This window comes from Streptomyces lancefieldiae (assembly GCF_031845825.1).
Taxonomy (GTDB): Bacteria; Actinomycetota; Actinomycetes; order Streptomycetales; family Streptomycetaceae; genus Streptomyces; species Streptomyces lancefieldiae.
This window is the reverse complement of sequence record NZ_JAVRFH010000005.1, coordinates 55,598-113,268: the sequence shown is the minus strand read 5'-3', so window position 1 is coordinate 113,268 and position 57,671 is coordinate 55,598. Positions and strand designations below refer to the sequence as shown.

At 71.6% G+C, this 57,671-nt stretch carries 49 protein-coding genes, 1 tRNA gene and 1 riboswitch (2 of these 51 running past the window's edge); of the genes, 35 read left to right on the top strand and 15 right to left on the bottom strand.

Annotated elements, in window-relative coordinates:
* Nucleotides 1–136: the 5' end (the start) of a hypothetical protein gene (locus RM812_RS06930; RefSeq protein ID WP_311571505.1), read on the bottom strand. Its footprint begins 305 nt before the window's first position; 136 of the gene's 441 nt are visible here — the first part of the coding sequence; its start codon is at nt 134–136; the stop codon falls past the left edge of the window.
* Nucleotides 137–191: 55 nt separating this feature from the next.
* Complete coding sequence (locus RM812_RS06925) at nt 192–1,421, bottom strand: helix-turn-helix domain-containing protein (RefSeq protein ID WP_311571623.1); 1,230 nt, start codon at nt 1,419–1,421, stop codon at nt 192–194.
* Nucleotides 1,422–2,056: 635 nt separating this feature from the next.
* Here RM812_RS06925 and RM812_RS06920 point away from each other — a divergent pair.
* Nucleotides 2,057–3,373 carry a glycosyltransferase family 39 protein gene (locus RM812_RS06920; RefSeq protein WP_311571504.1) on the top strand — a complete coding sequence of 439 codons (1,317 nt, stop codon included), beginning with the start codon at nt 2,057–2,059 and terminating at the stop codon, nt 3,371–3,373.
* A gap of 286 nt (nt 3,374–3,659) precedes the next feature.
* Complete coding sequence (locus tag RM812_RS06915) at nt 3,660–4,403, top strand: N-acetyltransferase (RefSeq protein WP_311571503.1); 744 nt, start codon at nt 3,660–3,662, stop codon at nt 4,401–4,403.
* An 82-nt stretch (nt 4,404–4,485) separates the two neighbouring features.
* Here the strand turns inward: RM812_RS06915 and RM812_RS06910 are convergent, their stop codons facing one another.
* Nucleotides 4,486–4,938, bottom strand: coding sequence for a hypothetical protein (locus RM812_RS06910; RefSeq protein WP_311571502.1), 453 nt, complete (start codon nt 4,936–4,938; stop codon nt 4,486–4,488).
* Nucleotides 4,939–5,129: 191 nt separating this feature from the next.
* Between RM812_RS06910 and RM812_RS06905 the strand changes: the two genes are divergently transcribed.
* From RM812_RS06905 to RM812_RS06840, 14 genes are all read left to right on the top strand, one after another.
* The gene (locus RM812_RS06905) at nt 5,130–7,427 is read left to right on the top strand and encodes an N-6 DNA methylase (protein ID WP_311571501.1); all 2,298 of its coding nucleotides are present in this window, start codon (nt 5,130–5,132) and stop codon (nt 7,425–7,427) included.
* A gap of 139 nt (nt 7,428–7,566) precedes the next feature.
* Nucleotides 7,567–8,178, top strand: a complete 612-nt coding sequence (locus RM812_RS06900; protein WP_311571500.1) for a hypothetical protein — start codon at nt 7,567–7,569, stop codon at nt 8,176–8,178.
* Nucleotides 8,179–8,216: 38 nt separating this feature from the next.
* The gene (gene pkaE / locus RM812_RS06895; RefSeq protein WP_311571622.1) at nt 8,217–9,707 is read left to right on the top strand and encodes a serine/threonine protein kinase PkaE; all 1,491 of its coding nucleotides are present in this window, start codon (nt 8,217–8,219) and stop codon (nt 9,705–9,707) included.
* A gap of 158 nt (nt 9,708–9,865) precedes the next feature.
* Nucleotides 9,866–10,513, top strand: a complete 648-nt coding sequence (locus RM812_RS06890) for a SurA N-terminal domain-containing protein (RefSeq protein WP_311571499.1) — start codon at nt 9,866–9,868, stop codon at nt 10,511–10,513.
* 127 nt (nt 10,514–10,640) lie between these two features.
* Nucleotides 10,641–11,627 (top strand): nucleoside triphosphate pyrophosphohydrolase, encoded by a 987-nt coding sequence (locus RM812_RS06885; RefSeq protein WP_311571498.1) that lies wholly within the window; start codon nt 10,641–10,643, stop codon nt 11,625–11,627.
* Between the two features lie 79 nt (nt 11,628–11,706).
* Nucleotides 11,707–13,014, top strand: a complete 1,308-nt coding sequence (locus RM812_RS06880) for a cytochrome P450 family protein (protein WP_311571497.1) — start codon at nt 11,707–11,709, stop codon at nt 13,012–13,014.
* A 146-nt stretch (nt 13,015–13,160) separates the two neighbouring features.
* Nucleotides 13,161–14,258 carry a transglycosylase family protein gene (locus RM812_RS06875; RefSeq protein WP_311571496.1) on the top strand — a complete coding sequence of 366 codons (1,098 nt, stop codon included), beginning with the start codon at nt 13,161–13,163 and terminating at the stop codon, nt 14,256–14,258.
* A 182-nt stretch (nt 14,259–14,440) separates the two neighbouring features.
* Nucleotides 14,441–14,607: riboswitch (cyclic di-AMP (ydaO/yuaA leader) on the top strand.
* Between the two features lie 4 nt (nt 14,608–14,611).
* Entirely contained in the window at nt 14,612–15,343 is a 732-nt protein-coding gene (locus tag RM812_RS06870) for a transglycosylase family protein (RefSeq protein WP_311571495.1), read from the top strand.
* Nucleotides 15,344–15,689: 346 nt separating this feature from the next.
* A complete protein-coding gene (eno, locus tag RM812_RS06865; protein ID WP_311571494.1) occupies nt 15,690–16,970 on the top strand; it encodes a phosphopyruvate hydratase in 1,281 nt (426 codons plus the stop codon).
* A 203-nt stretch (nt 16,971–17,173) separates the two neighbouring features.
* Nucleotides 17,174–17,647 carry an FtsB family cell division protein gene (locus tag RM812_RS06860; protein ID WP_311571493.1) on the top strand — a complete coding sequence of 158 codons (474 nt, stop codon included), beginning with the start codon at nt 17,174–17,176 and terminating at the stop codon, nt 17,645–17,647.
* 29 nt (nt 17,648–17,676) lie between these two features.
* Complete coding sequence (locus RM812_RS06855; protein WP_311571492.1) at nt 17,677–18,237, top strand: DUF501 domain-containing protein; 561 nt, start codon at nt 17,677–17,679, stop codon at nt 18,235–18,237.
* Nucleotides 18,234–19,175, top strand: coding sequence for a Ppx/GppA phosphatase family protein (locus RM812_RS06850; RefSeq protein ID WP_311571491.1), 942 nt, complete (start codon nt 18,234–18,236; stop codon nt 19,173–19,175). Before RM812_RS06855 ends, RM812_RS06850 begins: the two co-directional genes overlap by 4 nt.
* A 420-nt stretch (nt 19,176–19,595) precedes the next feature.
* A complete protein-coding gene (locus tag RM812_RS06845; protein ID WP_311571490.1) occupies nt 19,596–21,005 on the top strand; it encodes an NAD(P)/FAD-dependent oxidoreductase in 1,410 nt (469 codons plus the stop codon).
* A gap of 362 nt (nt 21,006–21,367) precedes the next feature.
* Entirely contained in the window at nt 21,368–22,669 is a 1,302-nt protein-coding gene (locus tag RM812_RS06840; RefSeq protein WP_311571489.1) for a cyclopropane-fatty-acyl-phospholipid synthase family protein, read from the top strand.
* Nucleotides 22,670–22,738: 69 nt separating this feature from the next.
* On the opposite strand, the gene RM812_RS06835 is transcribed toward RM812_RS06840, so the two are convergent.
* Together RM812_RS06835 and RM812_RS06830 are read right to left on the bottom strand one after the other, a co-directional pair.
* Complete coding sequence (locus RM812_RS06835) at nt 22,739–25,267, bottom strand: ABC transporter permease (RefSeq protein WP_311571488.1); 2,529 nt, start codon at nt 25,265–25,267, stop codon at nt 22,739–22,741.
* Nucleotides 25,268–25,311: 44 nt separating this feature from the next.
* Nucleotides 25,312–26,082 carry an ABC transporter ATP-binding protein gene (locus tag RM812_RS06830; RefSeq protein ID WP_311571487.1) on the bottom strand — a complete coding sequence of 257 codons (771 nt, stop codon included), beginning with the start codon at nt 26,080–26,082 and terminating at the stop codon, nt 25,312–25,314.
* Nucleotides 26,083–26,487: 405 nt separating this feature from the next.
* Here RM812_RS06830 and RM812_RS06825 point away from each other — a divergent pair.
* The 3 genes from RM812_RS06825 (at nt 26,488) to RM812_RS06815 (ending at nt 29,028) form a co-directional block, all read left to right on the top strand.
* Nucleotides 26,488–26,571 (top strand) — tRNA-Leu (locus RM812_RS06825).
* 174 nt (nt 26,572–26,745) lie between these two features.
* Nucleotides 26,746–27,915: a 4-hydroxybenzoate 3-monooxygenase gene (locus tag RM812_RS06820; RefSeq protein WP_311571486.1), complete on the top strand. Its 1,170-nt coding sequence runs from the start codon at nt 26,746–26,748 to the stop codon at nt 27,913–27,915.
* A gap of 201 nt (nt 27,916–28,116) precedes the next feature.
* Nucleotides 28,117–29,028 (top strand): Bax inhibitor-1/YccA family protein, encoded by a 912-nt coding sequence (locus RM812_RS06815; protein WP_311571485.1) that lies wholly within the window; start codon nt 28,117–28,119, stop codon nt 29,026–29,028.
* Nucleotides 29,029–29,126: 98 nt separating this feature from the next.
* Here RM812_RS06815 and RM812_RS06810 read toward each other — a convergent pair whose 3' ends face one another.
* Nucleotides 29,127–29,357, bottom strand: a complete 231-nt coding sequence (locus RM812_RS06810) for a DUF4287 domain-containing protein (protein ID WP_311571484.1) — start codon at nt 29,355–29,357, stop codon at nt 29,127–29,129.
* Between the two features lie 103 nt (nt 29,358–29,460).
* Between RM812_RS06810 and RM812_RS06805 the strand changes: the two genes are divergently transcribed.
* The gene (locus RM812_RS06805) at nt 29,461–29,772 is read left to right on the top strand and encodes a hypothetical protein (protein ID WP_311571483.1); all 312 of its coding nucleotides are present in this window, start codon (nt 29,461–29,463) and stop codon (nt 29,770–29,772) included.
* 70 nt (nt 29,773–29,842) lie between these two features.
* On the opposite strand, the gene RM812_RS06800 is transcribed toward RM812_RS06805, so the two are convergent.
* The 3 genes from RM812_RS06800 to RM812_RS06790 form a co-directional block, all read right to left on the bottom strand.
* Nucleotides 29,843–30,628, bottom strand: coding sequence for a hypothetical protein (locus RM812_RS06800; protein WP_311571482.1), 786 nt, complete (start codon nt 30,626–30,628; stop codon nt 29,843–29,845).
* Nucleotides 30,629–30,943: 315 nt separating this feature from the next.
* Nucleotides 30,944–32,164, bottom strand: coding sequence for an acetyl-CoA C-acetyltransferase (locus RM812_RS06795; RefSeq protein WP_311571481.1), 1,221 nt, complete (start codon nt 32,162–32,164; stop codon nt 30,944–30,946).
* Between the two features lie 661 nt (nt 32,165–32,825).
* The gene (locus RM812_RS06790) at nt 32,826–33,848 is read right to left on the bottom strand and encodes an SGNH/GDSL hydrolase family protein (RefSeq protein ID WP_311571480.1); all 1,023 of its coding nucleotides are present in this window, start codon (nt 33,846–33,848) and stop codon (nt 32,826–32,828) included.
* Nucleotides 33,849–34,015: 167 nt separating this feature from the next.
* On the opposite strand from RM812_RS06790, the gene RM812_RS06785 reads away from it, so the two are divergent.
* The gene (locus tag RM812_RS06785; RefSeq protein ID WP_311571479.1) at nt 34,016–35,404 is read left to right on the top strand and encodes a cystathionine beta-synthase; all 1,389 of its coding nucleotides are present in this window, start codon (nt 34,016–34,018) and stop codon (nt 35,402–35,404) included.
* Nucleotides 35,405–35,815: 411 nt separating this feature from the next.
* Here the strand turns inward: RM812_RS06785 and RM812_RS06780 are convergent, their stop codons facing one another.
* Nucleotides 35,816–36,247: a hypothetical protein gene (locus RM812_RS06780; RefSeq protein ID WP_311571478.1), complete on the bottom strand. Its 432-nt coding sequence runs from the start codon at nt 36,245–36,247 to the stop codon at nt 35,816–35,818.
* A 244-nt stretch (nt 36,248–36,491) separates the two neighbouring features.
* Here RM812_RS06780 and RM812_RS06775 point away from each other — a divergent pair, with 244 nt between their 5' ends.
* A complete protein-coding gene (locus tag RM812_RS06775; RefSeq protein WP_311571477.1) occupies nt 36,492–37,334 on the top strand; it encodes a MurR/RpiR family transcriptional regulator in 843 nt (280 codons plus the stop codon).
* A gap of 113 nt (nt 37,335–37,447) precedes the next feature.
* Nucleotides 37,448–38,032: a hypothetical protein gene (locus RM812_RS06770; protein ID WP_311571476.1), complete on the top strand. Its 585-nt coding sequence runs from the start codon at nt 37,448–37,450 to the stop codon at nt 38,030–38,032.
* Between the two features lie 369 nt (nt 38,033–38,401).
* Here RM812_RS06770 and RM812_RS06765 read toward each other — a convergent pair whose 3' ends face one another.
* A complete protein-coding gene (locus tag RM812_RS06765) occupies nt 38,402–39,802 on the bottom strand; it encodes a type III PLP-dependent enzyme domain-containing protein (RefSeq protein ID WP_311571475.1) in 1,401 nt (466 codons plus the stop codon).
* Between the two features lie 165 nt (nt 39,803–39,967).
* Here RM812_RS06765 and hutU point away from each other — a divergent pair, with 165 nt between their 5' ends.
* From hutU to hutI, 4 genes are read left to right on the top strand one after another with little or no spacing between them, the layout of a single operon-like run.
* Nucleotides 39,968–41,695 (top strand): urocanate hydratase, encoded by a 1,728-nt coding sequence (gene hutU / locus RM812_RS06760; protein WP_311571474.1) that lies wholly within the window; start codon nt 39,968–39,970, stop codon nt 41,693–41,695.
* The gene (locus tag RM812_RS06755; protein WP_311571473.1) at nt 41,692–42,909 is read left to right on the top strand and encodes an allantoate amidohydrolase; all 1,218 of its coding nucleotides are present in this window, start codon (nt 41,692–41,694) and stop codon (nt 42,907–42,909) included. Before hutU ends, RM812_RS06755 begins: the two co-directional genes overlap by 4 nt.
* Nucleotides 42,906–44,249, top strand: a complete 1,344-nt coding sequence (locus RM812_RS06750) for a formimidoylglutamate deiminase (protein WP_311571472.1) — start codon at nt 42,906–42,908, stop codon at nt 44,247–44,249. The genes RM812_RS06755 and RM812_RS06750 overlap by 4 nt, the downstream gene beginning before the upstream one ends.
* A 38-nt stretch (nt 44,250–44,287) precedes the next feature.
* Complete coding sequence (hutI, locus tag RM812_RS06745) at nt 44,288–45,463, top strand: imidazolonepropionase (RefSeq protein WP_311571621.1); 1,176 nt, start codon at nt 44,288–44,290, stop codon at nt 45,461–45,463.
* Nucleotides 45,464–45,559: 96 nt separating this feature from the next.
* Here the strand turns inward: hutI and RM812_RS06740 are convergent, their stop codons facing one another.
* The gene (locus tag RM812_RS06740) at nt 45,560–46,474 is read right to left on the bottom strand and encodes an RNA polymerase sigma factor SigF (RefSeq protein WP_311571471.1); all 915 of its coding nucleotides are present in this window, start codon (nt 46,472–46,474) and stop codon (nt 45,560–45,562) included.
* 252 nt (nt 46,475–46,726) lie between these two features.
* On the opposite strand from RM812_RS06740, the gene RM812_RS06735 reads away from it, so the two are divergent.
* Together RM812_RS06735 and RM812_RS06730 are read left to right on the top strand one after the other, a co-directional pair.
* Nucleotides 46,727–47,104 carry an STAS domain-containing protein gene (locus RM812_RS06735; protein WP_311571470.1) on the top strand — a complete coding sequence of 126 codons (378 nt, stop codon included), beginning with the start codon at nt 46,727–46,729 and terminating at the stop codon, nt 47,102–47,104.
* 180 nt (nt 47,105–47,284) lie between these two features.
* The gene (locus RM812_RS06730; RefSeq protein ID WP_311571469.1) at nt 47,285–47,887 is read left to right on the top strand and encodes an ATP-binding protein; all 603 of its coding nucleotides are present in this window, start codon (nt 47,285–47,287) and stop codon (nt 47,885–47,887) included.
* 697 nt (nt 47,888–48,584) lie between these two features.
* On the opposite strand, the gene RM812_RS06725 is transcribed toward RM812_RS06730, so the two are convergent.
* Nucleotides 48,585–50,081 (bottom strand): MFS transporter, encoded by a 1,497-nt coding sequence (locus RM812_RS06725; protein ID WP_311571468.1) that lies wholly within the window; start codon nt 50,079–50,081, stop codon nt 48,585–48,587.
* Nucleotides 50,082–50,609: 528 nt separating this feature from the next.
* Here RM812_RS06725 and RM812_RS06720 point away from each other — a divergent pair.
* Together RM812_RS06720 and draK are read left to right on the top strand one after the other, a co-directional pair.
* Nucleotides 50,610–51,287, top strand: a complete 678-nt coding sequence (locus tag RM812_RS06720) for a response regulator transcription factor (protein ID WP_311571467.1) — start codon at nt 50,610–50,612, stop codon at nt 51,285–51,287.
* Nucleotides 51,288–51,425: 138 nt separating this feature from the next.
* Complete coding sequence (gene draK / locus RM812_RS06715; RefSeq protein ID WP_311571466.1) at nt 51,426–52,700, top strand: two-component system sensor histidine kinase DraK; 1,275 nt, start codon at nt 51,426–51,428, stop codon at nt 52,698–52,700.
* 6 nt (nt 52,701–52,706) lie between these two features.
* On the opposite strand, the gene RM812_RS06710 is transcribed toward draK, so the two are convergent.
* Nucleotides 52,707–53,285 carry a GtrA family protein gene (locus RM812_RS06710; RefSeq protein ID WP_311571465.1) on the bottom strand — a complete coding sequence of 193 codons (579 nt, stop codon included), beginning with the start codon at nt 53,283–53,285 and terminating at the stop codon, nt 52,707–52,709.
* Nucleotides 53,286–53,451: 166 nt separating this feature from the next.
* On the opposite strand from RM812_RS06710, the gene RM812_RS06705 reads away from it, so the two are divergent.
* Genes RM812_RS06705 through RM812_RS06695 form a run of 3 tightly spaced genes read left to right on the top strand, consistent with a single transcriptional unit; the run spans nt 53,452 to nt 56,323 of the window.
* The gene (locus RM812_RS06705) at nt 53,452–54,591 is read left to right on the top strand and encodes a 5-(carboxyamino)imidazole ribonucleotide synthase (RefSeq protein ID WP_311571464.1); all 1,140 of its coding nucleotides are present in this window, start codon (nt 53,452–53,454) and stop codon (nt 54,589–54,591) included.
* Nucleotides 54,588–55,130, top strand: a complete 543-nt coding sequence (purE, locus tag RM812_RS06700; protein ID WP_311571463.1) for a 5-(carboxyamino)imidazole ribonucleotide mutase — start codon at nt 54,588–54,590, stop codon at nt 55,128–55,130. Before RM812_RS06705 ends, purE begins: the two co-directional genes overlap by 4 nt.
* Nucleotides 55,131–55,144: 14 nt before the next feature.
* Entirely contained in the window at nt 55,145–56,323 is a 1,179-nt protein-coding gene (locus RM812_RS06695; protein WP_311571620.1) for a dipeptidase, read from the top strand.
* Here the strand turns inward: RM812_RS06695 and RM812_RS06690 are convergent.
* A complete protein-coding gene (locus RM812_RS06690; protein ID WP_311571462.1) occupies nt 56,272–57,414 on the bottom strand; it encodes an alkene reductase in 1,143 nt (380 codons plus the stop codon). The genes RM812_RS06695 and RM812_RS06690 overlap by 52 nt on opposite strands.
* A 55-nt stretch (nt 57,415–57,469) precedes the next feature.
* Between RM812_RS06690 and RM812_RS06685 the strand changes: the two genes are divergently transcribed.
* A protein-coding gene (locus tag RM812_RS06685) for a MerR family transcriptional regulator (protein WP_311571461.1) crosses the window boundary here: on the top strand, nt 57,470–57,671 show its 5' portion. The gene runs 155 nt beyond the window's last position; 202 of the gene's 357 nt are visible here — the first part of the coding sequence; it begins with the start codon at nt 57,470–57,472; its stop codon lies off the right edge, out of view.

The window sequence follows — 57,671 nt, the reverse complement described above, 5'->3', positions numbered from 1 at the left end:
GGAGGGCGACGACCACCCCGATCCGTCCCGCCTTGGCGAGGTCAAGGGCGAGGTCGCCGAGGCGAGGATGAAACGGGGCGCCAGCGCTTAACTCGGCGCCCCGAGCAGGGGGTTGCTTCGAGGTTCGATCTGCCATACCCCGAAGCTAGGAATATCTCCGGGGCCCAATATGAACCGCAGGAATACGACCCTCAGCCGTCGAGGTGGAAGCGGTCTGACATGCGACGAAGCTTCTCGCGTGTGCTCGCTCGCTCGGCGTACACGATGCTGCGCAGGGTTGACCGGGCGATGGGGTGGTTGCGGATGAGCTGGGGCGCGATGCGCTCGGCCCTCTCCAGTTCCTTCAGTGCCTTGTCCCGGTTCCCGTCCCACAGCCAAGCGCGTGCCACGTCCATGCTGTAGTGGCCGCGACGGGAGTTGGGTAGCGCCTCGATCACCTCCGGGCGCATGCGCCGGTTTATCGACAGCGCCCTTCCTTGCTCGTGCATCTCCAGCGCGACGCTGATCGCGTGGATCTGCACATTGCCGGGTGAGAACGTCAGGCTGTGGCGGTCGTACACGGGAGGGCCCCCGTACTCTGCCATCCGGTTCGACGCGGCCCACGCGTGCTTGATTCGATCCCGGGCCTCAGCACGACGACCAGCCCGCGCAGCGGAGACGGCCGCGCGCAGTTGCAGCGAGCCCCAAGCCCGCACGGCAAGCGGGTCGCCCTGGTCGTACTCGTGCTGCACGCTTCGGAGAGCCTTGTCCGACAGGGCGATGGCGTCGTCCCAGTCGGCCGTGGCCCACATGTCCCAGACGCGCATCCAGTCGGCAACGGCGGGCATGACGGGATCGGCGGACTGCCGCGCGGACCAGGCGGCTCGTTCACAGGCCATGGCGACAAGCTCAGGGTGACCAAGGGCGTGCGCCGCGGTGTGAGCGAACTTGCAGCACACCGCGTAGATGGCGTACGCCTCTTCCCGCTCGTGGCCGGTGGCTACCTCGACCAAGGCGCGAGTCTCGCGGAACAGGTCGGGCAGTACCTCCATGATCGCCACATTGGCGGCGGCGTCGCGGAGACGGTGCAGGCGGCTGGTCTCCTGCCAGAGCTGTGCGGCCGGCCGGGGGGTGCCGTCGAAGACGGGGGCGAGGTCGTATCGGCGGAGTTCACGCATGATCGCTGCTGCGGCGACCTGCCACTGATTCTCGGCCGGGGAGCTGTTGTACGGACGCGCGATGAGGTCGTTGGGGTGGACGTGCAGTTCCGAGGCGAGCAGGTTGAGCAGGCCGACGCGGTCGAGTTCGATGTGCCCGCGCTCCATCTTGGACACCCACCCCTGCGTCTTGCCCAGGGCGGCGGCGAGGTCGGCTTGCGTCATACCGAGACGGAGCCGTGCGCGACGTGCGCGACGACCGATCTCTTCGGCTTCATCCAGCATCAGCGCGCCCCCCAAGTGGTGAGGCGCTGGCGTTCCAGCGGGCGGCGAGGCATCGATGCTCCATCCGTGTGGGCTTCTTCCCTTGACGGTACAGAGACCCGGCGTCAGATGTGGAGTGCTACAGGCGAGCCCCACGACTACGCAGAGGTTGACCGGCTCGTTGTAGATCAGCAGGCTCGATGGATGGGCGATATCAGGTGCGCTGCCACGTGTGTGGGCCGGTAGCTTCGTCCCGGTGAAGCCTGGAGAAGCCATCCAGTCGCAGAACAACGGAGGACGCAGTGGGGAGAAGCCATGGTTGTGCACTGGGATCGGGGGAGGACAAACGCGGCCCAGCCGGGGCTGTAAGGACGCTGGTGCCGCGGTTCCGGAATTCAGTGGTAGCGATCTTGCGGTATCTGGAAACGCGGGGAGCGCATGACTTACGGCTTCCGGTTCATGATCAGGATCGAGTGAATCACTGGTACGAGAGATTACTCGCGGCCGTTCTTGTCCTGCTGGGCTTACTGGTCGGTTTCTGGAAGCTCAGCCGTGACGCAACGTCCTGGAGAGATGAGACCGTCAGCTATGCGGCGGGATCGCGTTCTCGGGGAGAATTGTGGCACTTGGTCCAAAACGTCGACGCTGTCCACGGCTTGTACTACTTCCTTACGCATGCGGTGCTTGCGGTCTGGGACGACGGCGTACTGACCTTACGAGTCATGTCCGTGCTCGGCGTACTGGTTGCCGTGCTGGGAGTCAACGCCATCGGCAGCCGCCTCGGCGACCCGGCAACTGGGTTCTTGGCCGGTGTCGTTTTCCTGTGCGTCCCCCAGGTGCAGTTCTACGCGCAGGAGGCCCGTTCGTACGCGTTGGTGACCGCGGCAGTGGTGTGGGCGACCTGGTTCTTCGTCCGCGCGCTGCAAGAAGATGAGCGACGTTGGTGTGCCGGGTATGGAGTGTTGCTCCTGCTGGCCGGGTGGCTACACATTTTCTCTCTGCTTGCTTTCCTCGCGCATGCACTGACGCTGTGGCTCGTTGGCGGCCTGCGCGCTCGCGGACTGCGCTGGTTGTCCACGGTCGCTCTTGTCGGGTTTGGCATCGCCCCACTGGCCGTGGTCAGCGCAGGCCAAGCATCAGCACAGCTGGACTGGCTGAGTCGGCCGGGCTTGCAGGACTGGCTGGGGTTCGCTGTCCCAGCCACAGTCGCACTCGCCTTGGGCGAGCTGCTTCGCCGCAGACGTAGGGACTCGGCTCGCGCGATATCGCTCCAGGCCGTGGCCGTTCCGCTTATGGTTGCCCCGGCCGGCTTTCTGCTCGTCGTGTCCTTCGTACATCCGTGGTACGTCGACCGTTACGTCCTGTACTGCATGTCCGGACTGGCGCTCCTTATCGGGCAAGCCCTGCGGCACTGGCAACTGCTCCTCCGTGCCGAAGGGACTCCAGCGCTCAGGCGGCGCCGTCTCTTCGCCACAGTAGCCACCGGCTTCGTTGTCTTTTCTGCCTTGGCTCCCTGGTACTGGTACATGCGCCTCGCGGCCAGTCGCACTGACAGCGTGGGTAGCTACTGGGGGCTCACCGCCACGGCGCCGGGCGAACCCCTACCGGTGCTGTTCCAGCCCGCTCGCCGCCGTGTGTGGGTGCTGGCCCGACCTCCCGTCTTCGGCCCACTCGACGACATAGCGCTACGCCAGACGCCGGAAGCCTCTGGCACTCTCTACGGTGTGGAAGCGTCCCCGGACATGATCCGACAGCGCATGCTCCAGCACCGTGAGATCAACGTGTTGCGCGATCGACCGGGCCAGCCGTTGGACGACACCCCTGCTGAAAACGCCAAGCGAGAGGTCCTGCGGCAGCACTATCAACTCTGCTGGGTGATCCAAGCCCCCGGAGGTGAAGTCGCGACCTTCATCCGCCGTGACGCCGCCCCGACGGACCCGCTGTGCGCGTCCGGACGAGTCATCCGGGGTTGACCGTATTTGTGGCCAATCCCAGAAGGTCGCGAGGTCCGGCAGCACGGCTCTAGGCTTATCGGCCTGCGGCCGGACCTGGTGTCGGTGATTGGTGCAGTGGGCCCGGGGCGCGGAACGGAGCCAGTGGACCCCGTGTGGACCACAGACCCCGCGCGGCGCCCCGGGCCGGTACGCTGTACCCGCTCCGTCCCTGGTGGGCGGGCCACAGGTGGGTTGCCCGAGCGGCCTAGGGGCACGGTCCTGAAAACCGTTTCCCGCCGTCGGCGCTCCTGCCTAGGGTGTGCGCATGGAACTGAGGGTGGCGAGTCTCGCCGAGCGGCCGGAGATGCTGGACCGGGTCCGCGGCATGGCCGACAGTTGGCCCGCGTTCGCCGTCGAGGATCTCTCGGGCAACGCCCACTACCCGCGCATCGCCGTCGAGTTGCCCGAGTACGTGCAGTTCGCCGAGGACGAGTACGGCGAGGTCGTCGCCCACGGTCACAGTGTTCCGTTCGCCCTGCACACCGAGGGACGGGGCACGCTGCCCGCGCGCGGCTGGAGCGAGGTGCTCGTCTGGGCCTTCAGCGACCTGCGCCGCGGGGTCCGTCCCGACACCGTCAGCGCCATCTCCGTCACCGTCGCCCCGCACGCCCAGGGGCTCGGCCTGTCCGGCCGGATGCTGGCCGCCATGCGCGACAACGCCGAGGCCCGCGGTTTCCGCGAGGTCGTCGCTCCCGTCCGCCCCAGCGCCAAGCACCTCGAACCGCACGCCCCCATCGAGGAGTACGCCCGTCGGCTGCGCCCCGACGGTCTGCCCCACGATCCCTGGCTGCGCGTCCACGCCCGGGCCGGCGCGACCATCGATTCGGTGGCCCCGGCCTCCATGACGGTCTCCGGCTCGCTGGACGAGTGGCGGCGCTGGACGGGACTGCCCTTCGACACCGCCGGGGACGTCGAGGTTCCCGGCGCGCTGGTGCCGGTGCGCTGCGAACCGGAGCGCGGGTACGCGGTGTACGTCGAGCCCAACGTCTGGATGCGGCACGCGCTGTGAGTCACCCGGGCACGGTTGCCGTGCGTGCCGCGGTCCGGGCCCTCCGTCTCCCGCAGGATGACCGCGCGCGGGACGTCGGCGGTCAGAAGTTGCCGTTGCCGAGGATCTCGCCGTCGGCGTCGTAGACGGTGACGAGGCCGTTCTCGCTCTGCTTCCAGTCGGCGAACGCGGAGGCGATCAGCTTGGCGGGGCCCGTGCCCTCGCCCATGATGCCGCCGGTGAAGTCGGTGTAGACGTCGGCGGAGTCGAGGATGTCGTTCTGTTCGTCGGCGCCCTGCACCTTGGTGACGTGGGAGATGGCGTCCTTCTCCGTGGGCGTTCCGTTCTTCGCCACGAACGCCTTGAACTGGTCGGCCTGCGAGGCCTTCCCGCCGGCCTTGCCGTCGGCCTTCGTGTCGCCGGACTTCTCGGGCGCACCGGCGGACGTCCGGCTGTCGCTCTTGCTGTCGCCGTCCCCCTCGGAGTTCGCCGAGACCGCGCCGATGATGGCGAGGCCCACGACAGCGCCCAGCGCGATCTTGGTCTTCATGCCCATGACTGTGTCCCCTCCCAATGCGGCGACCGCCACCTCTCGGCGGTCGTCCGTTCGCTGGGTCAATAAGAACAGTGCTTGTGAACCGAGTCAACCCGGTTCACAAGGTGACGTGCGTACACGGCCGTGAATCGGGGTGGTCGTGCGTGCGTCGGTATGCTCGACGTCACACAAGCGACGAGGGAGCCGTGCGGGTGCAGGACAACGCGACAGAAGTGACCGCCGCCGGAATCGCGCGACTCGCCGGTGTCGGCCGGGCAGCCGTGAGTAACTGGCGCCGTCGGCACACCGACTTCCCCAAGCCGGTCGGCGGCACCGAGACCAGCCCCTCCTTCGCCCTCGCCGAGGTGGAGGACTGGCTGCGCGAGCACGGCAAACTCGCCGAAGTCCCGTTGCGCGAGCGGGTCTGGCAGCAGCTGGTAGGACACCCCGAGGGGCCGGTCACCGCGCTCACCCACGCCGGTTGCGTCCTGCTGCTGATCCACGACCGCCCCACGCTCTGGCTGGAGCTGAGCGCCGGCTCGGACGAGCGCCTCGCCGCGATGCTGCCCGAGGCGCTGGACCAGGTGCTGACCCCGCGGTTCGGGGCGGCGCCCCGCGGACGCCGCGGTCGCGAGAGGAACGCGAGGAGTGCTGCCCCCGGGGGAGCCGCGGACTCCGCCGCGGGAGTGTCGCCGGCTGTGAACCCGGGCTCCGGTGACCGTGCGGCACCCGCCGTTCACACGGAGGGCTCCGTGAAGGCACCGGCCACTGTGAACACCCCACCGACGGTTCACACTCCGCCGACCACCCCCCACACCCCACCCGCTGCTCCCGCCCCAGCGGATCACCTCCCAGCCGATCACGCTCCCGCCGTTCACCCCCCCACCGGCCCCGCCCTCCTCGCCTCCGCCCCCCTCCTGCGCGGCACCGCCGAACTGGCCGCCGAGCTCGGGGCCCGGAAGGCCTTCGAGTTCCTGCTCGGCCGACACCTCGACGCCAACCCCCGCCAGTACACCCTCACCCCCACCGACCTCGCCGGCCTCATGGCGGACCTCGCCGGCCGGCCCCGCACCGTCCTCGACCCCGCCTGCGGCACCGGCACCCTCCTGCGCGCCGCCGCCCCCCGCTCCGAGCAGGCCGGGCCCGCGCAGGAGCTGTACGCCCAGGACGGCGCACCGGACCTCGCCGCCCTCGCCGCGCTCCGGCTCGCCCTGCACACCCGCGCCACCGTCCGCACCGCCACCGGCGACACCCTGCGCGCGGACGCCTTCCCCGGCCTGCGCGCCGACGCGGTCCTGTGCCACCCCCCGTTCAACGAGCGCAACTGGGGGCACGACGAACTCGCCTACGACGCCCGCTGGGAGTACGGCTTCCCGGCCCGCACCGAGTCCGAGCTGGCCTGGGTGCAGCACGCGCTCGCCCGTCTGAAGGACGGCGGCACGGCCGTCCTCCTCATGCCGCCGGCCGCCGCCTCCCGCCGCTCCGGCCGCCGGATCCGCGCCGACCTGCTGCGCCGGGGCGCGCTGCGGGCCGTGGTCGCGCTGCCCGTCGGCGCGGCACCGCCGTACAACATCCCGCTCCACCTGTGGGTGCTGCGCCGCCCCGAGAAGGCGCCCGCACAGCCGGAGGTGCTCCTCGCCGACGTGGGGCGGTTCGCCGGTGAGCAGCGCGGCGGACCGGACTGGCGCGCCGTGCGGGACGCCGTGCTCGACGCCTGGCGGGACTTCGACGACGCCGGCCGCCTGGACGAACGGCCCGGCCTGGCACGCTCCGTCCCCGTCATCGAACTCCTCGACGACGACGTCGACCTGGCCCCCGCACGCCACCTGCCGCCCCCCACGGCCGTCGACGGCGCCGGAGAGCTCACGGACCTGCGCGAGCGCCTCGGCGAGACCCTGCGCCTGACCGCCGACCTCACCCCACGGGCCGCCGACACCGCACGGCTCGCGCCCCGCTGGCCCCTCACCACCGTCGGCGAACTCGCCCGCGCCGGCGCCCTGATGCTGCGCACCGGCACCCACGGCGGCCACGCGCGCGTACCCGTGCTCACCGACCACGACGTACTCGCCGGCACCGGCCCCTCCGGCACCCTCCCGGCAAGCGACGAGGAACCCGTACTGACCGCCCCCGGGGACGTCGTCGTCCCCGTCCTCGGCGGCGGCTCCGTCGCGCGCGTGATCGACGGCGAGACCTCCGGCGCCGCCCTGGGACGCAACCTCGTGCTGCTGCGCCCCGACCCCGCCGCCCTCGACCCCTGGTTCCTGGCCGGGTTCCTGCGCGGCACCGCCAACAACCGCCAGGCCAGCAGCTACGCCTCCACGGCCACCCGCCTCGACGTCCGACGCCTCCAGCTCCCCCGGCTCCCGCTCGACGCCCAACGCCGCTACGGTGCCCGCTTCCGCGCCCTCGACGAGTACGAACGGGCCCTCAGACTCGTCGGCCGCCTCGGCGAGCAGCTCGTACGCGGGATGTACGACGGGCTGACGGACGGTACGGTCGCGCCCGGCTGACGGTCCCGGCACGCGAAGCGACCAGCGACGACAACGGTTCGGTACAACGGGGAGCCGTTGTCCGAGTCGGCCTATACGCTCGTCTCCACACTGGTCCGTCCGGTGTACGTCCGGTTTCACCAGGTCTCCAGGAGCAGCCATGCACGGCCAGGGCTACGTGCCGCCACCGCCGCCGCGTCGACCCTCGACCGCCGTGCTGGTCGTACTGCGTGTCCTCTTCGTGGCCCTGCCCCTGCTGAGTATCGGGTTCCTCGCCTGGGTCTCGACGCTGTGGGCGGCCATCGTCACCCGCAAGCCGCGCGACTGGTGGGCCTTCGCGGCGTCGGTTGCCGTCCTGGTGGTCAGTTTCAGCCTGCTCGCCACCGACGACACGGACGACTTCAGCAGCCCGAAGGGCAACGCGGGCATGATCATCCTGTTGCTCAACGCCTGCGCCTGCGCGGGCTACTTCCTGTACACGGACGTCCGGCACTACCAGTCGCCGTACCACCCCCGCCCCGTGGCGTCACGGCCTCCGGTCGCCGGGTACGGACACCCGCAGCCCGCGTACCCGTACGCCGCCACGCCCCCGCAGCCGCCTGCCGCCGCCTACCAGGTCCCGCAACCGCTGCATCCCGTGCAGCCGCCCCCGCACCGGCAACCGCCCCCACCCGCCCGCATCGACCAGGTCCGCGCCGAGCTCGACGAGCTCAGCGACTACCTGCGCCGCCATGACGGCCAGGGCAACGGCAACCACGAGGGCGGAAGGTGACCGTGGCGACAGGACGCGTCGTCGCCGGCCGCTACGAGCTGTCCACGCTCATCGGACAGGGCGGCATGGGCCAGGTCTGGACGGCGTACGACCGACGGCTCGACCGGCGTGTCGCGGTGAAGCTGCTGCGCCCCGACAAGGTGGCCGGACAGGAGGCCGCCGAGCTGCGCCGCCGGTTCCTGCGCGAGTGCCGGGTGACCGCGCAGGTCGACCACCCCGGCCTGGTCACGGTGCACGACGCGGGCAGCGAGGGCGAGGAGCTGTTCCTCGTCATGCAGTACGTCGACGGCGCCGACCTCTCCGACCACCTCGCCGAGCACGACCCGTACCCGTGGCAGTGGGCCGTCGCGGTCGCCGCGCAACTGTGCGCCGTGCTCAGCGCCGTGCACGCCGTGCCGATCGTCCACCGCGACCTCAAGCCGCGCAACGTGATGGTGAAGCAGGACGGCACCGTCACCGTCCTCGACCTCGGCGTCGCCTCCGTCATGGACGCCGACACCACCCGCCTCACCCACACCGGCACCCCCGTCGGCTCGCCCGCCTACATGGCGCCCGAGCAGGCGATGGGCGGCGCGGTCGGCCCGTACACCGACCTGTACGCGCTCGGCGTACTCCTGCACGAACTCCTCAGCGGTGACGTCCCGTTCGCCGGCTCCACGGCGCTCGGCGTGCTGCACCGGCACCTGTACGAGCCGCCGCTGCCCGTGCGCCGCGTCCGCCCCGAGGTCCCCGAGGCGCTCGAAGCACTCGTCCTGCGCCTGCTCGCCAAGGACCCCCAGCACCGCCCCGCCTCCGCCCAGGAGGTCTACGAGCACCTGGCCGTGCTCCTGCCCGCCCGGGGCATGCCCACCGGCGGCCCCCTCGACCCCACCCGCCCCTTCCTGCGCCCGCACGCCCCCTGGCCCGACCGCGCCCGCACCCCCGCACCCCGGCCCGCCCCGGCATCCCCCGCCGCCGAAGCCGGGAAGCCGGACGTCGCCCGCGCCGTCGACGACGTCAAACGCCTCCTCGGCGAGGGCCGCATCACCCAGGCCGTCGACATCCTCGGCGCGATCCTGCCCACCGCCGCCGAGCAGCACGGCGAACGCTCCCCGGTCGTGCGCACCCTGCGCAAGCAGTACGCGGCCACCCTCATGGACGACGGCCAGTACCGGCGCGCCCTGCCCGAGCTGCGCCGCCTCGCCGACGAGCGCGCCGCCGAGGCCGGCCAGGCCGACCCGCAGTCCCTGCGCCACCGCTACGACGCCGCCCAGTGCCTGGAACAGCTCGGCGAACCGGCGGCCGCCCTCGCCGAGTACCGTGCGCTACTGCCGTACTACGAGAACCAGTACGTCGCCGGCGACCCCGACCTGGCCCACGACGTCCGCCGCCGCATCGGCCACCTGCTCCTCGCCCTCGGCGACCGCGCCGCCGCCCACGGGACGCTGGCCCGGCTGCTGCACGACGTGGAGCGCGTCCACGGCCCCGGCCATCCGCTCGCTGCCGAGATCCGGCGCACGCTCCAGTGGCTCGGTCAGGTACGCGGCTGACGACCGTCACCCGGCCCGGAGCGAGGCGGTGCCCGAAGTCCTCACGAATCGTTGGGCGAATCGTTGGTCGAATGGGTTGGCCGGAGACGGGCCACTGCCTACCATCGATCATCGCAAGACTTTGTGCACCGTCGCACAATCTCCAACGGGAGGTTCCCTTGCACCGCCGCCGTCGCTCCGCGCTCCTCCTCGCCGCCGCGATCGCCGCCGCGGCACCCGTCCTCACCGCCTGCGGCAACGACGCGCATCCGGGCGCGGCGGCCGTCGTGGGCGACCAGCGGATCACCGTCGCCCAGCTGGAGAACCGCGTCGACGAGGTGCGCGAGGCACAGCGGGCCGCCGTCCCGGACCAGGACCAGTACCAGCAGGTCGTCGCCAGGACCGGCAGCCTCACCCGCGACACCCTGCACGGCATGGTCCTCGACCAGGTGCTGCACCGCGCCGCCGAGGACGCGGGCGTGACCGTCACCCGCAAGGAGGTCGGGGAGATGCGCACCGGCCTGGAGCAGCAGGCCGGCGGCGCCAAGGAGCTGGAGACCGTCTGGCTGCAGCAGTACGGCGTCGCCCCGGCGCGTCTCGAGGACAACCTCCGCCTCCAACTGGAGGCCCAGAAGCTCGCCGGCAGCCTCGGCACCGACACCAGCCGCCCCGAGTTCTGGCAGGCCCTCTCCCGGGCCTCCGAGAAGCTCGACGTCGACCTCAACCCGCGCTACGGCGCCTGGGACGTCCAGAAGAGCAGCCGCGTCGACGCACAGACGCCGTGGGTGCGGGAGATCACGGCGGCGGGGACCCGCCAGACGGCGTAACCCTCCTGCGTACGCACGCCCCCCGCACGGCCCCCCCCCGCACGGCCCCCCCCGCACGGACCCCGCACGGCCCCGCGCCCTGTGGACAACTCGAGGGGCCGTCGGCGGCGTGCGTTAGGTTCGGAGAGTGAACGCAACCACCGCCGACGCGACCACCCCCGACCAGGGCCGCATCGTCCTGCTCACCACCAGCCACCGTGTCGCCCCCGGCCTGCTGTCCTGGCCCGCCTGGCAGGCCCTGCACGGCGCCGACCGCGTGCTGTGCGCCGACGGAGCGCACCCGCAGCTGCCGTATCTGCGCGAGGCGGGCATACGGGTCGACGAGGCGGCCCCCACCGCCGAGGAACTGGTCGCCGCCTGCGCCGGCGGTCACACGGTGGTGGTCGTCGCGACCGGCGAGGGCGACCCCGCGCTCACCGACGGTCTGGCCCGCCTCGCCGGCTCCGGACGCCTCGCGATGCCGGAGCTGGAACTGCTCCCCGCCTCCTACGACCTCCCGGGCGCGCGCCTGCTCGACCTCGTCCAGGTCATGGACCGCATCCGAGTGGAGTGCCCCTGGTCCTCCCGGCGGACCCACGAGGGCCTGGCCAAGTACGCCATCGAGGAGGCGTACGAACTCGTCGAGGCGATCGAGGACGGCGACCGCGACGAGCTGCGCGAGGAACTGGGCGACGTCCTGCTCCAGGTCGTCTTCCACGCCCGCATCGCGGAGGAGGACCCCGACACGCCGTTCTCCATCGACGACGTGGCCGGCACCATCGTCGCCAAACTGATCCACCGCCACCCGCACGTCTTCGGCGACGAGACGGCGACGACCCCCGAGGAGGTCCGGGAGCACTGGTTGCGCACCAAGGCCGTCGAGAAGCAGCGCACCTCGGTCACCGAGGGCGTCCCCCTCGGCCAGCCCGGTCTCGCCCTCGCGGCCAAGCTCGCCTCCCGCGTCCGCACGGCCGGCCTCCCCGTCCCCTTCCCCTCCGGCGAGGGCATCGGCTACGAACTCCTGGCCCTGGCGGCACGCGCCGAGGCCGAGGGCACGGACCCGGAGGCGGCCCTGAGAGCGGCGGCACGGGCGTACCGGGACGCGATCAGGGAGACGGAGGGCGCCGAGGGCTGAGACCGGTGCCGTCTGGGGCCGGCGGAGGAAGGGACACCGGCGCCCCGGACTCCCCCGGCTCCCCGGATACCGTCAAGGGGTGACCGACCACTCCACGCCCGACCGCCCCGCCCCCGAGCTGTTCACCTGGGAGTTCGCGAGCGACCCCTACCCCGCCTACGCCTGGCTGCGCGAGCACGCCCCCGTGCACCGGACGAGGCTGCCCAGCGGGGTGGAGGCCTGGCTGGTCACCCGGTACGCCGACGCCAAGCAGGCCCTGGCCGACCCGCGGCTGTCCAAGAATCCGGCGCACCACGACGAGCCCGCGCACGCCAAGGGCAAGACCGGCATTCCGGGGGAGCGGAAGGCCGAGCTGATGACCCACCTGCTGAACATCGACCCGCCGGACCACACCCGGCTGCGGCGGCTGGTCAGCAAGGCGTTCACGCCCCGCCGGGTCGCCGAGTTCGCGCCCCGGGTGCAGGAGCTCGCCGACGACCTCATCGACCGGTTCGCCGGCACGGGGTCCGCCGACCTGATCCACGAGTTCGCCTTCCCGTTGCCCATCTACGCCATCTGCGACCTGCTCGGCGTCCCCCGCGAGGACCAGGACGACTTCCGGGACTGGGCGGGGATGATGATCCGGCACGGTGGCGGGCCGCGGGGCGGTGTCGCGCGGTCGGTGAAGAAGATGCGGGGCTATCTCGCCGACCTCATCCACCGCAAGCGCGCGGCGCTGCCGCCCGAGCCGGGCCCCGGCGAGGACCTCATCTCCGGCCTCATCCGCGCCTCCGACCACGGCGAGCACCTCACCGAGAACGAGGCCGCGGCCATGGCCTTCATCCTGCTGTTCGCAGGGTTCGAGACCACGGTCAACCTGGTGGGCAACGGCACGTACGCCCTGCTCACCCACCCCGAGCAGCGGACCCGCCTGCAGGAGTCCCTCGCCGCCGGCGAGCGCGACCTGCTGGAGACCGGGGTCGAGGAACTCCTGCGTTACGACGGACCGGTGGAACTGGCCACCTGGCGCTTCGCCACCCGGCCGCTCGCCATCGGCGGGCAGGACATCGCGGCCGGTGACCCCGTCCTCGTCGTCCTGGCCGCCGCCGACCGGGACCCGGAGCGGTTCACGGACCCGGACACCCTGGACCTCGCCCGCCGGGACAGCCAGCACCTCGGATACGGCCACGGCATCCACTACTGCCTCGGCGCCCCGCTCGCCCGGCTGGAGGGACAGACGGCGCTCGCCACGCTCCTGACCCGCCTCCCGGATCTGCGCCTCGCCGCGGACCCGGCCGAGCTGCGTTGGCGCGGCGGGCTCATCATGCGCGGACTGCGCACCTTGCCCGTTTCCTTCACACCGGTCACGTCACCGGCCGACAACGTCACGCCGCCGACGCAAAAGTGACACGCGCTCAACTCTGTGATCTTCACGTGATCTGTGCGGCATGAACTTGTGACAAGCGATCATCTGCCTATACGTTCACGGATCAGCGTGGTGTGTGGAGCATCGTTCACCGCGCGGGCCCCCGTCGTCTCGTGAAAGGTCGTCGCATGCTCTCCGGGAACGGTCGTCACCGCCGCCCCCGCCAGGCCCCCGCCCTGGTCGTCGCCGCCGGAGTGACCGGCTCCGCCATCGCGATCCCCCTCCTCGGCGCCACCGGCGCCCACGCGGCCGACGGGGTCAACTGGGACCGGGTCGCCGAGTGCGAGACCGGCGGCGCCTGGAGCCAGAACAGCGGCAACGGGTACTACGGCGGCCTGCAGCTCTCCCAGGAGGTGTGGGAGCGGTACGGCGGCCTGAAGTACGCGCCGAGTGCCGACGAGGCCAGTCGCGCCCAGCAGATAAGAATCGCCGAGAAGCTGCACGCGGACCAGGGCATCGCGGCCTGGCCGACCTGTGGTCTGCTCGCGGGACTGGGCAACGACTCGGCGTCCGCGGGCAGCGGTCCGGGCGCGACGGGTGACGGCTCGTCGCAGGGGTCGGGGACGTCGACCGCCCCTGAGCCGACCGACACGTCCGACTCCTCCGGTTCCTCTGGTTCCTCTGGTTCCTCCGGCTCGTCCGGTTCCTCCGGTCCGTCCGGGGCCTCCCGTTCGACCGACGCCTCGGAGCCGACTCCCGGCACGTCACCTTCGTCCTCCGCCTCGACCGCTCCTGACTCCCCGTCGACCACAGGGGACGAATCGAACAAGTCCGACACGTCCACTGAATCCGGCTCCACGGCGAGCGCCGACCCGCAGGAGCCCGGCGGCTCGCACAGGGGTACGCCCAAGACTGATGAAACGGACAAGGCGGGGCAGAGCGACGGCTCTTCGGCTCTCACCGACACCGAGGATTCCGGTTCGGGCCGGCATCGTGGCGGCAGCGCCGACGAGGGCGCGGCGGACGGCCGTTCGGCCGAGTCCTCGGGCCGGCACGCCTCGCGTGGCGAGGGTGGCGAGGGTGGCGAGGGTGACGCGCGAGAGGTCGTGGACGGCTCCTACACCGTCCGTTCCGGCGACAGTCTTTGGGGTATCGCCGACTCCCTCGACCTCGACGGCGGGTGGCACTCGCTCTACACCGTCAACAAGACGGTCGTCGGCGCCGACCCGGACCACATCCTCCCCGGTCAGACGCTCACGGTCATGGGCGAACCGGGTGAAAAGTAGGGGGAGTTCGCGTCACGGTTCGAGGCATATATCCGTTTTGGATCTCGTGAGAGATAGGTCTCAGAAGCCGTGATCGTCTTTGAAAATCCGCGGAGCGCGTGGCTACGGTCGTGACCGCTCGCCTCCGCGGGCCCCGGCTGCCGCAACGCCGAATCCTGCCAGCGGCCGTCCGGGAACAGTCGTCGCGTCAAGCGCCGCAGGCAGGAGCGGGGGAACCAAGGTAAGTGCCGTACCGGGCAGTTGAGCCGGAGCGGCTAGGGGTGGAGCCGAGTTCCGCGAGGAACCCGGCCGGGCAACTCAACCGGCCCGAACCCGACAGCTCACCTCGCAGGCGTCGGTGAGGGGATCGATCCATGCTGTTTTCCGGCAAGGGCAAGCACCGTCGTCCGTCCAAGGCCACCCGTGTCATCGCCGTCGCCGGTGTCACCGGCGCGGCCGTCGCCGCCCCGCTGATGGCGGCCGGCAACGCCTCCGCCGCCACCGAGTCCGAGTGGGACGCCGTCGCCCAGTGCGAGGCCGGCGGCAACTGGTCCATCAACACCGGCAACGGTTACTACGGCGGTCTGCAGTTCTCCGCCTCCACCTGGGCCGCCTACGGCGGTACGCAGTACGCCGCCACCGCCGACCAGGCGACCAAGGCGCAGCAGATCGAGATCGGCGAGAAGGTGCTCGCGGGCCAGGGCAAGGGTGCCTGGCCGTCCTGCGGCACCGGCCTGTCGGGCGCCGCGTACACCGGTGGCGGATCCTCCGGCGGGGGCCAGGACAGTGGTTCCTCGCAGGGCTCCGGCAGCTCCGGGAGCACGCAGAGCCAGAGCAGCGGCTCCACCGCCGACCGCTCCACCGAGCAGAAGGCCTCCCGCTCCGCCGAACGCCCGGCGGCCAAGAAGGAGACCGTCACCACCCCGACCGGCAAGAAGGTCGAGAAGGGCGACGGCGAGTACAAGGTCGTCAAGGGCGACACCCTCAGCTCGATCGCCGAGGCGCACGACGTCGAGGGCGGCTGGGCGAAGCTGTTCAAGCTGAACGACGACATCGTCGACGACGCCGACCTGATCTACCCGGGCCAGCAGCTGCACCTGAAGTAGGCAGCGGCCCCCTTGCTCCCGTCCCGGTGCGTGTTCCCCCGTACGCACCGGGACGGGTTTTTCACGCCCCGATTCCGTTCCCGGTTCCGTTCCGGGCTCCGTTCCTGGTTCCGTCCGCTGTTCCGTCCCCGAACCCGTCCCCGGTTTCCGCCCCTGTTTACGCGAACGTCTTTGTTCCGTTCGGAAACAATTTACTCTCGGTTCTGTCCACCGGGTGGGCGACCGGCTGGCCGATCGCCCGGAGCCGGTTAGGCTCGTCCCGCAGAGCCGCTGCGGTCCTGCGGACCGGTTGCGGTTCGGCGGACCCGCGTCACACCGAAGCGTCACATTGAAGAAGGAGATGCTCGTGCCGTCCATCGACGTCGTCGTAGCCCGGGAAATCCTGGACTCCCGAGGCAACCCCACGGTCGAGGTCGAGGTCGGCCTCGACGACGGCAGCACGGGTCGTGCCGCCGTTCCGTCCGGTGCCTCCACCGGCGCCTTCGAGGCCATCGAACTCCGTGACGGCGATGCCAACCGTTACCTGGGCAAGGGTGTCGAGAAGGCCGTCCTGGCCGTCATCGAGCAGATCGGCCCGGAGCTCGTCGGCTACGACGCCACCGAGCAGCGCCTGATCGACCAGGCGATGTTCGACCTCGACGCCACCGACAACAAGGGCTCGCTGGGCGCCAACGCCATCCTGGGCGTCTCGCTCGCCGTCGCCCACGCCGCCTCCGAGGCCAGCGACCTGCCGCTCTTCCGCTACCTGGGCGGCCCGAACGCGCACCTGCTGCCGGTGCCGATGATGAACATCCTGAACGGCGGCTCGCACGCCGACTCCAACGTGGACATCCAGGAGTTCATGATCGCCCCGATCGGCGCGGAGTCCTTCTCCGAGGCCCTGCGCTGGGGCGCCGAGATCTACCACACCCTGAAGAAGGTCCTGAAGAGCAAGGGCCTGGCCACCGGCCTCGGTGACGAGGGCGGCTTCGCCCCGAACCTCGGCTCCAACCGCGAGGCCCTCGACCTGATCCTCGAGGCGATCAAGGAGGCCGGCTACACCCCCGGCGAGCAGATCGCCCTCGCGCTCGACGTCGCCGCCTCCGAGTTCTACAAGGACGGCTCCTACACCTTCGAGGGCAAGGAGCGCTCGGCCGCCGAGATGACCGAGTACTACGCGGAGCTCGTCGACGCGTACCCGCTGGTCTCCATCGAGGACCCGCTGTTCGAGGACGACTGGGAGGGCTGGAAGACCATCACCGACAAGCTCGGTGACAAGGTCCAGCTCGTCGGCGACGACCTGTTCGTCACCAACCCGGAGCGCCTGGCCCGCGGCATCGAGGAGGGCGCCGCCAACGCCCTGCTGGTCAAGGTCAACCAGATCGGTTCCCTGACCGAGACCCTGGACGCCGTCGAGCTGGCCCAGCGCAACGGCTTCAAGTGCATGATGTCCCACCGCTCCGGCGAGACCGAGGACGTCACCATCGCCGACCTGGCCGTCGCCACCAACTGCGGCCAGATCAAGACCGGTGCCCCGGCCCGCTCCGAGCGCGTCGCCAAGTACAACCAGCTGCTGCGCATCGAGGAGATCCTCGACGACGCGGCGGTGTACGCCGGCCGCAGCGCGTTCCCTCGCTTCAAGGGCTGACGCCGGTAGGCAGCGTCGTCCGTACGTCCCCGTACTCGGTCCCGTACCGTGTGCGGGGACGTACGCGTGTAGGACGGCCGTGACGAGGCATGAGGGCGAACGGGAGGCGGGGACATGGCGGTGCTGTGCTGTCCCGGGGGACACCCCCTGGACCCCCGGCCGGACGGTGGGGCGGTCGGCGTGGGCATGCGAGGTGGGACTCCGTGACCGGCCGGGACCGTTTCTCCACCGCGACCAGGATCCGGATCATCGGGGAGCAGACCGCGGCCCGGGTCTACCGCTCGCAGACCAAGCGCCAGGCCCGCCGCTCCCGGCTGACCGGCCGGGCCGCGCTGCTGGCGATGGTGCTCTGCTCGCTCGTCGTGGCGCTCGCCTACCCGATACGGCAGTACGTGGCCCAGCGCGCCGAGATCGCCGACCTCCGGCAGGAGCAGGAGGAGACCCGGCAGCGGGTCGAGGACCTGCGCGGCCTCAAGGCGCGCTGGCAGGACGACGCCTTCGCCGAGCAGCAGATCCGGCTGCGGCTGCACTATGTGATGCCGGGGGAGACGGGATTCGTCGTCGTCGACCCGGACGCGGCCAAGCAGGCGCGCACCGATGTCGGCGCCGCCGACCGCCCCTGGTACCGCAACGTCTGGGCGGCGGTCGACAAGGCCGACGCCGCCCACCGGCAGTGACTCAACAGGAAGACCAGCAGAAGACAGCCATGCAGACTCCCCCGCCGACCACCGAGCGCACCGAGCCCACCGACGCGGACGTCGAGGCGTTCCAGCAGCAGCTCGGGCGCCCCCCGCGCGGACTGCGCGCCATCGCGCACCGCTGCCCCTGCGGACAGCCGGACGTCGTGGAGACGGCACCGCGGCTGCCCGACGGCACGCCCTTCCCCACGCTGTACTACCTGACGTGCCCGAAGGCGGCCTCCGCGATCGGCACGCTGGAGGCGAACGGCGTGATGAAGGAGATGACCGAGCGGCTGGCCACCGATCCGGTGCTGGCCGCCGCCTACCGGGCCGCGCACGAGGACTACATCCGGCGCCGCGACGAGATCGAGGAGCTGACCGGCTTCCCGAGCGCGGGCGGCATGCCGGACCGGGTCAAGTGCCTGCACGTTCTGGTGGCCCACTCGCTGGCGGCCGGTCCGGGCGTCAACCCGCTGGGCGACGAGGCGATCGCGATGCTGCCGGAGTGGTGGCGCAAGGGGCCGTGCGTGTCCCTCCCGGACGTCAAGGACGTCAAGGACCTCAAGGGCGAGGAGGACGACAAGTGACCCGTGTCGCCGCCATCGACTGCGGTACGAACTCCATCCGGCTCCTGGTCGCCGACGCCGACCCGGCCACCGGTGAGCTGACCGACCTGGACCGCCGGATGACCATCGTGCGGCTCGGCCAGGGCGTCGACCGCACCGGACGGCTGGCGCCCGAGGCACTGGAGCGGACCTTCGCCGCCTGCCGCGAGTACGCCGAGGTCGTCAAGGAGCACGGCGTCGAGCGGCTGCGTTTCGTGGCGACGTCCGCCTCCCGGGACGCGGAGAACCGGGAGGACTTCGTGCGCGGCGTGGTGGACATCCTCGGCGTGGAGCCGGAGGTCATCTCCGGCGACCAGGAGGCCGAGTTCTCGTTCACCGGCGCCACCAAGGAGCTGACGGGCCGGGACCATCTGGACAAGCCCTACCTGGTCGTGGACATCGGCGGCGGCTCGACGGAGTTCGTCGTCGGCGACGACCATGTGCGCGCGGCCCGCTCGGTGGACGTCGGCTGTGTGCGGATGACCGAGCGGCACCTGGTGCGCGACGGCGCGGTCACCGACCCGCCGGAGCCGGAGCAGGTCGCGGCGATGCGGGCCGACATAGCGGCGGCTCTCGACCTGGCCGAGCGGACCGTGCCGCTGCGCGAGGCGCGCACGCTGGTGGGGCTGGCCGGCTCGGTGACGACGGTGTCCGCGATCGCCCAGGAACTGCCCGCGTACGACTCGGTGGCCATCCACCACTCGCGGATCTCCCGCGACCGGGTCCGTGAGATCACCGAGTGGCTGCTGCGCTCCACCCACGCCGAGCGCGCGGCGGTGCCCTCCCTGCACCCCGGCCGCGTCGACGTGATCGCCGCCGGGGCCCTCGTGCTGCTCTCGATCATGGAGCGGACGGGTGCGGAGGAGGTCGTCGTGAGCGAGCACGACATCCTCGACGGCATCGCGTGGTCGGTGGCGTAAGGCCGTCCGCGGTCGTGGTCCGAGCAGGCCGGGCGACGTTTGAGCGGCGCCGGGGGGCCCGCGGGGGCCCCTCGGTGACAGCCTGTCGGGAAACTTCGTGAAGTTCTTCACAAGGAATTGGGCCCTGACGGACGACGAAAGGGTGCCGGTTGACCCTTTTGGGGGTTCAACCGCCCTTTGAACGTGTTCAGGACGGTGCCCCGAGAGGGTGTCCGGAAGGGGCTCGGGGGGAGTGGTCCACCGCCCTCGGCGGTGCCAAGGGGCAGCTCACGCGGCATTGACAACGGGGTGTGAGGTGGACTGGTTCCCTCTCTCACCATGACCTCCGTCACGTGAGTCGCGGATAGTAGCACAGGCCTCGTAAGAGCTTGTGAAGGGGCGCACGAACCACCCCCCTGGACCGGGTGGATACTCGATGGCATGAGCACCACGGAGCGTCCCAGGATCCTCGTAGTAGGCGGTGGGTACGTAGGCCTGTACGCAGCTCGACGCATCCAGAAGAAGATGCGTTACGGCGAGGCGACCGTCACCGTCGTCGACCCGCGGTCGTACATGACCTACCAGCCCTTCCTCCCCGAAGCCGCCGCCGGCAGCATCTCCCCGCGGCACGTCGTCGTCCCCCTGCGGCGCGTGCTTCCCAAGGCGGAGGTCCTCACCGGCCGGGTCACCACCATCGACCAGGACCGCAAGGTCGCCACGATCGCCCCGCTGGTGGGCGAGGCGTACGAGCTGCCGTTCGACTACCTGGTCATCGCCATGGGCGCGGTCTCCCGCACCTTCCCGATCCCCGGCCTCGCCGAGCAGGGCATCGGCATGAAGGGCATCGAGGAGTCCATCGGTCTGCGCAACCACGTCCTGGAGCAGCTCGACAAGGCCGACTCCACCACCGACGAGGAGATCCGCCGCAAGGCGCTCACCTTCGTCTTCATCGGCGGCGGTTTCGCCGGCGCGGAGACCATCGGTGAGGTCGAGGACATGGCCCGCGACGCGGCCAAGTACTACAAGAACGTCTCCCGCGAGGACATGCGCTTCGTCCTCGTCGACGCCGCCGACAAGATCCTCCCCGAGGTCGGCCCCAAGCTCGGCCAGTACGGCAAGGAGCACCTGGAGAGCCGGGGCGTCGAGATCTACCTGTCCACCTCCATGGACTCCTGCGTCGACGGCCACGTGGTGCTGAAGAACGGCCTCGAGGTCGACTCCAACACGATCGTGTGGACGGCCGGCGTCAAGCCGAACCCGGCGCTGTCCCGCTTCGGCCTCCCCCTCGGCCCCCGCGGCCACGTCGACTGCGAGCCGACGCTCCAGGTCAAGGGCACCGACTACATCTGGGCCGCGGGCGACAACGCCCAGGTCCCGGACCTGGTCGGTCGCAAGGCGGGTAACGAGAACGCCTGGTGCCCGCCGAACGCCCAGCACGCGCTGCGCCAGGCCAAGGTCCTCGGCGACAACGTGGTCTCCGGCATGCGGGGCTTCCCGCAGAAGGAGTACAGCCACGCCAACAAGGGCGCGGTGGCGGGCCTCGGCCTGCACAAGGGCGTCGCGATGATCGTCATGGGCAAGATGAAGATCAAGCTCAAGGGACGTCTCGCCTGGTACATGCACCGCGGCTACCACGGTCTCGCGATGCCGACCTGGAACCGCAAGATCCGCGTCTTCGCGGACTGGACGCTCGGCATGTTCCTCAAGCGCGAGGTCGTCTCCCTCGGCGCGATGGAGACCCCGCGCGAGGAGTTCTACGAGGCCGCCAAGCCGGCGCCGGCCGCCGCGCCGAAGGCCGCCGACAAGAGCGAGACGCCGGCGAAGACCGAGGAGAAGGCCAAGGCCTCCTGACCTCCGGTCGCCTCCAGCCGTAGTCGCCCGAAGGGGCCGCCCGCCATCCGTGGTGCGGGCGGCCCCTTCGCGTTGCCCCGCGCGCCTCCCGCCCCGTGTACCCCCCCCGCCCCACGCGTCGCGCCCCGCGCCGTGCCTCACGGCCCGCACGTGCCCTCGGCCGCCGGCCCGCGCCAAGCCCCGCGCACCGCCTCCGGCACCGCCCCGCACCACGCCGCAGGCGTTGCCCGGCAGGGCACCAGAACTCATGGTGTGTACAGGTATTTTGCTCAGTCGTAACGCGTGCCGGGGACTGTACGGCGGGCTCCCAGGTGTTTACGTGGTGTTGGACATTCCGGGATCGCTCGTCACGGAGGTACGCCATGGCTGACGCCGCGCTGCGGCTGCAGAACCTCTTCGAACAGTTGCTGGGAGCACCCCTCCCGGTGCGTATCCGCGCCTGGGACGGCTCGCAGGCGGGCCCGCCGGGCGCGCCCGTCCTTGTCGTCCGCAACCGCAGGGCCCTGCGCCGCCTGCTGTTCAAGCCGGGCGAACTCGGCCTGGCCCGCGCCTGGGTGGCCGGGGACCTCGACATCGACGGCGACCTCTTCACCGCCCTCGACCTGCTCGCCGGACTCATCTGGGAGCGCGGCGAGGACGCCCGCGGCCTCGTCGAGGCGCTGCGCGACCCCGAGGTCCGGGCCGCCGTACGCGGGCTGGTCAAGCTCGCCGGACCGCCGCTGCCGCCCGCCCCGCCGCCGGAGGAGGTCCGCCGGGTCCGCGGCCACCTGCACACCAAGCGCAGCGACCGACGAGCCATCAGCCACCACTACGACGTCGGCAACAACTTCTACGAACTCGTCCTCGGCCCGTCCATGGTCTACTCCTGCGCCTACTGGCCGGCCCCCGAGTCCGAGGGCGGCACCCTGGAGGACGCCCAGCGCGACAAGCTCGAACTCGTCAGCCGCAAGCTCGGCCTGAGCCCCGGTCAGCGCCTCCTCGACGTCGGCTGCGGCTGGGGCTCCATGGCGATCCACGCGGCCCGCGAGCACGACGTCAGCGTCGTCGGCGTCACGCTGTCCCACGAGCAGGCCGCGTACGCCCGCAAGCGCGTCGCCGACGAGGGGCTCACCGACCGGGTGGAGATCCGCGTCCAGGACTACCGGGACGTCGCCGACGGGCCGTACGACGCCATCTCCTCCATCGGCATGGCCGAGCACGTCGGCGCCGAGCGGTACCTGGAGTACGCCGTCGACCTGTTCAAGCTCCTCAAGCCCGGCGGGCGGCTGCTGAACCACCAGATCGCCCGCCGCCCCCAGCGCGACGAGACCACCTACAGCGTGGACGAGTTCATCGACGCCTACGTCTTCCCCGACGGCGAACTCGCTCCCGTCGGCACCACCGTCACCCAGCTGGAGCGCGCCGGGTTCGAGGTGCGCGACGTGGAGTCGATCCGCGAGCACTACGCGCTCACCCTGCGTCGCTGGGTCGCCAACCTGGAGTCCGACTGGGCGACGGCCACACGGCTGGTCAGCCCCGGCCGGGCCCGTGTCTGGCGCCTGTACATGGCCGCCTCCGCCGTCTCCTTCGAACGCAACCGCATCGGCGTCAACCAGGTCCTCGCCGTGAAGACCCCGGAGACGGGCGGCTCCGGCCTGCCGCTGCGCACCCGCACCTGGAACTGATCCACGCCCCGCGCGCGACAGGGCCCCGCTCCCACCCGGGAACGGGGCCCTCCTCCGCGTACGTACCGGCTACTCCGCCTTGATGGCCTGGAGCGTGTTCAGGCGCGCCGCCCGGCGGGCCGGCCACAGTGCCGCCAGGACGCCCACCGCGGCGGCCAGCAGCAGGAAGACGCCCATCCGGACCCACGGCAGGACCAGCTCGTACGTCGGCATCGTCGTGCCCATCAGCTCACCGGCCGCCCAGCCGAAGAACACGCCCAGGCCGATGCCGAGCACCCCGCCGAAGAGGGAGATCACCAGGGACTCCAGGCGGACCATCCGCTTGATGCCCTTGCGGTCCAGGCCGATCGCCCGCAGCATGCCGATCTCCTGGGAGCGCTCGAAGACCGACATGGCCAGGGTGTTGATGACACCGAGGACGGCCACGATCACCGCCATGGCCAGCAGGCCGTAGAGCATGTTCAGCATCAGCGTGAACATCTTCGCGATCTCGTTGGAGATGTCCTTCTTGTCCTGGATCCTGATCGCCGGGTTGGTGTCCAGCGCCTTCTCCAGGCTGTCCTTGGCGGCCGACGAGGCCCCGTCGGACATCTTGACCATCACCTGCATGTCGACCGGGTCGGACTGGTGCGGGGCGACATTGGGGAGGTCGACGATGATGCCGCGGATCATCTCGTTGCCCTCGTAGACCCCGGCGACCTTCAACTGCTGCTTCTCGCCGTCCTCGTAGGCGACGGTGAAGGCGGAGCCGGCCTTCCAGCCGTGGTCCTTCGCGGTGTCGCCGTCCACGACGACGTCGGTGCCGCCCACCTCGAAGGCGCCCTGCTCGACCTTCAGGTCGGTCAGCTCGCCGATCGCGGAACCGGTGACGCCGGTGAGGTACTCGGTCTGCCCGTCGATGCGGGACTCCGCGTTGCGCAGCGGGCTGAACGCGGTGACGCCGTCGGCCTTGCCCAGCTTCCCGGCGACGTCCGGGGAGAGGTAGTTGCCGTTGGCCATGGAGACCACGTAGTCGGCCTCGATCGCCGCCGACGCCATCTTGTCGATCGACTTCTGCAGGCTGCCCGCCATCACCGTCATGCCGGTGATCAGGGTGAGGCCGATCATCAGCGCGGAGGCGGTGGCGGCGGTGCGGCGCGGGTTGCGCACCGAGTTCTGCCGGGCCAGCTTGCCCGAGATGCCGAACACGCGCAGCACCGGTGCCGCGGCGGCGATCAGGGGGCGGGACAGCAGCGGCGTCAGGATGAACACCCCGATGATCAGCAGCACCGCGCCCATGCCCATCGGGGCCTGCCCGTCCGAGCCGCTCATCGTCGTCGCCGCGAGGACGACCGCGACGCCGGCGGCCGAGACCAGCGCGCCCAGCGTGTTGCGCAGCACCAGCGACTTGGTCGTGGCCTTGGCGTGCACGCTGCTCATCGCCGCCACCGGCGGGATCTTCGCCGCCCGGCGGCCCGGCAGCCACGCCGCCAGCATGGTGACCAGGACGCCGACCGCGAGGGCCGTGACGATCGTGCCGGACGAGATCACCAGCGGCCCGTCGGGCACGACCGCGCCCATCGAGCCCATCAGGGAGCGCATCCCGGCACCGATGCCGATGCCCGCGAGCAGACCTGTCACCGCGGCGACGACGCCCACCACGAACGCCTCGATCAGCACCGACCGCGTGACCTGCCGACGGGAGGCGCCGACCGCCCGCAGCAGGGCCAGTTCCTTGGTGCGCTGGGCGACCAGCATGGTGAAGGTGTTGGCGATGATGAACGTGCCGACGAACAGCGCGATGCCGGCGAAGACCAGCAGGCCCTGCTTCATGCCGCTCATCTGCGAGGCGATCATCTCCGCCTGGTCGTCGGCCATCTTCTGGCCGGTGGTGGTCTCGACGAGGTCCTTCGGCAGCGCCTTGTCCAGCTGCGCCTTCAGCGCGGCCTGCGTGACACCGGGCTTGGCCTTGACGTCGATCTCGTCGTACGTGCCCGCCTTGCCGAGGAGCTTCTGCGCGGTCGCCGTGTCGAACAGGGTGAGGCTGCCGCCGGCCGCGACGTTGCCGTCGTCGGTGGTGAAGACGCCGGCGACCTTCGGGGTGAGGACCGGGCCCTCGACGGACATCCGCACGGTGTCGCCGACGCCGTAGCCGGTGCGCTCGGCGGTCCTGGAGTCGATGAGGATCTCGCCCTCGCCCTTCGGCGCGCGCCCCTCGGTCAGGGGGTACCGGGGGTCCTCGGCCCCCCAGTAGTTGCCGCCCTTCGTGCTCCAGCCGTCGCCGATCAGGCCGCCGTCCTTGTCGGCGACGGCGGTGAAGCCGGACACGACGCCGATGGCGGAGGCGGCGCCCGGCACCTTCGCGCTGTCCTCGACGAGGGCCTCGGTCAGCTCGGGAGCCTCGCCGACCCTGTCGCCCTCGGCGTCCTGGTACTCGGTCGTCACCGCGACGTCGACCTGGTCGAAGCCCTTGGCGGAGCTGTTCTGCAGGGCGTCGGTGATGGTGTTGGTGAAGACCAGGGTGCCCGACACGAACGCCACGCCGAGCATCACGGCGAGTACGGTCATCAACAGCCTGGCCTTGTGCGCGAGAACGTTGCGCAAGGCGGTACGGAACATGGGTCTTCTCTGTCCAGACGTACGGGGGAGAGGGGGGCGGGACGTCAGCTGGTGCGGCCCTTGGCGTCGAACTGCTTCATGCGGTCCAGCACCGAGTCGGCCGTCGGCCCGTACACCTCGTCGACGATGCGTCCGTCCGCGAGGAAGACCACCCGGTCCGCGTAGGCCGCGGCCACCGGGTCGTGGGTGACCATCACGACCGTCTGCCCCAGCTCCCGCACGGAGTTGCGCAGGAAGCCCAGCACCTCGGCGCCCGAGCGGGAGTCGAGGTTCCCGGTCGGCTCGTCACCGAAGATGATCTCCGGCCGGGAGGCCAGCGCCCGGGCCACGGCCACCCGCTGCTGCTGGCCGCCGGAGAGCTGGGAGGGACGGTGCCCGAGCCGGCCGGAGAGGCCGACCATCTCGATCACGGAGTTCAGCCACTGCTTGTCCGGCTTGCGGCCCGCGATGTCCATCGGGAGGGTGATGTTCTCCAGCGCGGTGAGCGTCGGCAGCAGGTTGAACGCCTGGAAGATGAAGCCGATCTTGTCCCGGCGCAGCTTGGTGAGCTGCTTGTCCTTCAGGGAGCCCAGTTCGGTGTCGCCGATGCGCACCGAGCCGGAGGAGAAGGTGTCCAGCCCGGCGACGCAGTGCATCAGCGTGGACTTGCCGGATCCGGAGGGGCCCATGATGGCGGTGAACTCGGCCTGCCGGAAGTCGACGGAGACGCGGTCCAGGGCGACCACCTGGGTCTCACCCTGGCCGTAGATCTTGGAAAGCTCCGTGGCGCGTGCGGCCACGGTGGTGGACCGGTCGGCGATGGGTGCGGTGGTCACGGGAAGGGCGCTCCTGTCGGTACGGCGTGTGCTCGGGGACGTTCTCCATCCTTGCGGCCGCGCGGCGCCGTGGAGTCAGCCGCTGTTCCGGTTCCGGGGGGCGACTTCGGTCGGACGCTCCGGCTCGGTGTACTACCTGAGGATGACGGGCGCCCCTGACGGCGCCGCCGCGGCACGTGCGGCGCGATAACGGGGCGGGCGTCCTTGTTGAGGCGGTGAAATTCCGTCATTCCGTATGCGTGGCCGAGCGCCGCACGCAAGGCTGTTGGCAAGTGAGAATGGCCCGGCCGGAGATCTGATGATCCCTCAGGCGCCCATAAAATAAGACAACATCGGTCCACCCGACCCATGTTCGAGGGGGGCGTCCCGATAGGCTCAAGGCGCTCGACGCGGAGCCCATGGCCTGCCCGGATGGTGGAATGCAGACACGGCGAGCTTAAACCTCGCTGCCCCTTCGCGGGCGTGCCGGTTCGAGTCCGGCTCCGGGCACTTCCGACGCCTTCGTTCCCCTGTGTCCTTCGTCGAAGACTTCCCCTCCGACCGTTGACAGCGGCGTGCGCGCGGCCGGAAACTCACCTCGACAGCAAGTGAAGAAATTTTCACTACGCGAACAACATCTTGATACCTCGCTCGGCAACGACGCCACATCGAAGGGAACGACCGATGCGCACCACCGTCGGCATCATCGGGGCAGGCCCCGCCGGACTCCTGCTCGCCCGGCTGCTCCACAACGTCGGGATCGACTCGGTCGTCCTGGAGAGCCGCGACCGCGCCTACGTCGAGCGCCGGCAGCGCGCCGGAATCCTGGAGCAGGGCACGGTGGACGTCCTGCGCGAGGCCGGCGCCGGGGAGCGGATGGACCGCGAGGGGCTGCGCCACGACGGAATCGAGCTGCGCTTCGCGAAGCGGCGCCACCGCGTCGACTTCCCCGCGCTCACCGGCGGCAGGTCCGTCATGGTCTACGCCCAGACCGAGGTCTGCAAGGACCTCATCGCCCTCCAGCTGGAGGAGGGCGGCCCGCTGCTGTTCGAGGCCGAGGCGCTGGCCGTGGAGGGCGCCGACACCGAGCACCCGCGCGTCCGCTTCCGGCACGAGGGCGTCGAGGACGTCCTGGAGTGCGACTACGTCGTCGGCTGCGACGGCTTCTGGGGCGTGGCCCGGCGGGCGGTCCCGGACGGGCGCACCTTCGAGCGGACGTATCCCTTCGGCTGGCTGGGCGTGCTCGCCGACGTCGCCCCCTCCCACGACGAGCTGGTCTACGCCCGTCACGACCGCGGCTTCGCCCTGCTCTCCATGCGCTCCCCGTCCGTCTCCCGCCTCTACCTCCAGGTGCCCGAGGGCACCGACGCCGAGGCGTGGAGCGACGAGGAGATCTGGGCCGAGCTGGAACGCCGCTTCGAGACGGACGACGACTGGACCCTCCGGCGGGGCCCGATCACCCAGAAGTCGGTCACCCCCATGCGTTCCTACGTCCACGAGCCCATGCGGCACGGCCGCCTCTTCCTGGCCGGAGACGCCGCGCACATCGTGCCGCCGACCGGCGCCAAGGGCCTCAACCTCGCCGTCGGGGACGTCGTCACCTTCGCGCGGGCGCTGGCCCACCGCACGCGGACCGGCTCCGACGAGCTCATCGACGCCTACTCCGCGACCTGCCTGCGCCGCGTCTGGCAGGCCGAGCGCTTCTCGTACGACATGACGACGCTGCTGCACCGCGCACCCGACGCCACGTCCTTCGACGACCGTCTCCAGGTGGCCCGCCTGGACCGGATCGCCGGCTCCCGCGCCGCCGAGACCGACCTCGCCGAGGCCTACACCGGCTTCCCGATCGGGTGAGCGCACACGGACCGGCGTACGAAGGGTGCGCGGACGGCACGCGGACCGGCGTACGCCCCCCGCCGTGAGGGGAATCACCGCTCCGCGTAGCGTGTTGTCCGCCAGTGCGAGGGAAAGATCCTCCCCAAGCAGTAGGGTCATTCCTTTGCCGTTCTATTACTCTTGAGCCAAGGCTGCGCAGTGTGGCCATGGAGGAGTGAAATGAGGAGCAGAAACCCGGTCTTCTCGCGACGGGGGTTCAGCCGCGACAACGGCTACGCGGGCTTCAACGCCGCGCCGCAGGCCGGGGGTCCCGCCGTCGCCACGCAGGGCAACCCGTACGCGCAGGGCGCTCCGTACGCCCAGCCCGCCGGCAACCCCTACGCCCAGAACCCGTACGCCCAGCAGGACCTGCAGTACGGCGCGCCGCCGCAGGCGCCGGCCACGACCGGCCGGATGACGATGGACGACGTCGTCCTGCGGACGGCGAGCACGCTCGGCGTGCTCGTGGTGACGGCCGCGCTGGCGTGGGCGCTGCTGCCCGTGGACGACGCCAACATCAACCGTTCCTACGGCATCGGTATCGGTGCCGCGCTGATCGGTATGGTCCTGGGCTTCGTCCAGTCCTTCAAGCGCAAAGCCTCGCCGGCGCTGATCCTGCTCTACGCGGCGTTCGAGGGTGTCTTCCTCGGCGTCGTCTCCAGCGTCGTCGACAACCGGATCGCCGACGGTGCGGCCATGCAGGCCGTGATCGGCACGATGGCGGTCTTCGCCGGCGTGCTGATCGCGTACAAGGCCGGCTGGATCCGCGTCAACCGCCGCTTCTACGGCTTCGTGATGGCGGCCGCGCTCGGCTTCGTCCTCCTGATGGCGGTGAACCTGCTGTTCGCCGTGTTCGGCGGCGGTGACGGCCTCGGCTTCCGCAGCGGTGCGCTCGGTGTCGTCTTCGGCGTCGTCGGCATCATCCTCGGCGCCTGCTTCCTCGCCCTGGACTTCAAGCAGGTCGAGGACGGCCTCGCCTACGGAGCCCCGCGCGAGGAGGCCTGGCTCGCCGCCTTCGGCCTCACGCTGACGCTGGTGTGGATCTACCTCGAGTTCCTGCGACTCATCTCGATCCTCAACAGCAGCGACTAGTACGACCCCGCATGTGGAGGGCCCCGGGCGACACGCCCGGGGCCCTCCGTTGTCGTGGGGACATGTTCTTCGGTGCGGACGGTCGGAACCGCGCACGCTCAGAGCAGCTTGCGCGCGGCCCTCCTCAGGTCGTACTCGTGGATGATCGCCTTGGCGTGGCCGTACGCCAGGTCGTGCTCGTGGCGGAGCCAGCTGACCTTCTCCTCGAAGCGGAGGAGGGCGGGGCCGTCCTCGACGGCGCGCAGCCAGTCGGAGATCTCACGACCGGTGCAGTGGGGAATACGGGCGAGCAGGTTGCGATGGGTCTCCTCGGAGAAGACTTGGGACATCGGCGCCTCCGGACGAAAGGGGATGTAAGCCGGTCCTTCAGGTCACCGTGCCTGAGCGTTCGCCCGTTGGCAACAGTCCCGGACGGCCGCGTACGCTCGCGCCGTGGTTGATACGACGCCTTTGACCCGTGCCGTGGACGACTTCGCCGACCGTCTGCGCGCCGCTCCGCAGAGCCGGCTGCAACGCGGGGCCGCGGCCGAGGCCCTGGCGCTGGCCAGGGAGATGGCCCGGCGCGCCCAGCTCGCGGAGGAACCGGACGCGGAGCCCCGGGAGATGCCGGACGCGGGGATGTTCGCCGCCGCCGACCAGATCGCCGTCGCCGCGCACGACCTGGCCCTCGTCCTGAGGGACGACGGGCAGGTGGAGGAAGCGGTGGCGCTGGTGGAGGAGGCGCGCAAGCGGGCCGGGGTCTGAACGCCCGGCAGCATCCGGCGTACGCGGGGAACGGCCGCGGGGAGCTGTCGCGGTCGACCACCGCGGGGAACTACAGGGACGCGATGACGCGGTCCGCCAGGATGTACACGTTCTCGTCGCCGCACGCGAAGGTCAGCGTGTAGGCGCCGGAGATCCCCGAGCCGCCGAGGAGGTACGGCGTCTTGCCCGCGCTCAGCGCGGCGGCCAGGCGCTCCGCGGTCTCGCGGTGGCCCGGGGTCATGCAGAGGGTGGTCCCGTCGGCGAAGACGTACACGTCGAGGGTGCCCAGCGGGCCCGGGCGGACGTCGGCGAGCGCGACGCTCGACCCGGCCAGCTCCTCGAGGGCGGCGACGGTGCGCTCGTGGTCGTTGACCACCGGTGACGGGTTCGGTACGAAATCCGGGTGGGAGGGGTGCCGACGGCGGGCGGCGGCGAGCTCGGCGGAGTCCGTGGGGGACGGTTCGTCGGTGTCCGCGCCCGGTTCCACCACCGACTCCAGGCCCACGAGATCGGCCTGGCGCGGCAGGAACAGCTCGCTGTCGGACAGGCCGAGGAGCAGGGGCGCGTCGGAGGCGTCCCGCGACTCCTGGGCGGCCCAGAAGGCCCGCGCCTCGGCGAGTTCCCGCTCACGCTCCTCGGCGAGTGCCTCCGCGACGGCGGCGCGTATCTCGTCGGCGTCGGCGGTGGTGCGCGCGGCGGGAACCCGGCCCCGCGTGGCGGCGGCGCGGCCCTCGGCCAGCTCGGTGTGCAGGGCCGCCACCTGGCGGCGCAGCACGAGCACGGCGCGCAGGACGGCGACGCCCACGGCGCCGGTGGCGGCCGTGGTGAGCAGCAGGGCGATCGGCATGGCGCTCACTGACGTACTCCCGGTTCAAAGTCGACCCCCGACTTCCTACATCAGCTTGAAGGGCGGACTAACCGTCTGTCAGTGCGTAACGTCACCAAACGGACAGGACTTTGGGCCTGGGCGGTGGGGGTGTGGCTGGTCTGACCTGCGTAAATCAAGGGTGCGGGAGAGGTAGGTCACATCCTGGGGGAGATTGGGTCACAAAACGGCCCAGAACCCTGGGGTGGCCGGGGCTCCGGGCCGTGCTGTCACGCTGGGTCTCCCAGGTGCTACCGACAGTCCTTCAGGCGGTCGTCCGGCGTTCGCCGGAGAGCGGTCCGCCGCTCAGCTCAGGCGCTCGATGACCATGGCCATGCCCTGGCCGCCGCCGACGCACATCGTCTCCAGGCCGAACTGCTTGTCGTGCCACTGGAGGGAGTTGATGAGCGTGCCGGTGATGCGGGCGCCGGTCATGCCGAAGGGGTGGCCGACGGCGATGGCGCCGCCGTTGACGTTCAGCTTCTCCAGCGGGATCCCCAGGTCGCGGTAGGAGGGGATGACCTGGGCGGCGAACGCCTCGTTGATCTCGACCAGGTCGATGTCGTCGATGGTCAGCCCGGCGCGGGCGAGGGCCTGCCTGCTCGCCTCGACCGGGCCCAGGCCCATGATCTCGGGGGACAGGCCGGACACGCCGGTGGAGACGATGCGGGCGAGTGGGGTCAGACCCAGCTCGCGGGCCTTGGTGTCGCTCATGATGACGAGGGCCGCGGCGCCGTCGTTGAGCGGGCAGCAGTTGCCGGCGGTGACCAGGCCGTCGGGACGGAAGACGGGCTTGAGGCCCTGGACGCCCTCCAGGGTGACGCCGGCGCGCGGGCCGTCGTCCTTGGCGACGACGGTGCCGTCGGGGAGGGTCACCGGGGTGATCTCGCGCTCCCAGAAACCGTTCTTGATGGCTTCCTCGGCGAGGTTCTGCGAGCGGACGCCGAACTCGTCCATGTCCTGCCGGGTGATGCCCTTGGCGCGGGCGAGGTTCTCGGCGGTCTGGCCCATCGCGATGTACGGGTCGGGGACCAGGCCGTCCTCGCGCGGGTCGTGCCAGGTGGTGCCCTCCTGCTGCGCGACCTCGGCGGTACGGGCCTCGGCCTCGGCGAAGAGGGGGTTGCGCGTGTCCGGCAGGCTGTCGGAGTTGCCCTTGGCGAAGCGGGAGACCATCTCGACGCCGGCCGAGATGAAGACGTCGCCCTCGCCGGCCTTGATGGCGTGCAGGGCCATGCGGGAGGTCTGCAGGGACGAGGAGCAGTACCGGGTGACGGTGCAGCCGGGCAGGTGGTCCATGCCCATCTCGACGGCGACGATCCGGCCGAGGTTGTTGCCCTGCTCGCCGCCGGGCAGACCGCAGCCGAGCATCAGGTCGTCGATGTCCTTCGGGTCCAGCTCGGGGACCTTGGCGAGGGCGGCCTGGATGATCGTGGCGGCCAGGTCGTCGGGGCGCAGGTCCTTCAGGGAGCCCTTGAAGGCGCGGCCGATGGGGGAGCGGGCGGCTGAGACGATCACGGCTTCGGGCATCACGGCTCCAGTGGCGGGTCGGTACGACGGGTGGGCGGGCGTGGCTGGTTGGGAAGTTACCCGGACGTATGGCCTGGGTCACGGGTCCGGGGGTGTGACATGGACCGCAACTTTCTAAGCGCTTGCTTTGGCCTCCGGCGGTTGGGCGTCCCCTGTGCGGGGGCCTCCGGCGGTTGGCGCTCCCCTGTGCGTGCGGGGCATCCGGTGGTTTCGCCCTCTCCACGTGCGGGCGCGGGGGGCCCTGGGGGCTGGGCCCCCCGGCCCCGTTTCGGCCGGGCTCCGTGTAGGCCGCGGGACCCCGCGTAGGCCGGGCTCCGCGTAGGCCGGGACCCGTGTCACCCCGGATCCGCGTAGGCCGGGACCCGGGGTGGGCCGGGACCCGTGTCACCTCGGTTCCGCGTAGGTCTGGGCCTGGGGTGGGCCGGGGCCCGTGTCACCTCGGTTCCGCGTAGGTCTGGGCCTGGGGTGGGCCGGGACCCGTGTCACGTCGGTTCCGCGTAGGCCGGGACCTGGGGTGGGCCGGGGCCTGGGTAGGCCGGGACCCGTGTCGGTCGGGACCCGGGCGGGCCCGGACCCGTGTCACCCCAGACCCGCGCCCCCGATCCGCGTAGGCCCGGACCGCCGACGGCCCGGACCCCCGTCGGCCCGGACGGCCTCGGCCTCAGACGCCGGACGGGCTGGTCGGTTCTGCCTCCGCCACCCGGCGGCGACGCCGGCGCTTCAGCAGCGCCCAAGGGCCGCGCGGCCCCGACGGCATCGCGGCCGCGACCTCCGTGCCCGCCTCGGACGCGGCCTCGGCCGCCGCACGGGCCACCGGCAGGAAGCCCTCGCGGCGCAGGGCGTCGGGGCGCTCCTCCTCGGCCGGCCACAGGCCGAGCGCGGCACAGACCGACGGCAGTACCGCCATCGCGGCCGTGGCGTAGCCCTCCGCGGAGGGGTGGTAGTTGTCCGGGCCGAACAGCTCCCGGGGATTCTTCGCGAACTCCGGGCCCAGCAGATCGCCCAGCGACACCGTGCGCCCGCCCTGCTCCACGACGCCGATCGTCTGCGCCGCCGCCAGTTGCCGCGAGGCCCGCCGGGCCAGCCAGCGCAGCGGCTGCCGTACCGGCTCGATCGTGCCGAGGTCCGGGCAGGTGCCGACCACCACCTCCGAGCCGGCCGTGCGCAGCCGCCGTACCGCCCCCGACAGGTACCGGACCGAGCGGGTCGCCGGCATCCGGTGGGTGACGTCGTTCGCGCCGATCATGATCACGCAGATGTCGGGCACCCGGTCCGGATCCCCGAGCACCAGCGCCACCTGCCGGTCCAGGTCGTCCGAACAGGCCCCCGGCGCCGCGACCGACCCCAGCTCCACCGGCCGCTCCGCCACCGCCGCGAGCCCCGACGCCAGCAGTGCGCCCGGCGTCTGCCCGGCCCGGTGCACACCCTGCCCGGCGGCCGTGGAGTCGCCCAGCATCATCAACCGCAGCGGCGGATCACCGGCCGCCGGCAGGGCGTCGCCGTACAGTCCCTGCGCGTTCGGCACCCGGCGGGGCGTGCCGATGCCCACCCGGCGCCTGGCCAGCTGCACCTCCGCCAGCAGCAGACCGACCGCGGCCGCGCCGGCCAGTCCGATCCCGCCGCCGCCGTACGCAGCGCCGGTCGCGATCCGCCGGGCCACCCTCGCCCTCGACATGCTCGTCATGCGTCGCCGCCACCTCCTCGAACCCGTACATCCACTGCTTGCCCCGTACGGACGGTCGCCAAATCCCAACGGTGAGTGAACGACCGTCGCGAGGCCCCGGCGGGGCGGCAGGCCATAGGCTGACGGAACTACTACGACCGCATCTTTTGCAGCATCCGGAGACCACGGTGCATTTCCACGACTCGATGATCAGCCTCGTCGGCAACACCCCGCTGGTGAGGCTCAACAGCGTGACCAAGGGCATCAGGGCGACCGTCCTGGCCAAGGTGGAGTACTTCAACCCGGGCGGCTCGGTGAAGGACCGCATCGCCCTGCGCATGATCGAGGCCGCAGAGAAGAGCGGAGAGCTGCGGCCCGGCGGCACGATCGTGGAGCCGACCAGCGGCAACACGGGCGTGGGGCTCGCGATCGTGGCCCAGCAGAAGGGGTACAAGTGCGTCTTCGTCTGCCCCGACAAGGTGTCCACGGACAAGATCAACGTACTGCGCGCCTACGGCGCCGAGGTCGTCGTCTGCCCGACGGCGGTCGACCCCGAGCACCCGGACTCCTACTACAACGTCTCCGACCGGCTGGTCCGCGAGACGCCGGGCGCCTGGAAGCCGGACCAGTACTCCAATCCGCACAACCCGCTCTCCCACTACCACTCGACCGGCCCCGAGCTGTGGGAACAGACGGAGGGGAAGATCACCCACTTCGTCGCCGGCGTCGGCACCGGCGGCACCATCTCCGGCACCGGGCGCTACCTGAAGGAGGCCAGCGACGGCGCCGTGAAGGTGATCGGCGCCGACCCCGAGGGGTCGGTCTACTCCGGCGGCTCCGGGCGGCCGTACCTGGTCGAGGGCGTCGGTGAGGACTTCTGGCCGACCGCCTACGACCGTGACGTCGCCGACGAGATCGTCGCCGTCTCCGACAAGGACTCCTTCCAGATGACCCGCCGCCTGGCCAAGGAGGAGGGCCTGCTGGTGGGCGGCTCCTGCGGCATGGCCGTCGTCGCGGCGCTGGAGGTGGCCGAGCGGCTCGGCGAGGACGACGTGGTCGTCGTCCTGCTGCCGGACAGCGGGCGCGGCTATCTCAGCAAGATCTTCAACGACGAGTGGATGGCCGACTACGGCTTCCTGGAGGACACCGGCCCCAGCGCCCGGGTCGCCGACGTCCTGAACCACAAGGAGGGCGGCTCCATCCCCTCCCTCGTCCACATGCACCCGGACGAGACCGTCGGCCAGGCCATCGAGGTGCTGCGCGAGTACGGCGTCTCGCAGATGCCGATCGTCAAACCCGGCGCCGGCCACCCGGACGTGATGGCCGCCGAGGTCGTCGGCTCGGTCGTGGAACGTGAACTGCTGGACGCCCTGTTCACCAAGCACGCCTCGCTGGACGACCCGCTGGAGAAGCACATGTCGACCCCGCTGCCGCAGGTCGGCTCCGGTGAGCCGGTGGCGGACCTGATGTCGGTGCTCGGAGCCGACGACGCGGCGATCGTCCTCGTCGAGGGCAAGCCGACCGGTGTGGTGAGCCGTCAGGACCTGCTGTCCTTCCTCGCGAGCGGCGGCAAGTGACGAACCGTCACGGGAAGCGGTGGTGAACGCCGGGTGAACCGTCGGCGTCGAGGCCGCACTCGGGGCTCCCGGCGATCTTCGCGGACTTCGCGGAAGTGGTACGCGGGCGACACGTTCGCGCAGCACACGGTTAACACGGGACCGGCAGAGTAGGGGTTGTCGGCAGGGCGGGAGCGGCTCCCCGCCCAGGCCGACACCGAACGGCGTCACGGACCTTCCGGAGCGGCTCCCGGACCTCCATGGACGCCACGGACGCGCCGCCCGGCCCCACGGGGCCCGGCGCGCGTCCCCCGCGGGGACCGTCGTCGTCCCGCCCCCCAGCGATGGGGGTGCGGCGGTCCCCGCGCAGTCTTCTCCCGTCGGCAGTCCCGGCCCCGCGTCCTCCCGGCCGACCGGGCCGAACCGGGCGGCTCAGTCCATCCAGGCGTCGTTCTTCTCGGCGCGGCGGCGCCCGAAGAGGCCCGGGTTGGTGCGGGCGGCCTGGACGACGTTGACCCCGACGATGCCCGCCCAGGCGGTCAGCAGCCCGGGGAGGTTGGCGATGCCGCCGCCGATCGCGGAGAGCGGGACGGCGAGGACCAGCGAGACGATGCCGAAGCCGAAGCGCTCGCCGAAGGAGTCGGTGGGCCTCGGCGACCGGCTGTCGCGCGCCGCCGTCATCTGCTGCTCGGCGAGCTGCCGGCGCACCCGCCGCTCCACCGCCCCGTCGATGCGCTGGTCGACCTTCTCCAGGAACGAGTCGACCAGCGCGGACTCGTACTCCTCGCCGAGCTCCCTGCGGGTCTGCAGGGTGGCGTCGAGTTCCTTCTTGAGGTCGGTGTCCCGCCCGTCCATTCCCGTCATGGGTCCCACGGTAGGCGGCGGGGGCGGCGCCGGCACGGGGGTTAGCCCCCGTCTTCGGCGGGGGCGACCCGTACGGGGCGGGGGCGGTGAGACGACCGCTTCTCGCGCGAGCGGCTCCGCGAGGAGGGCGTGCGGGCCGTGGATCTGCCCGGCCGTCCCGGCATCGCGTGCCCCCGCTCCCTGTTCGCCTGTATAACGGTATGCAGAATCCAGGACGGGTGAATAGATCGAGGGGGAGCACGTCATGAGCGGGACGGACAGCCCGGCCGCGCGGCTGCAGGCGCTCTTCGAGGGGCACCGGCTGACGCCGACCCAGCGGCGCATCGCGCACAGCATGGTGCGGCGGGCCGCCGACGTGCCCTTCCTGTCGAGTGTGGAGCTGGCCGAGCTGGCCGGGGTCAGCCAGCCGTCCGTGACCCGCTTCGCCGTCGCCCTCGGCTTCGACGGCTACCCGGCGCTGCGCCGCCATCTGCGCGAGGTCGCCCCCGCGGAACCGGCGACGGACACGGGCTCCTGCAACGAGTACCAGCAGGCCGTGGAGGCCGAGATCGAGAACCTGCGGCACCTTGCGGAGGCGCTGGCCGATCCCGGGCCGGTGCGGGAGGCGGGCCGGATCCTCGCGGGCAGCCGGCCGCTCCCGGTCCTCGGGCTGCGGGCGGCGGCCGCCCAGGCGCACGGCTTCGCCTACTTCGCCGCCAAGGTCCACCCCGACGTGCGGCTCCTCAACGAGGGCGGCACGATGATCCACGACCGCATCGACGCCGCCGTCCGGGCCGGCGCGAGCGCCCTGCTCTGCTTCGCCCTGCCCCGGCACCCGCGCGAGGTCGTCGACACGCTCGCCCACGCCAAGGAGGCGGGGCTCACGGTGGTGACCGTCGCCGACTCCGCCTTCGCGCCGGTCGCCAAGGTGTCCGACCTGCTGCTGCCCGCCGCCGTCGGCACGGGCCTCGCCTTCGACACGGCCTGCGCGCCGATGCTGATCGGCCGGGTGCTGCTGGAGGCGATGTGCGACGACCTGCCGGACGCCCAGGCCCGGCTGGAGGAGTTCGACGCCAAGGCGGCGGCACGGGGCCTGTTCGTGGAGTGACACGGACGGCGGACGGGTTCTCAGATTCGTCTCAGCTTCCCCCGCTACAGTGCGGCGCCTGACACACCCCTCAGACGCATCGCACAGACAGGACTGGGACAGGAGGCCGGAACGTGGCGCGCGGAGGACAGGGACTGGCTCGGGTCGCCGTCGTCGTACGGGCGGGGGCGGCGCCACTGTGGTGGCTGGGCGTACTCGCGGCGGGCATCGGCGTGCTGGTGCCGGGGCTGACCGGGCGCCGGATCGGCGTCCTGGCCGGTGCGGCGCTGTTCATCGTGGCGACGGCCGTGGTGGCGTCCGTGCGGCGGAAGCGGTACACCGCCCTGGCCGGCTCGGCCGCCCGCGCGGGCAAGCACGACGTGCTCCAGGACCGCGCGGTGACCGTGCGCAACTGGCGCCGGGGCCACCGCTGGTGGCTGCTGCTCGCCTTCCTCGCCGCCCTGGGCAGCGCCTTCGCCGTGCCCGCCACCGCCGGACTGCTGATGGCCGGCTGCGGTGCCGGGCTGTGGCTGAAGTCGGCCTGGATCGGCCGCCGCGAACAGGCCGACGGCGCCCTGCTGTGGGTGCGCGTGGACTGGCTCGCCCGCGGCAACGGCCGCCCTGCGGGCAAGGCCGTCAAGGCCTACCGCTGCACGGGCATCGCGGCGGGCGACGCGGCACCGGGCGGCGCGAGGCGCAAGACGGCGGCGCTGGTCTGATCCGGGACGGCCGCGGCGCCCCCGGAGGGGCGCGGGGCCGTGCCACCGCGCGGGCGTGCCCGGCCACCACGCACCCGCGGGCCAGTGCCTGACTGGCCATTCCCGCCTGCCGCGCGGCGTCCGGTGCGTGCGATCGCAAGGCGCCGGACGCCGTGCGGCCCGCCCTCCGGGCGGACGACGGGAACGGTCAGACGGGCCCTCTAGTGCCGCAACAGGCAACGTTCGCCCCGTCGCGACGCCCGGCACGCACTCTCGCCGCACCGGCCGAAAGCCCGAGTACGTCCAGTACGAGGGCTTCCGGCCGGCACGCCGAGAGCACGCACCGGACGCCGCTCCTTACCGGGCAAACGTTGCCTGCCGCGGCACTAGCTAGGAATCACCCGCACCCGCACGGCGCATGGCGTCGGTCAGCGCGGTGACCCGCTCCCCTCCCGCCTCGGCCACGATCTCCTCGACCGTCTGAGCCTCCCGCACGGTCGCGAAGGCGACGCCTTCGGAGCCCTCCGCCACGAACCCGTAGACCCCGGGCCGCGCCAGCGAGTTGTACGCGTAATGGTGCGCGAAGTAGTACGCCCCCGTGTCCAGCGCCGCCGCGTGGTCCCCCTGCTCCAGCAGCGGCAGCGCACGCCCCGCCGCCAGCAGGTCCCCCGCGAAACACGCCGGTCCCGCCACGTCCTGCACCACGTCCGGCCCCGCCTTCGGCACCCCCTTGCCGTCGTACGCGGCGATCCGCAGCGGCCACGCCCCCGGCGCGTACACCGTCCGCGTCGCCACCTGCACGCCCGCGTGCGTCACCGCGACCGGCCGGCCCCCGGCGCTCTTGGCGTACTCCACGCGGGCCACGACCGTGCCGTGCTTGGCCAGCAGTGACCGTCCGAACTCGGTGACCAGCCCGTACCGCCCGTCGAACAGCCCCGGCACCGCCCCGCGCAGCACACGCGCGTACTCCGCGTACGTCGGCGTCGTCTCGTCCGACGCGAAGTTCACCGGCAGTCCGCCGCCGATGTCGAGCGTGTCCACCTGCCGGCGCCCGGCCCGCTCGTTGATCTCCTCGGCGAGCGTGTACGTCGCGGCCGCCCCCTCGGCCATCAGCGTCAGCGGGATGCCCTGGGAGCCGGTGTGCGCGTGCAGCCGGGTCAGCCACGGCCGGTCCAGATACGCCCGCACCACCCACTCGCGCGCTCCCTCGTCGCGCAGTGCCACGCCGAACTTCGAGGTCGCCGTGGCCGTCGACAGGGCCTCGATGGAGCCCCCGCCGACCTGCGGGTTGACCCGGATGCCGAGCGGGGAGCCGCTCGCCCGCTCGGCCATCAGGCCGTCGATGCGCTCCAGCTCCTGCGGGTTGTCGGCGTTGACCGCGATGCCCAGCGCCAGTGCCTCCCGAAGCTCACCCGGCGTCTTGGCGGGCGAGTCCAGCACCGTCCGCTCCGCCGGTACGCCCGCGGCCCGCGCCAGGGCCAGCTCGCCCGGGCTCGCGACCTCCGCGCCGATGCCCTCCTCGTGCAGCAGCCGCAGCACCGGAACCAGCGGGCTCGCCTTCACCGCGAAGGCGTGCAGCACGGGTGTCCCCGGCGCCGTCACCGCCTCGAACGCCGCCCGCAGCGCCGCCGCCGACTCCCGGATCCCGGTCACGTCCAGCAGCCCGACGATCGGGGCGTCGGGGCCGAGCAGCCCCTGCCCCACGGCCGCACGCACCGCCCGGTCCCGCCGTGCGGCCCGCTCCGCGTCGGTGCCGTCCAGATCACCGCTCGTGCTCGCGCTGTCGCTCACGCGATCCTCCGTCCCCTCGCCCGCCTGCCTGACCACACGTCCAGCCAAACACCCGCAACGCGCCCGCGCCGGGACACGGACGTATTGACTAGGTCTATTCACGAAGCGAGGATATGAATATCCGCAGCAACATTCCGCCGGGAGCAAGCCACCAGGAGGCAGACCATGTCCGGACCCCGCCCGCCCGTCTCCCGCCACCACCCTCAACCGAGGCCCTACGGGCCGCCCCCTGGTCCTGTCCGAGCGCCACGCGGTACGACGCCGAGCGCCCTGGGCTGGCAGCAGGAGGCCGCCCTGCGGATGCTCCAGAACAACCTCGACCCCGAGGTCGCCGAGCACCCCGACAAGCTCGTCGTCTACGGCGGCACCGGCAAGGCGGCCCGCGACTGGCGCTCCTTCGACGCCATGGTCCGCACCCTGAAGACCCTCAAGCAGGACGAGACGATGCTCGTCCAGTCGGGCCGCCCGGTCGGCGTCATGCAGACCCACGAGTGGGCCCCGCGCGTCCTCATCGCCAACTCCAACCTCGTCGGCGACTGGGCCAACTGGGAGGAGTTCCGCCGCCTGGAGGCCCTCGGCCTGACCATGTACGGGCAGATGACGGCCGGCTCCTGGATCTACATCGGCACCCAGGGCATCCTCCAGGGCACCTACGAGACCTTCGCCGCCGTCGCCGCGAAGAAGTTCCATGGCACCCTCGCCGGGACCATCACCCTCACCGCCGGCCTCGGCGGCATGGGCGGCGCCCAGCCCCTCGCCGTCACCATGAACGACGGCGTCGCGATCTGCGTCGACTGCGACCCCCGCGCCATCGACCGCCGCATCGAGCACCGCTACCTCGACGTGAAGGCCGACTCCCTCGACCACGCCCTGCACCTGGCCACCGAGGCCCGGGACCAGCGCAGGCCGCTGTCCATCGGCGTCCTCGGCAACGCCGCCGAGCTGGTGCCGCAGCTCCTCGCCATGGGCGCCCCCATCGACATCGTCACCGACCAGACCTCGGCCCACGACCCGCTGGCCTACCTCCCCGTCGGCGTCGCCTTGGAGGACATGGCCGACGCCGCCGCCAAGGACCCCGCGGGCTTCACCACGCGCGCCCGTGAGTCCATGGCCCGGCACGTCGAGGCCATGGTCGGCTTCCAGGACGCCGGCGCCGAGGTCTTCGACTACGGCAACTCCATCCGCGGCGAGGCCCAGCTCGCCGGGTACGACCGGGCGTTCGCCTTCCCCGGCTTCGTGCCCGCCTACATCCGCCCCCTGTTCTGCGAGGGCAAGGGCCCCTTCCGCTGGGCCGCCCTGTCCGGCGACCCCGCCGACATCGCCAGGACCGACAAGGCGATCCTCGACCTCTTTCCGGAGAACGAATCGCTGGCCCGCTGGATCAGGATGGCCGGCGAGCGCGTCCACTTCCAGGGCCTGCCCGCCCGCATCTGCTGGCTCGGCTACGGCGAGCGCGACAAGGCCGGTGAGCGGTTCAACGACATGGTCGCGAGCGGCGAACTGGCCGCGCCGATCGTGATCGGCCGCGACCACCTGGACTGCGGTTCCGTCGCCTCCCCCTACCGCGAGACCGAGGCCATGCTCGACGGCTCCGACGCCATCGCCGACTGGCCGCTGCTCAACGCCATGGTCAACGTGGCCTCCGGCGCCTCCTGGGTGTCGATCCACCACGGTGGCGGCGTCGGCATGGGCCGCTCGATCCACGCCGGGCAGGTCACCGTCGCCGACGGCACCGCGCTGGCCGGCGAGAAGATCCGCCGGGTCCTCACCAACGACCCCGGCATGGGCGTCATCCGGCACGTCGACGCCGGGTACGACATCGCGGAGTCCGTGGCGGCCGAGCGGGACGTGCGGGTGCCGATGCGCGAAGGCCACGAGGGCGGCGCCGCGTGAGCTTCCACAGCATGTGGGCGGAGCTGCTGCCGGTCGGCCGCAGCTCCGCCTCCGGCGGCTACCGCCGCTACGCCTGGACCGGTGCCGACACCGACTGCCGGGCCTGGTTCCGGCAGCAGGCCGAGGCGCGCGGACTGACCTACGAGGTCGACCGCAACGGCAACCAGTGGGCCTGGCTCGGCGACCCGGCCGCCGGCAACGCCGTGGTCACCGGCTCCCACCTGGACTCCGTCCCCGACGGCGGCGCCTTCGACGGCCCCCTCGGCGTGGTCTCCGCCTTCGCGGCACTGGACGAACTGCGCGGCAGGGGAGCGCGGACCACCAGGCCCCTGGGCATCGTCAACTTCGGCGACGAGGAGGGCGCCCGCTTCGGCCTCGCCTGCGTCGGCTCCCGGCTCACCGCCGGGGCGCTCACCGTCGAGCAGGCCCACCGCCTCACCGACGGGGACGGCATCACGCTGCCGCAGGCCATGGAGGCCGCCGGGTACGACCCGGACAGCCTCGGCCCCGACCCCGAACGGCTCGACCGCATCGGCGCCTTCGTCGAACTCCACGTCGAGCAGGGCCGCGCCCTCGACCTGTCCGGCGACCGCATCGGCATCGCGAGCGCCATCTGGCCGCACGGACGCTGGCGCTTCGACTTCCGGGGCGAGGCCAACCACGCCGGCACCACCCGGCTCGCCGACCGGCGCGATCCCATGCTGAGCTACGCCGAGACGGTCCTTGCCGCCCGCCGCGAGGCCGGACTCGTCGGCGCCGTCGCCACCTTCGGCAAGATCGGCGTCGAGCCGAACGGCGTCAACGCCATCCCCTCCCTGGTGCGCGGTTGGCTCGACTCCCGCGCCGCCGACCAGGAGAGCCTGGACACCGTGGTGACCGGCATCGAGAAGGCGGCCCGCGCCCACGCCGCCGCCCACGGCGTGGATCTCGACGTCGAGTGCGAGTCCTTCACCCCCGTCGTCGAGTTCGACCACGCCCTGCGCGACGAACTCGCCCGCATCCTGGGCAGCGGCACCGAGCTGAAGGTCCCCGTCCTCGGCACCGGCGCGGGACACGACGCCGGAATCCTCTCCGGACGCATCCCGACCGCCATGCTGTTCGTGCGCAACCCCACCGGCGTCTCGCACTCCCCGGCCGAGTTCGCCGCCGAGGACGACTGCGTGGCCGGGGTGAGCGCACTCGCCGACGTACTGGAAGGGCTGGCCCGCACGTGACCTGTACCAAGCGGACGTACTGGCTGGAGCACGCCTGGCTCGGCACCCATGTCGAGCCGGGCGTCGCCGTGGACGTACGGGACGGCCGCATCGCCGCCGTCCACCAGGACGTCCCCACCCCGCCGCCCGGCGCCGAGATCCTGCGCGGACTGACGCTGCCGGGCCTCGCCAACGCCCACAGCCACGCCTTCCACCGGGCCCTGCGCGGCACCGTCCAGGTCGGCTCCGGCACCTTCTGGACCTGGCGCGAGGTCATGTACTCCGTCGCCGACCGGCTGACCCCGGAGACCTACCACGACCTCGCCCGCGCGGTGTACGCCGAGATGGCCCTCGCCGGCATCAGCACCGTCGGCGAGTTCCACTACGTCCACCACGCCCCCGGCGGAACCCCCTACGCCGACCCCAACGCGATGGGCGAGGCCCTGATCGAGGCGGCGGCCGAAGCCGGCATCCGCATCACCCTCCTCGACACCTGCTACCTGTCCTCCGGCTTCGGCGAGCCCCCGAACACCCACCAGCTCCGCTTCTCCGACGGGACGGCCCAGGCCTGGGCGGAACGCTGTTCAGTTCTCAAGGAACGCGATCACGCGCGGATCGGGGCCGCCGTCCACTCCGTACGGGCCGTACCGGCGGACCAGTTGGCGACGGTGGCGCAGTGGGCCGAGGAGCGGCGGGCCCCGCTGCACGTGCACCTGTCCGAGCAGACCGCGGAGAACGACGCCTGCCGCGACGCCCACGGGTGCACCCCCACCCGGCTCCTCGCCGACCACGGCGTGCTCGGACCCCGCACCACCGGCGTCCACAGCACCCACCTCACCGACGAGGACATCACCCTGCTCGGCGACAGCCGCACCGGCACCTGCATGTGCCCGACCACCGAACGGGACCTCGCCGACGGCATCGGCCCGGCGGCCGCACTGCAGCGAGCCGGCTCCCCGCTCTCCCTCGGCTCCGACAGCCACGCCGTCGTCGACCTGCTGGAAGAGGCGCGCGCCATGGAGCTGAACGAGCGCCTGCGCACCCGCACCCGCGGCCACTGGACCGCCACCGCCCTGCTGCGCGCCGCCACCGCCGACGGCCACGCCGCCCTCGGCTGGGACGACACCGGCAGCATCGAGGCCGGAGCCCGCGCCGACCTCGCGACCCTCGCGCTGGACTCGGTCAGAACAGCGGGGCCGCTGCCCAGGCTCGGCGCCGAGACGGCCGTATTCGCCGCGACGGCAGCGGACGTACGGCACACGATCGTGGGAGGGCGGCACGTCGTACGCGACGGGGCGCACGCTCTCGTGCCCGATGTGCCCGGGGCCCTCGCGAGGGCCGTCGAAGCCCTGCGCGCATGACCACCCGCCCCCGCCCCCACGAGGACCGCACGGACATCATGAGCAGCAGCACCGTCATCACCAACATCGCCGCACTGGTCACCAACGACCCCTCCCTCGGTGACAACTCCCCCCTCGGACTGGTCCGGGACGCGGCCGTCGTCATCGACGGCGACCGCATCGCCTGGACCGGTGAATCAAGCAAAGCACCCGCCACTGACAACCGCCTCGACGCCGGCGGCCGGGCCGTCCTGCCCGGCTTCGTCGACTCGCACTCCCACCTGCTCTTCGCGGGCGACCGCACCGAGGAGTTCAACGCCCGCATGTCCGGCCGCCCCTACAGCGCCGGCGGCATCCGTACGACCGTCGCCGCCACCCGGGCCGCGAGCGACGCGGAACTGGAAGCGGGCCTGACCCGTTACCTGGCGGAGGCCCTGCGCCAGGGCACCACCACCTTCGAGACCAAGTCCGGCTACGGCCTGACCGTCGCCGACGAGTCCCGTGCCCTCGCCATCGCCGCCCGCCACACCGACGAGGTCACCTTCCTCGGCGCCCACATCGTCGCCCCCGAACTCGCCGAGGACCCGGCCGCCTACGTCGACCTCGTCACCGGCGAGATGCTCGACGCCTGCGCCCCGCACGCCCGTTGGATCGACGTGTTCTGCGAGAAGGGCGCCTTCGACGGCGACCAGGCCCGCGCGATCCTCACCGCCGGCAAGGCGAGGGGCCTCCACCCCCGCATCCACGCCAACCAGCTCTCCCACGGCCCCGGCGTCCAGCTCGCCGTGGAACTCGACGCCGCCAGCGCCGACCACTGCACCCACCTCACCGACGCGGACGTGGACGCCCTCGCGAGCAGTCGCACGGTCGCCACCCTCCTCCCCGGCGCCGAGTTCTCCACCCGCGCCGTGTGGCCGGATGCCCGGCGCCTCGTCGACGCCGGTGCCACGGTCGCGCTGTCCACCGACTGCAACCCCGGCTCGTCCTTCACGTCGTCCGTGCCGTTCTGCATCGCGCTCGCGGTACGGGACATGGGGATGACCCCCGACGAGGCGGTCTGGTCGGCCACCGCGGGCGGCGCCGCGGCCCTGCGCCGTGACGACATCGGCCGCCTGACCCCGGGCGCGTACGCCGACCTGACCCTCCTCGACGCCCCGAGCCACGTCCACCTGGCCTACCGGCCCGGCGTACCGCTGGTCGACGGGGTCTGGCGGCGCGGCGTACGCCTGCGGTGACCGCGCCGGACCGGAGGCGCACCACCCGAAGGGGGGCGGCCCGATGTCGGACCGCCCCCCTGGAGGACAAGCGTCACCCGGTGAGGATGGTGAGGATCACTCCTCCACCGTGAGCCCCTTGCGCAGCCGTACCAGTGTCCGCGACAGCAGCCGCGAGACGTGCATCTGGGAGATGCCGAGTTCCTCGCCGATCTCCGACTGGGTCATGCCCGCGACGAAGCGGAGCGAGAGGATCTTCCGGTCCCGGGACGGGAGTTCGGCGATCAGCGGCTTCAGGGACTCGACGTACTCGATCCCCTCGAGCCCGTGGTCCTCGTAGCCGATGCGGTCGGCCAGCGCGCCCTCGGCGTCGTCCTCCTCCGGCTGGGCGTCCAGCGAGGAGGCGGTGTAGGCGTTGGACGCCGCCATGCCCTCGACGACCTCGTCCTTGGACAGGTCGAGGTGCTGGGCCAGTTCGGACACCGTCGGGGCGCGGTCGAGGCGCTGGGCCAGTTCGTCACCGGCCTTGGCCAGGTCGAGCCGCAGCTCCTGCAGGCGGCGCGGGACGCGCACGGACCACGAGGTGTCGCGGAAGAAGCGCTTGATCTCGCCGATGATGGTCGGCATCGCGAAGGTGGGGAACTCCACCCCGCGTGACAGTTCGAAGCGGTCGATCGCCTTGATCAGGCCGATCGTGCCGACCTGGATGATGTCCTCCATCGGCTCGCTGCGCGAGCGGAAGCGGGAGGCGGCGAACTTGACGAGCGCGAGGTTGAGCTCGACGAGCGTGTTGCGTACGTACGCGTACTCGTGAGTGCCTTCCTCCAGCGACTCCAGCCGCTCGAAGAGGGTCTTGGACAGGGCCCGGGCGTCCGCCGGAGCAACCTCGTCGTAAGCGGGGATGTCCGGAAGCCCGGCGAGTGCGCCGTCGTGTTCGACGACCGCGTCGTGGTGCTCGATGGGATCCAGATGTTCCGGAGGGAGTGTCGACGTCGCTTCCTGGGTACGCGATGCGTCGAGCCGGGGTGACATGATGTCCTCCATCGTTCTCGGCATACGGCTGCCGAAGCCAATTGCGTGCACTGCGGTGTGCGGCGCCTCCAAAGCCGGCCGTGTCGGGTACGTGTGCCTACTAGCCCTACCGGGTTTACCGAGCCCACCGCAAGTGTGTTGTGTGTAGGTATGTCCGATTGTGTGCGGTTGTTCGGCTGTCGGAGTGCGGTGGGAAGGCGTAGTGTTCGAGGGCGTCAGCAGGCAGTCACGACCTCGGGAGAGAGAAACGGCATGGACCGCGGGACGGTCGGCAGTGCCCAGTCGGGCCGGCTTCTGGTTGGGGTGCGCGAAGAGGGACCCAGCGCCGTCGTGACACCGGCGGGTGAGTTGGATCACCACACCGCCGATCTGTTGCGTGAGCCGCTGGAGGACTGTCTCGCCAAGGGGTTCAACCGGCTTGTCGTCGACTGTTCGCGTCTGGAGTTCTGCGACTCCACGGGGCTCAACGTCCTGCTCGGCGCGCGGTTGAAGGCGGAGGCCGCGGGGGGCGGTGTACATCTGGTGGCCATGCAGCCCGTGGTGGCCCGGGTGTTCGAGATCACGGGGGCCGAAGCGGTCTTCACCCTCCACGACACGCTCGAGGCCGCCCTGCCCCACCCGTCCGGCTGAGCCGGCCCTTGTCCGGCCGCCGACGGGTCCCGCGCGCTCCCTGGGGGCGGGGTTTTCACCCCGTCCCGTGTTTCGCCGAACGCGGGGGTGTTCGGATCGTCCGGTCGGGCAGGAGACACCCTGAACTGACTGTGAACGACTTTGAAACGTGAACTGGTGAATCGGTGAGGTGAAGCGCTGATGAGCACCACCCGGCCCTATCCGCCGGGCGACCGCGGTCCGGAGCCCAGCGGCGCTTCCGGGGTGTCCGAGGGGGGCGTGCCCGGGACCGGGGAGTCCGAGGGGGGCGTGCCCGCGGGGCAGGCCGCCGTGATCGGGGCGCCCGCGTCCCCGTCCGTGTCCGCGCCCGCGGGTGGCCCTGCGGGCGGCGGTGGGCGGCAGGTCCGCAGGCTGAGCTTCGCCGACCAGAGCGGGGTGGTCCCGCTCGCGCGTGACTTCACCCGTCAGGCGCTGCACGCCTGGGGCTGGCTGCCGTCCGCCACCGCGGACCAGCGTGCCGCCGCCGAGGACGTACTGCTCGTGGTGTCCGAGCTGGTCACCAACGCCTGTCTGCATGCCGAGGGCCCGGACGAGCTGTGGATCACCTGTGAGAAGAAGGTGATCCGGCTGGAGGTCTCCGACCGGGGTACGGGGCAGCCGGCGCCGCGCACCCCGCACCGCGCCGGGCGGCCCGGAGGGCACGGGATGTTCATCGTGCAGCGGCTGTGCCTGGACTGGGGCGTGGTACGGACGCCGGGTGTCGCCGGCAAGCGGGTGTGGGCCGAGCTGGGGGCGCCGGCGTAGGCGTCGGCCCGCGGCGCGCTGCCCGTGCCTTACCTGTGCCCGCCCGACGATCGGCCAGGGAACCCTCTCCTTACGGACCCTCTTTTACCGGGTCCCGCTCACCGGTGCTCCGCCCCAGGACCCGCAAGCGCACCCGCGTGACCGGATGTCCGCCGGTCGGTGGACTGCGGACCCGGCGCCCCTCGACGACGTTCTGAACCGACGGAGTCCCGCGTCCCGCCTGCGGCCCCCGCCACTCCGCCGACTCCGACTCCTGATCCCCCGCCTGCGGTTCTGCGGGTTCTGCCTGCGGCTGTCCGGGTCCTGCCTGTGGTTCCGCGGGTCCTGCCTGCGGTTGTCCGGGTCCTGCCTGTGGTTCTGCGGGTCCTGCCTGCGGTTGTCCGGGTCCTGCCTGTGGTTCTGCGGGTCCTGCCTGCGGCTGTCCGGGTCCTGCCTGCGGTTCCGCGGGTCCCGCCTGCGGCTCCGGACCCCGTCTGCGCTCCGCGGGGCCCGCCTGCGGCTCCGGACCCCCGTCCGCGGCCGCCAGGGTCCCGCCTGCGGCTCCCCGCACCCCGCCGGCGGTCCCGCACCCGTGCGTCGGCCACGCGCCTCGTCGAGGCCCGGCCCGTCCCTCCCCCCCCCCCCCGGAAACGCCCGAAGGGTCACCCATCCAACCGGATGCGGTGACCCTTCCCAGGCAAGGTGCGGCCGGCAGGCCTCAGTGGACGTCGCCCATGAGTTCCTTGACGCGCTTGCGGTACATCCACACGGCGAGACCGGCGACCACGGCGAGGGTGGCCTCCATGGCCACGATGCCCGTCTTGTCCAGGTTGACGCCGGCGATGGAGAGCAGGCTGGTCGTGGCGTCACCGGCGGTGACGGCCAGGAACCAGACGCCCATCATCTGCGAGGCGTACTTCACCGGCGCCATCTTCGTGGTGACCGAGAGGCCGACCGGGGAGAGCAGCAGCTCACCGCAGGTCTGGACGAAGTAGATCGCCACCAGCCACAGCGCCGCCGCCTTGTGGCCGCCCTCCGCGATGGACAGCGGGGCCAGGAAGAGGAAGAAGGACGCGCCGACCAGGACCAGGCCGAACGAGAACTTGACGATCGTGCTCGGTTCCTTGCCGCGGCGGGCGAGCGCCAGCCACAGCGTGGCGAAGACCGGGGCCAGGGCCATGATGATGACCGGGTTGACCGACTGGTACCAGGAGACCGGGAAGTCCCAGCCGAGGACGCTGTTCTCGGCGGAGGACTTGGCGAAGATCGACATGGTCGAGCCGCCCTGGTCGTAGATCATCCAGAAGACGGCCGCGGCGACGAAGAACCAGATGTACGCCGACATCTTCGACTGCTCGGCGCGGTCCAGGGACTTGTCGCGCTTGATGTTGGTCAGCACCAGTACCGGGATGATCACGCCGAGCAGGGTCAGCGGGACCAGGATCCAGTTCAGGGTGTAGTTGCCGGAGAAGCCGACGATCGCGTAGAAGACGACGGCGAGCGCGGCCCAGAACGCGGCCTTGCGCAGCGTCGAGGTCTTCTCCTGAACCGACAGCGGCTTCGGGACCACGCTGGAGTGGGGGGCCAGGTGGCGGCTGCCGAGCAGGAACTGGATCACGCCCAGGCCCATGCCGACCGCGGCGAGCGCGAAGCCCAGGTGCCAGTTGACGTTCTCACCGACGGTGCCGATGGTGAGCGGCGCGACGAAGGCACCGAGGTTGATGCCCATGTAGAAGACGGTGAAGCCACCGTCGCGGCGCGGGTCGTCGGGGCCGCTGTAGAGCTGGCCGACCATCGTCGAGATGTTGGCCTTCAGCAGACCGGAGCCGATGGCGACCAGGCCGAGACCCGCGTAGAACGTGCCGGAGGACGGCAGGGCCAGCGTCAGGTGGCCAAGCATGATGACGCCGCCGGCGACGGCGACGGTCTTGCGGGGACCCCAGACCCGGTCACCGAACCAGCCGCCCGGCATCGTCAGCAGGTACACCAGCGAGAGGTACACCGAGTAGATCGCGGTCGCGGTGCCGGCGCTGAGGCCGAGGCCGCCCGGAGCGACGAGGTACAGCGGGAGCAGAGCCCTCATGCCGTAGTAGGAGAAACGCTCCCACATCTCGGTCATGAAGAGAGTGGCCAGTCCGCGGGGGTGGCCGAAGAAGGTCTTCTCGGAACCGGGGGTGCCCGGGGTGACCGAGTCCTTCGTCAGGCTGGACGCCATGGTCGATCCTTGCTGGTCGGGACGCGCTCATGAGGCGATGCGCGCCCGGTGGGGGGCGGCCGGCACCGGCGGCCGCACCCGTCCACCCCACGCCTGAGGGGTCCGCTCCGGATCACGAAGCGGTGGACGGCGACCACCGGGATCCACGCCTCCGCGCGCGTCACGGCACGCGGTGAGGCCCGGCCACAGGTCATTCCTTTCGAGGCCGGCCGTGGGGGCCGACCCGCACACAAAAGAGACCTTCAGCGTCAAACAGTCGCCAAAGGTCCCCTGGGTGCTACAGGCGCTGATTCACCATACGGCAGGACACTGCCCGGTATGGAAGGACTTGAGACACGTCTCACAGGTAAGGGTGGAACCGCGGTCGACCTTTCGAAGGTCCGTACCAGGATGACAGCCCGCGGTCGCAGGCCGCCCCGGGGGGTCTTCGGGGGAGGTCATGCGGCGGGTGCCCGGCTTGTCCGGAGGTGGGAGGCCGTCGGGGCGATCACGCCCCGGGCGCTGCTCCGAGCGGACTACCATCAGCTCATGACCCGTGTACTGCTCGCCGAGGACGACGCGTCCATCTCGGAGCCGCTGGCCCGCGCACTGCGCAGGGAAGGGTACGAGGTCGAGGTGCGTGAGGACGGACCCACCGCACTCGACGCCGGGCTGCAGGGCAGCATAGACCTGGTCGTGCTGGACCTGGGGCTGCCCGGCATGGACGGGCTGGAGGTCGCCCGCAGGCTGCGGGCGGAAGGCCACGCCGTGCCGATCCTGATCCTGACCGCGCGCGCCGACGAGGTGGACACCGTCGTCGGTCTGGACGCGGGCGCCGACGACTACGTCACCAAGCCCTTCCGTCTCGCCGAGCTGCTCGCCCGGGTCCGGGCCCTGCTGCGGCGCGGTGCCACCGAGCCCCAGCAGCCGCCCGCCACGCACGGCGTGCGCATCGACGTCGAGTCGCACCGCGCCTGGATGGGCGACGAGGAGCTCCAGCTCACCGCCAAGGAGTTCGACCTGCTGCGGGTGCTGGTGCGCGACGCCGGCCGGGTCGTCACCCGCGACCAGTTGATGCGCGAGGTCTGGGACACCACCTGGTGGTCCTCGACCAAGACCCTCGACATGCACATCTCCTGGCTGCGCAAGAAGCTGGGGGACGACGCGGCGAACCCCCGCTACATCGCCACGGTGCGCGGCGTGGGCTTCCGTTTCGAGAAGAACTGAGCAGCGAGAAGAACTGTGCTGCTGGAAGATCTGAGCCAGAAGACCTGAGCCAGAAGACCTGAGCCAGAAGACCTGAGCCAGAAGAACTGAGCTGCGAGAAGGAATGAGCGCCCGCAGGGCCTGCCCGGGTAAGAGGACATGCGCCGTCGACTGATCCAGTCCACCCTCGCCGTGGTGCTCGTCGTGATCGCCGTCTTCGGCGTCTCCCTCGTGATCGTCGAGACCCGCACGATCAGCAGTACCGCCCAGGAACGGGTCGACCTGGAGGCAGTACGGCTGGCCAGCATCGTGGACAGCCGGCTGATCGGCGCCGGCTCCGTGGACGCCGGGTTCCTGCGGGAACAGATCCGGGACGCCCGGTACGCCGTGATCCGGATCCCCGGCGAGCCGGTCGTCGAGGTCGGCACCAAGCCGTCCGGCGAGGTCATCCGGGGCACGGCCACCGGCGAGGAGGGCGAGACGGTCCTCGTCGAGGAGCCGAGCTCCTCGGTGACCCGGGAGGTCGGCCGGACCCTGCTGATCATCGGCCTGGTGGCGCTGCTCGCGGTGATCGCCGCGGTGCTGCTGGCGATCCGGCAGGCCAACCGCCTCGCCTCCCCGCTCACCGACCTCGCCGAGACCGCCGAACGCCTCGGCTCCGGCGACCCGCGCCCGAGGCACAAGCGCTACGGCGTCCCCGAGCTGGACCGGGTCGCGGACGTGCTGGACTCCTCCGCCGAGCGCATCGCCCGGATGCTCACCGCCGAACGCCGGCTGGCCGCCGACGCCTCCCACCAGCTCCGCACGCCGCTGACCGCGCTGTCCATGCGGCTGGAGGAGATCACCCTCACCGACGACCCGGAGACGGTGAAGGAGGAGGCGACGATCGCGCTGTCCCAGGTGGAGCGGCTGACGGACGTCGTGGACCGGCTGCTGACGAACTCCCGCGATCCGCGCAGCGGCTCCGCCGTCACCTTCGAGCTGGACGACGTCATCCAGCAGCAGATCGCCGAGTGGCGCCCCGCCTACCGCAGCGAGGGACGGGCGATCGTCAGCTCCGGCAAACGGCATCTGACGGCCGTGGGCACACCGGGCGCCGTGGCCCAGGTGCTGGCCGCGCTGATCGAGAACTCCCTGATGCACGGCGGCGGCACGGTGGCCCTGCGGACCCGGGTGACCGGCAACCAGGCGGTGGTCGAGGTCACCGACGAGGGGCCCGGCGTCCCGGGCGACCTGGGGGCGCGGATCTTCGAGCGCGCGATCAGCGGACGGAACTCGACGGGCATCGGCCTCGCCGTCGCCCGTGACCTGGCCGAGGCGGACGGCGGCCGACTGGAGCTCCTCCAGGGCCGCCCCCCGGTGTTCGGCCTGTTCCTGTCCCGCACGCCGCCGTCGAAGAAGTCGTCCGGCGACTCGGGGGACACGGTGCGCTAGCCGCCGTCAGCGGTGGGCCGCGGGGGCGCCGTCCGGGGTGCGTACCGCCTCCGGCTGCCCGTGCTCCGGCACGGGGACGGTCTTCGCCCGCGTCACCGGCTCGCGGGCCGGCAGCGCCCGGAAGACCCAGGAGCGGTACGACCAGAAGCGGAACAGCGTGCCGATGCCGATGCCGAGGAACTTGAAGACGTTGCTCTGCAGCGGGCTGTCCCAGCCGAAGCCGTACGTCGCCGTGTACAGCACGCCGTTCTCGATCACCAACCCGAGCGCGCTGAACAGCAGGAACAGCGACATCTCGCGGGTCCGGCGGCTCTTGTCGCGGTCGCGGTAGGTGAAGTACCGGAAGCCCAGGTAGTTGAAGACGATCGCGACGACGGTCGCGACGATGCTGGCCCGCACCACCTGGAGGTCGGTCACGTGCCGCACCAGGTTGAACACGAGCAGGTTGACGAGTACGCCGACCCCACCGACCGCGCCGAACTTCACGACCTCACGGACCAGCCGGTCGATCCGCTCGCGCACTGCCCCGCGGGGGGCCGGGGAAGCAGCGGGAGCCGTATGGTCACCCGAGGAACCATGTCCCATGGTCGTGCAGGCCCCCGTCCATCGATTGGCGTCAATCCGTTCATGCTAACCACCCGGACGCGCGATCTTCCTGCCGGACGGACCCGGGGCCGGCGGAACGGGGGCCGAGACCGCCGGGGAACGGCCGGTAAACAGGTGGGCACCGCGCGGCCGATACGCTAGGGGTGTGACGTTCCCGGTAGTCGGCATGGTCGGCGGGGGCCAGCTCGCTCGTATGACACACGAGTCGGGCATCCCGTTCGGCATCAGGTTCAAGCTCCTCAGTGACACCCCTCAGGATTCCGCGGCGCAGGTCGTCAGCGATGTCGTCATCGGCGACTATCGCGACCTGGACACGCTGCGCGCGTTCGCGAGGGGCTGCGACGTGATCACGTTCGATCACGAACACGTACCGACCGAGCATCTACGGGCCCTGGAGGCGGACGGCATCCCCGTGCGCCCCGGGCCCGACGCGCTCGTCCACGCCCAGGACAAGGGCGTGATGCGCGCGAAGCTCGTCGAGATCGGCGTGCCCTGCCCGCGGCACCGGATCGTGAGCGATCCGGCCGACGTGGCCGCCTTCGCGGCCGAGGGCGACGGCTTCCCGGTCGTCCTCAAGACGGTCCGCGGCGGCTACGACGGCAAGGGCGTGTGGGTCGTCGACTCCGTCGAGGAGGCCACCGAGCCGTTCCGCGCCGGTGTGCCCGTGCTCGCGGAGGAGAAGGTCGACTTCGTCCGCGAGCTCGCCGCCAACGTCGTACGCTCGCCGCACGGCCAGGCGGTGGCGTACCCCGTCGTCGAGTCCCAGCAGGTCAACGGCGTCTGCGACACGGTGATCGCGCCCGCCCCGGACCTGGAGGCGGGCCTCGCCCTGAGGGCCGAGGAGATGGCGCTCAGCATCGCCAAGGAACTGGGCGTCGTCGGCCACCTCGCCGTCGAGCTGTTCCAGACCCGCGACGGCCGCGTCCTCGTCAACGAGCTCGCGATGCGCCCGCACAACTCCGGCCACTGGACGATGGACGGCGCGATCACCTCGCAGTTCGCCAACCACGTCCGCGCCGTCCTCGACCTGCCGCTGGGCGACCCGCGCCCGCGCGCACCGTGGACGGTCATGGTCAACGTCCTCGGCGGCGACTACCCGGACATGTACTCCGCGTACCTGCACTGCATGGCCCGCGACCCCCAGCTGAAGATCCACATGTACGGCAAGGACGTGAAGCCCGGCCGCAAGGTCGGTCACGTCAACACCTACGGCGACGACCTCGACGACGTGCTGGAGCGCGCCCGTCACGCTGCCGGCTACCTGAGAGGGACGATCACCGAATGAGCCAGGCCAGCCCGGTCAGTCCGGTCGTGGGCATCGTCATGGGGTCGGACTCCGACTGGCCCGTGATGGAGGCCGCCGCCAAGGCGCTCGACGAGTTCGAGATCGCCTACGAGGTCGACGTCGTCTCCGCGCACCGCATGCCGCACGAGATGATCGCGTACGGCGAGCAGGCCGCCGGACGCGGACTGAAGGCGATCGTCGCGGGCGCGGGCGGCGCCGCCCACCTGCCCGGCATGCTCGCCTCCGTCACCCCGCTGCCGGTCATCGGCGTGCCGGTGCCGCTGAAGTACCTGGACGGCATGGACAGCCTCCTGTCCATCGTGCAGATGCCGGCCGGCGTCCCCGTAGCCACCGTCTCGGTCGGCGGCGCCCGCAACGCGGGCCTCCTGGCCGCCCGCATCCTCGCCGCCCACGACGAGGAGCTGCAGGGCCGGATGCGCGAGTTCCAGCAGGACCTCAACGACCAGGCGACCGAGAAGGGCAAACGACTGCGCGCCAAGGTCGAGGGCGCGGCGGCCGGCTTCGGATTCGGTAAATGACGGAAGTGACGCGGATGACCTCGCTGGACCGGGCCCGGGAGCTGCTGCGCGAGTTCCCCGTCGTCGACGGCCACAACGACCTGCCCTGGGCGCTGCGCGAGCAGGTCCGATACGACCTCGACGCCCGTGACATCGCCGCCGACCAGTCCGCCCACCTGCACACCGACCTCGGCCGGCTGCGCGCGGGCGGCGTCGGCGCGCAGTACTGGTCGGTGTACGTCCGCTCGGACCTGCCGGGCGCGGTGACGGCGACGCTGGAGCAGATCGACTGCGTGCGGCGGCTGATCGACCGCCACCCCGGCGAGCTGCGGGCCGCGCTGACCGCCGCCGACATGGAGGCCGCGCGCGCCGAGGGCCGTATCGCGTCGCTGATGGGCGCCGAGGGCGGCCACTCCATCGACAACTCGCTCGCCACCCTCCGCGCGCTGTACGCGCTCGGCGTGCGCTACATGACGCTCACCCACAACGACAACGTGGCCTGGGCGGACTCGGCGACCGACGAGCCCGGCGTCGGCGGCCTGTCGGCCTTCGGCCGCGAGGTGGTGCGGGAGATGAACCGCGAGGGCATGCTGGTCGACCTCTCGCACGTCGCCGCGACGACGATGCGGGACGCGCTGGACACCTCCACCGCGCCGGTGATCTTCTCGCACTCCTCCGCCCGGGCCGTCTGCGACCACCCGCGCAACATCCCGGACGACGTGCTGGAGCGGCTGCCCGCCAACGGTGGCATGGCGATGGTGACGTTCGTGCCGAAGTTCGTGCTCCAGGCCGCCGTGGACTGGACGGCCGCCGCCGACGAGAACATGCGCGCGCACGGCTTCCACCACCTCGACACCAGCCCTGAGGCGATGAAGGTCCACCGCGCCTTCGAGGAGCGCACCCCGCGCCCGGTCGCCACGGTGGCCACGGTCGCCGACCACCTCGACCACATGCGCGAGGTCGCCGGCGTCGACCACCTCGGCATCGGCGGCGACTACGACGGCACGCCGTTCACACCGGACGGCCTCGACGACGTCTCGGGCTACCCGAACCTCGTCGCCGAACTGCTCGACCGGGGCTGGTCCCGGGCCGACCTGGCCAAGCTGACCTGGAAGAACGCGGTGCGGGTGCTGGACGCCGCCGAGGACGTGGCCAGGGCGCTTCAGGCGACGCGGGGGCCGTCCAACGCGACGTTGGAGGAACTGGACGGCTGAGCCGTCTCCTGACCGAGGGCGGGGTAGTCGGTGTATCCGGTCGCCCCGCCCACGTACATGAGGTACCGGTCCCGTACCGGGTTCAGCGGTGCCCCGAGCCGCAGCCGCGTCACCAGGTCGGGGTTGGCCAGGAAGGGCCGGCCCAGGGCGATCAGGTCGGCGCCGGCGGCCAGCAGCCGCTCGGAGGCGCGGCGCACGGTGTCCGTGGTCGGCTGCTCGCCCAGCACCGGGTTGGCGATCAGCACGCCCGGCCATCCGGCGCGGATCTTCTGGAACACCGGGTCGTCCGGGTCGGCGAAGACCTGGTGCAGATAGGCGAGCCCGAGCCCGCCGAGCCGGTCCACGAGCGCGGTGTAGATCTCCTCTGTCCCGCCCTCCGCGATGCCGTTGACGGTGTTGCCGGGGGAGATGCGCAGGCCCACCCGCTCGGCGCCGATCTCGGCGGCCACGGCCTCGGTCACCTCGGCCGTGAACCGGATCCGTCCGGCGTCCGGACCGCCGTAGCCGTCGGTGCGGCGGTTGGTGTTGGCGGCCAGGAACTGGTGCAGGAGGTGTCCGTTGGCGGAGTGCACCTCGACCCCCTCGAACCCGGCGTCGAGCGCGTTGCGCGCGGCACGCGCGAAGTCCGCGACGGTGGTGCGGATGTCCTCGGCGGTCATCTCCCTCGGGACGACGGCCGGACGGTGGCCCCCGGGCGTGAAGATCGTCTCGGGCAGCGGTACCGGCGACGGCGCGACGGGCGTCAGCCCGCTGGTCGCGGGATGACCGACCCGGCCGCCGTGCTGGAGCTGGAGGAACATCCGCCCGCCCGCCTCCCGCACGGCGTCGGTGACCTGCCGCCAGCCCGCCACGTGCCGGGCGCTGTGGACGGCGGTGATGTTCGGGTAGGTCTGCCCGACCGCGTTCGGCGTCGCGGCCTCCGCGACGATCAGCCCGGCGGAGGCGCGCTGGGCGTAGTACGTGGCCATGAGCGGGGTCGGAGTGCCGTCGGCCTCGGCACGGTTGCGGGTGAGCGGGGCCATCACCAGGCGGTTGGGGAGGGTGAGCGGTCCGAGGGGGGCGGAGGCGAGGAGCGCTGTTGTGTTCGTCATGCCCGTACGCTAGAACCTGACATGGGTGTCAGAATCAAGTTCTGGAGGCGATGTCATGCGGATCGGTGAACTCGCCCGGCGTACGGGCGTCAGCGAACGCTCGCTGCGGTATTACGAGAAGCAGGGGCTGCTCGCGGCCGAGCGTACGCCCGGTGGGCACCGCGAGTACGCGGAGGTGGCCGTCGACCGGGTCATCCGCATCCAGGAGCTGTACGCGGCCGGGCTGTGCAGCAGCAAGATCGCCGAGCTGCTGCCCT

Bases quoted from the DNA above. Each gene is read 5' to 3' on its own strand.
- RM812_RS06925 (WP_311571623.1), bottom strand. From the start codon at position 1,421: ATGCTGGATGAAGCCGAAGAGATCGGTCGTCGCGCACGTCGCGCACGG.
- RM812_RS06915 (WP_311571503.1), top strand. From the start codon at position 3,660: ATGGAACTGAGGGTGGCGAGTCTCGCCGAGCGGCCGGAGATGCTGGAC.
- RM812_RS06910 (WP_311571502.1), bottom strand. From the start codon at position 4,938: ATGGGCATGAAGACCAAGATCGCGCTGGGCGCTGTCGTGGGCCTCGCC.
- RM812_RS06900 (WP_311571500.1), top strand. From the start codon at position 7,567: ATGCACGGCCAGGGCTACGTGCCGCCACCGCCGCCGCGTCGACCCTCG.
- RM812_RS06875 (WP_311571496.1), top strand. From the start codon at position 13,161: ATGCTCTCCGGGAACGGTCGTCACCGCCGCCCCCGCCAGGCCCCCGCC.
- RM812_RS06870 (WP_311571495.1), top strand. From the start codon at position 14,612: ATGCTGTTTTCCGGCAAGGGCAAGCACCGTCGTCCGTCCAAGGCCACC.
- RM812_RS06855 (WP_311571492.1), top strand. From the start codon at position 17,677: ATGCAGACTCCCCCGCCGACCACCGAGCGCACCGAGCCCACCGACGCG.
- RM812_RS06845 (WP_311571490.1), top strand. From the start codon at position 19,596: ATGAGCACCACGGAGCGTCCCAGGATCCTCGTAGTAGGCGGTGGGTAC.
- RM812_RS06840 (WP_311571489.1), top strand. From the start codon at position 21,368: ATGGCTGACGCCGCGCTGCGGCTGCAGAACCTCTTCGAACAGTTGCTG.
- RM812_RS06835 (WP_311571488.1), bottom strand. From the start codon at position 25,267: ATGTTCCGTACCGCCTTGCGCAACGTTCTCGCGCACAAGGCCAGGCTG.
- RM812_RS06820 (WP_311571486.1), top strand. From the start codon at position 26,746: ATGCGCACCACCGTCGGCATCATCGGGGCAGGCCCCGCCGGACTCCTG.
- RM812_RS06815 (WP_311571485.1), top strand. From the start codon at position 28,117: ATGAGGAGCAGAAACCCGGTCTTCTCGCGACGGGGGTTCAGCCGCGAC.
- RM812_RS06810 (WP_311571484.1), bottom strand. From the start codon at position 29,357: ATGTCCCAAGTCTTCTCCGAGGAGACCCATCGCAACCTGCTCGCCCGT.
- RM812_RS06795 (WP_311571481.1), bottom strand. From the start codon at position 32,164: ATGCCCGAAGCCGTGATCGTCTCAGCCGCCCGCTCCCCCATCGGCCGC.
- RM812_RS06790 (WP_311571480.1), bottom strand. From the start codon at position 33,848: ATGACGAGCATGTCGAGGGCGAGGGTGGCCCGGCGGATCGCGACCGGC.
- RM812_RS06780 (WP_311571478.1), bottom strand. From the start codon at position 36,247: ATGACGGGAATGGACGGGCGGGACACCGACCTCAAGAAGGAACTCGAC.
- RM812_RS06775 (WP_311571477.1), top strand. From the start codon at position 36,492: ATGAGCGGGACGGACAGCCCGGCCGCGCGGCTGCAGGCGCTCTTCGAG.
- hutU (WP_311571474.1), top strand. From the start codon at position 39,968: ATGTCCGGACCCCGCCCGCCCGTCTCCCGCCACCACCCTCAACCGAGG.
- hutI (WP_311571621.1), top strand. From the start codon at position 44,288: ATGAGCAGCAGCACCGTCATCACCAACATCGCCGCACTGGTCACCAAC.
- RM812_RS06740 (WP_311571471.1), bottom strand. From the start codon at position 46,474: ATGTCACCCCGGCTCGACGCATCGCGTACCCAGGAAGCGACGTCGACA.
- RM812_RS06735 (WP_311571470.1), top strand. From the start codon at position 46,727: ATGGACCGCGGGACGGTCGGCAGTGCCCAGTCGGGCCGGCTTCTGGTT.
- RM812_RS06730 (WP_311571469.1), top strand. From the start codon at position 47,285: ATGAGCACCACCCGGCCCTATCCGCCGGGCGACCGCGGTCCGGAGCCC.
- RM812_RS06725 (WP_311571468.1), bottom strand. From the start codon at position 50,081: ATGGCGTCCAGCCTGACGAAGGACTCGGTCACCCCGGGCACCCCCGGT.
- RM812_RS06720 (WP_311571467.1), top strand. From the start codon at position 50,610: ATGACCCGTGTACTGCTCGCCGAGGACGACGCGTCCATCTCGGAGCCG.
- draK (WP_311571466.1), top strand. From the start codon at position 51,426: ATGCGCCGTCGACTGATCCAGTCCACCCTCGCCGTGGTGCTCGTCGTG.
- RM812_RS06710 (WP_311571465.1), bottom strand. From the start codon at position 53,285: ATGGGACATGGTTCCTCGGGTGACCATACGGCTCCCGCTGCTTCCCCG.
- purE (WP_311571463.1), top strand. From the start codon at position 54,588: ATGAGCCAGGCCAGCCCGGTCAGTCCGGTCGTGGGCATCGTCATGGGG.
- RM812_RS06695 (WP_311571620.1), top strand. From the start codon at position 55,145: ATGACCTCGCTGGACCGGGCCCGGGAGCTGCTGCGCGAGTTCCCCGTC.
- RM812_RS06690 (WP_311571462.1), bottom strand. From the start codon at position 57,414: ATGACGAACACAACAGCGCTCCTCGCCTCCGCCCCCCTCGGACCGCTC.